The following is a 57,671-nucleotide window of genomic DNA, read 5'->3' as shown; positions in this document are numbered from 1 at the left end:
CAGTGATACAGGCGTTATCACATCTTCTGGTTCAGGCGGAGCCACAGTCCATGGATCTGACTACGCTTATGTAGATGCAGAGGGTGACTATCATTTCTTCTACTATGTAGAGGATGAGGGCATGCCATACAGCATGTATGTTCAGAATGATGCTGGCGAATATGTAACCATCAACTTTGATGATCTGGACACAGATTACTTCATGGTTACCAGCTACAGAATTGAGGATGACCAGCGCAATACCCAGTGTTACTATACTTACAACATGCTGGATGATGGCTATAACATAATCACAACTGATGAGGACTTTGCTGAGTCTAATCCATACATGCAGAAGTTCACTGAGGCTGGAATTACTATTTACAAGAAGGATGCCATTGTTGAGAAGCTTTCAAAGAGAGCTGAAGAGATTGGATATCCTGAGTGGGATCAGGCAGTTTCTGCAAATCATGAGCTTACTCTTGTGGCTATGGAGCATTCTAATAGTAGTATGCTTAATGCTGAAGAGCAGACTTGTAAAGATAACGTGAGAGTAATTAACGGTGATCCAGCAGTGATTTCTGATTATGTGGATGGCTATAAGGGTTCTTCCTGGGATGGACGTTTGGAAATCACTAAAATGCATGATGACAACTATGATATCAATTTCACCTTTAAACTTGGTAGTAAATATGTTGGATATGATCACAGGGAACAATCTAACAATGCAGCTATCGACTATCTTCAGGTAATGGATATTAACGGCGATGGCCAGGAAGAGATCCTTGTTGTAACATATACTATAAGCACTGCTACTTATGTTGCTTACGAGATTTCTGTATGGAGCTATAATGGATCAGAGTTTGTGGAAGAGATTAGCTTTGATGATATTAGTAACCTCATTGATGGTAATGATGAGTTAGCAGGCGCCACTATTACTTATGCGGGCCTTTGCGATCAGGGACTTAAGATCATTGCAGATAAGGGCGAGAAGATAAACGGTGTTTATTATCCTGATGAGTATGAGCTTATCGTTAATTACTAAGCTGAAGATTATAGGATAACTATGTTGAATGCTTGTATCAGTAGCAATCCCAGGTGTACATTGCCTTATCAAAATCAAGATTCTTAAGATCCTCTTCATTCATGAAGAAGTTACCAACACCAGAGTCGCCCCACATAATGTTGATTCCATCCTCCATGTTATCAGTATCCATCTGGAAAAGAAGTATGTCATACTCACCAGGATTACGAGGATCGCCCTGAGTAAAGCAAGGATATCCCAGCATCTTGTGACCTGATGACTCATTTAATACCTCATTCACATAGTCGTAATCATCATCCTGAAGGAAATCGTAGAGACCGGAAATGCGGTGGTCCTGAATATCCTTTACATTGATATTATATAGCTCTTTTAACTTATCACAGAAAATATCCCAAAGTCTCCAGTCATCGAAGTTAGTGAACTCCAGATAATCCTCAAAGGAAAGAGCATAGCAGTCAGAAAGAGGGAAGTACTCCTCATCATCAGGATTAAGATCGCTGGCAGCTCTGATTCCAAGGGCTTTCACAGAATCCTCTGTAACAGAAGGATCGATATCATTGTGGTAAACCACCTTGTGACCAAGCTCCTCATCAAGGCCGTTTAAGTCATCGCAGTCTATGAAGAACTGCAAGAGACCAGACTTTGGTAAAAGAGCATCCTCCACATCGGAAAGATTGATCTGGGCAAGAAGGATAAGCTTGTTGCCATCCTTGTTAACAGGATATTCCTTGCCCTGTGGCCAGTATGGATAGCCGCCGAACTTACTGTCTGTAAGGGCGATGTTGTCCTTAACGTGAGTTTCTATGGCAATAACCTTCTTAAGAGAAGCTTTCTTGATCTCATCAAGGAGCCTGTTAAGATCCTGTCTTGCGATGCTGAGCTTGCCATCTACGACTGTAGGAATAGCAGGAGCTACTGGTGTGTTACTGTTTGCGTTAGCGTTAGGACCCTGAACTGGCGCGAAATCCTCAATGTTTTTCTTTGGTTTCAAAAGTACGTTATGGATGAAATATGATAAATTCATGGGTTTTCTCCGTTTCTAAAATGACATTTATCTTGTAATTGTAAGTGGGGAGGGATGATTTGGCAACTTGAAAGTTTACAGATAAATCTGTAGCATTGAAATATGAGAATATGAGAAGAACAAAAAATATATCCAGAGCTAATAACATGCTTTAGGATTGTGAATTAGAGAGTTGATCAAAATTTTAAATGGAGGATCTTCTATGAAGAAAGCTACCAGTATCATTTTGACTGCAATGCTGATTTTTACCACTGGATGTAGCCTCTTTAGTCCCTATGATCAGGAATACGGCGTCTATCTGTCTGATGACTTCGATGATCTGGATAAAGAGCTAAATTGCAAGACCATAGTTATCGATGCCCAGTACTACACCAAGGCTGAGATTGCCCAGATACATGAGAAGAATGGAACAGTTCTTTCTTACGTCAATGTTGGATCTCTTGAGAATTTCAGGGACTACTTTGAGGATTTTGAAGATCTGACTCTGGCGCCCTATGAGCACTGGGAAGGGGAATACTGGATAGATGTCTCAGAAAAGAGATGGCAGGATTTCCTGGTGGAAGAGGTTGGACAATCACTTAAGGATAAGGGTGTTGATGGGTTCTTTATAGACAACACTGATGTTTACTATGTTTTTCACGAGGATAAGATATACGAAGGCCTCGTTAGTATTATGAAGCGCCTTAAGGCAATGGACATGAAGGTTATCATCAATGGTGGTGACAATTTCGTGTCCAGATGCATAGATGAGAACGGTACTATAAAAGGCGTCCTGGACGGCGTTAACCAGGAGAGTGTCTTTACTACCATTGACTGGGACAATGATTCCTTCAGAGAGAATGACGAAGAGGAAACCGAGTACTTCCTTGCTTACCTTAAAAAGGTCAAGAAAGCTGGGGGAGAGGTCTACGTCCTTGAATATTCTCAGGATCAAGACATTACCAAGAAGGCAATTAAGAAATGCCACAAGCTGGGATATACAGTCTATGTATCTGACAGCTTAGAGCTTACATCGCAGTAATATATGATAAAAAAGGCTAGTCGATAAACTTTCGACTAGCCAATTTTCTTATATTTAATTGTAATTATTTGTCTGTCTTAACTGGGAGAAGCTGCAGATCCTTGGTTCCAAAGAACAGGCTGTTGCGAATCATCCCAATTCTATAGAGATTAAGCACATAAAACATTGAACACATTATAGTGATAAGGCCAAAGGTTTTGATGAGTTCCTCTACTGTAGGAGGATAGCCATATTGTCTAGAATGGTTACCAACATATTCTGCAATCTCTACTTCAAGTCTTCCCATTTAGTATCACCCCTTTACTTAGTTTATACATATAAGCATAAGCCTCTAATGTTTCCGAACTGTGTTTAGTTTATTAACAAAGTCTAAACTTTCATGGGGCCGGATTTTTGCTTTAGGGACGATGCGCTATAATTATTGTATGTAAATCAAGAAAGGTAGGTGCAAGATATGGTAATTGCTATGGCTAATGATCACGCAGGAACTGAGATGAAGAATGAAATCAAGGCATATCTCCAGGCTCAGGGCCATGAAGTAAGAGATTTTGGAACCTTTGATAATGAGTCCTGTGATTTATCGGACTTCGTTTATCCTGCCGCTCTTGCAGTTGCCAAGGGCGATTGCGACAGAGGAATATTCTGTGATGGCGTTGGATATGGCAGTGCCTTGATCGCCAATAAGATAAATGGCTGTTATGCGGCAGTTTGTCAGGATCCTCTTTGTGCAACTCTTGCAAGACAGCATACAGACTCCAATATCCTGTGCCTTGGAGCTAAGATAATCGGAGGTCTTATGGCTATGGAAGTAGTTAAGACATGGCTGACTACCGAGCCTCTTATGGAAGAGAAGTATCGTAGAAGAGTTCAGAAGGTCTGCGACATCAACGATAAACATTGCGTTCCAGTTAAATAAATTTCTTTTTGCAACATTTATTTCCTCCCATTTGTATATAAGTTGAAGGCGCTTATAAGACAATTGGGAGGATTTATTTATGAAGAAAGGTAAGAAGAGTAAGAAAAGAGCTATCATCATTACACTGGTGCTTATATTCTTTGCAGCAGTAGGTTTAGATTTATATAACTATGGAATTCCACTTAACGGAGAAGAAAAGATTGTGGGATACTTTGAAGCTGTAGGACTTTCCCAAAATGAATTAAGAGCTTAGTGTAAGCTGAGCTCTTATCATTATGGTATTATTGTTGCGGAGGAAAAAGATATTGAAAAAGTGGACCAAAAGAATTTTGGCGATTATAATATTATTTTTTGCAATCATCTTATGGTACGAAGTGCCAGTTACTGAGCAAATCTCCATAGACGGAAATGGTAAGATTGCTGAGCCTGTAAGGTTTGCGCTGGTGACAGATCTTCATTCCTGTTACTATGGCAAGAACCAGTCACAGCTTATCAATATGATAGACAAAGCGGATGTGGATGCAGTTCTTTTATCAGGAGATATCTTTGATAACAAGTTTGATAATGGGAATTCCCGTATATTTACAGAGCAGATTGCTGCTAAGTATCCTTGCTTCTATGTAACTGGTAATCATGAATTCTGGAGCAAAACAGAAGTGGAGTTCAAGGAGTTCCTTACATCCGTGGGAGTAACTGTACTTGATGGAGATGCAACAACCATCAATTTAAATGGTAACAATATTGATATCTGCGGACTGGATGATCCCACCTACATGACATGGGAAGAGTGGAGAGCGCAGCTTGATGAGGCTCAGGCTGGTACTAATCCTGAGAACTTCAAAGTTCTTTTATCCCATCGTCCTGAGAGGAAGGACACATATTCTGAGTATGACTTCGATCTTGTGGTCTGTGGCCACGCCCATGGCGGACAGTGGAAAATTCCATTTACTCAGATGGGAGTTGAAGCCCCTGACCAGGGCCGATTCCCTAAATACGTGGATGGCAAATATGACCTTGGAAATGGCCACTACATGGTCGTCAGCCGCGGCCTTTGCCGAGAGAGAATGCCTTACCCCAGATTCTTCAACCATCCTGAAGTAGTGATAATTGATGTAGAGTAGACAACGCATTTACGCGTTGTCTTTTTCTTTGCGTAGACTATTGAAAGAATGCCCCAAAAACCTTAAAATGTTACATGTTGTGAAATAATTAAAGTGTAGGAATTATGTATGAGATTAGATAATATAAAGACTCCGGCTTACGTTATTGATGAGGCTAAGCTTAGGAGCAATCTGGAAATTCTAAAGAGTGTTCAGGATGAGTCAGGAGCGAAGATTCTTCTTGCTCAGAAGGCTTATTCTATCTATCAGACATATCCGCTTGTAGCTAAATATTTGACTGGTGCTACGGCTTCAGGACTTTACGAGGCAAAGCTGGCTGCGCAGGAACTGGGGCTTGAGAATCATGTCTTTGAGCCTGCTTTTGGAGATGAGGAGATGAAAGAGCTATGTGATGTCTGCGATCACATGGTGTTCAACTCCCTTAATCAACTGGAACATCACAGATCTGTTTGGGAGAAGGCGGTAAAAGAGGAATCTCTTTCAGTGGGACTTCGTGTGAATCCTGAGTTTAGTACTCAGGAGGGGCATGAAATCTATGATCCATGCGCACCGGGTTCTCGTCTTGGTATAAGAGAGTGCGATATGCCTGAGACTCTTCCTGAAGGCGTAGAGGGCCTTCACTTCCATACTCTTTGTGAGCAGGGCTTTGAGCCTCTTCGCGATACTTTCGCTGAGTTTGAGAAGAAGTTTGAGAGATTTCTTTTGCCAAAGGATTCAGCAAGGAGGCTCAAATGGATCAACCTTGGTGGAGGCCATCATATAACCAAACCTGATTATGACAGGGCTGGACTTATAGAACTGGTTAAATACATTAGGGATAAGTACCATGTTGAAGTTTACTTGGAGCCTGGAGAAGCTATCGCAATTGACGCAGGCTATCTGGTAACAACAATCATGGACGTCGTAAAGACTGAGAAGTACCCTGTACTGATTCTTGATACCTCAGCAGCATGTCACATGCCTGATGTTCTCGAGATGCCTTACAGACCACCACTTCGTGACAGTGGTGAAGAGGGAGAATTATCTTTTACCTACAGATTGTCCTCCCGCACTTGTCTTGCTGGCGACATCATCGGTGACTATAGCTTTGATAAAGAACTGTCTATTGGCGACAGACTCGTGTTTGAAGACATGGCCATCTACAGCATGGTCAAGAACAATACCTTCAACGGTATGGCCCTTCCTGATATTGATATCATGCATGAAGACGGGGAGATAGAAGTGCTTAAGGAATTTGGATATCAGGACTTTAAGGATAGATTGTAAAACGGGGATTTATGAGGGGATAAAACAAGGTATAAAGGAGAATGAAAATGTTTTGTCCAAAATGTGGGAAAGAGAATGATAATGGGGCTAAGTTCTGCGCAGGATGCGGAGCGAGCCTTGTGGTGAATAGTAATGTAGCAGGTGCAGTTACTTCAACTACAAATGCTAATAATACAGTAAACTACAATAATGCACCAAATATGCAGAGACCAGTTTATAACAATGGTGTGCAGAATATACCAGTAAAGAAGAAAGGTGCACCAATTGCCCTTATCATTATCGCAGCAATTCTGATGCTTGCATTTTTAACAGGTGCAATCTTTGGAGTTACCAGGATCTTTAAGAACAAGAAGGGCTCTGACGTAGCAAGCTCTAGTAATGCAGGAAACGCAGGAAATGCAGATGATCAGCAGACTGGATCTGATGATATAACAATTGATCCAAAGAATAGTGCCATTCCAGCTGGAGATTTCCATCCTGAGAAGTATGCAGATTATGAGAGAATGGAGAATCTTAGCACCTGGAGTTTATATGGCCTTTCAGAATATGATAGTCTAGGGGACTTTATAGTAATTGAGGGAGATTCCTACAAATCATATTTTGCTGAAGACATCTTTAGTGAAGAAGGCGGGTCATACTATGAAAACCTTATAAAAGGTAAGAATATAGAGTATGTTCAGACTTTCAATTATGCCAATTATGTGGTTACAGCTGATGGTACTAACTACATGTTTAATAGACTTTCAGATGGATTCTATGAGCTTGAGAAGGGTTCAGTTTATCCAACAGCACTTGATGATGATGCTGCTATTTATGTGATGCCAACAAGTGATGATGGTACAATTGGTGATCTTTTCTTTATTAATTCCTTTAATAAAACACCGATACTTTTAGCTAGGAATGTGGTTGGCTCTTCAACGGGAGTAGCAGTGCGACAGATTGCTAATGAACAGATCTTTTATTTCTATTATGAAAAATACGAAGATGGAAAGTATTCATTGGCTGAAACATCAACAACAGCTCTGGGGCTTTTGCATGGTGAAGATTTCGAATTAACAGAAAGAATTATTGCTGAAGGCAATACTATTCCGCTTTACGCCGACGATAGTGACAACAAGCTCTATTATTATGATCTTGACGAAAAAACAATTTACTACTCCGAGAAAGGCGAAGCGAAGCAGATATACCAGGGAGAATATGATGAGATTTATTTCTTCCATATTGGAGAAATGCTGGTAGTAAAGGGTGATGATCTTTATTATTTTGACAGGAACCTCTCAGAGGAGGCTACTTTAGTTCTTTCTACAGGACTTGATCATATTCTTTGTAAGAGCCCAATAACTAAACAGGGATATAACAATGTAAATATGGTATGTGGCGATGTTTCGGCCTCTATTGTATTTGATAAGAACGGTGCACAGTATATTCTTGATGGTTTGGGACATGAAGTTGGTGCAGTAGAGATTCCACATGATGTTAATGACCCAACTGTAGATTATTATATGCATGGTCTTATAACATATATTGAAGATGGAGTACTTCTCATCGACGAAGTAAGTTATAGTGGTATAAAAACCTATGTTAAATTTGATAAAGAGAGAGTAGTGGATTACTGTTCTAATCTGAATGGAAGCTTATTTTTTGTATTTACAGAACAGTCAAATGTTTACTATAGAAATATATCTGAAAACGAGGATGTGTTGATTGATTCAGGTGTAGAGTACAATGCTCAGACGGGATGCAATTTTGCAGTGGATCCTTCCAGTGAATATCTTATCTATGGCAAGGATGGACAGATGAAAGCCTTTGACTATCTAGACAGAGGATATACTGACGAGCTTACGCTTGAACATGGTTATTTTGTCAGGGACGGAAGCATTTTCATTTATTTCTATAAAGATGGTTCTGATGAGAAGTATTATCTTTATAATAACCGCGCATGTAGTATTTTCTAAAATGTTTTAGTGAGGACAAATAATTGGCTAATCAAGATTTCTTTATGCCTGCCGAATATTCCAGGCACATAGGCACAATAATGATATACCCCACAAGACCCGGAAGCTGGGGCAAGGATAGAAGCGGAGCCATTAGCTCTTTTTCTAAGATATTCCTTGAGATCATCAAGAGGGAAAGGCTATTTCTTTTAGCAGATGAAGAGCACTATGATGAGGCAGTTAAGCTCCTGTACAGCGTTATCAAGAACTACTGCGAAGAGCTTAAGATGAACGGTCAGTATGAGCCTCAGTTCCAGAGAATGTTAAAAGAGACAGAGCTTCCAAGTGAAGTGGATGTGGACAGCATTCTGCTTGAGGACCTTTTGGACGACAGATGCATTGTGCTTCCAATAGATTCAGACGATGCCTGGGCCAGAGACGTGGCTCCTACCTTTGTTGTAAAAAGAGCTAATGGCAAACAGGGTCGCAGTGATATTCGCGGAATCAATTGGCGCTTCAACGCCTGGGGCGGAGAGGTTGACGGACTCTATGCTAATTGGGATAAGGATGATGCCATCGCCAAGGCCTTCTGCGAGAAGGTGGGTTTTGATGTGATCGATGCAGCTCCATTTGTTCTTGAAGGCGGCTCTATTCATAGCGACGGCGAAGGTACTATAATGGTTACTGAAAGCTGTCTTCTTAGTGCCGGAAGGAATCCTTCCATGACTAAGGAGCAGATAGAGGATACTCTTAAGAAATACCTTGGAGGAAGCAAGGTTCTTTGGCTTCCTTACGGCATTTACAATGATGAGACCAATGAGCATGTAGATAATGTCTGCGCTTTTGTAGGACCAGCAGAGGTGGTTCTTGCCTGGACTGATGACGAGACAGATCCTCAGTATTCAATGTCCAAGGCAGACCTTGAATATCTGGAGAGCCAGACCGATGCCAAGGGAAGGAAGATTACAATTCACAAGCTCCCTATCCCTGATCATCCAGAGCTCATCAATGAGAAAGACCTTGCCAACTACGAATTCGAAGAAGGCGAAGACTTCCGCGAAGTGGGAGAGCGCCTTGCAGCAAGCTACGTCAACTTCTACTTCATTAACGGCGCAGCACTTGTACCACAGTTTGGTGGCGCTAACGAAGAGAGTGATAAAAGAGCTATCGATATTTTAAAGAAATGTTGTAAAAACAGGGAAGTCATAGGTATTCCTGCTAGGGACATCCTTCTTGGTGGAGGCAACATTCACTGTATAACACAACAGATACCGGAATAATTAAAGGAGTAAAAATATGTCTAATATAAAGGTGGCCTGCATTCAATACGCTTGTGGCGCAGAGGCTGCATCAGATGAAGAGCAGGTAAAAAGAAGTATAGAAAAGGCAGATAAGCTGGTGCGTGAAGCTGCAGCTAATGGTGCCAACATAGTCCTTTTATCAGAGCTCTTTGAAAGAAAGTATTTCTGTCAGGAAAGACGCTATGATTACTACGAACTGGCAACACCAATCCTTGAGAACCCTGCAGTTATCCATTTTGCAGAGGTTTGCAAAGAGCTGGGTATCGTAATGCCTATCAGCGTCTTTGAAAAGGATGAAAATGTTTTTTACAATTCAGTAGCCATGATAGATGCAGATGGCACTATTCTTGATGTATATAGAAAGACCCATATTCCTGATGATCACTACTATCAGGAGAAGTTCTACTTCACACCAGGTAACACAGGCTTTAAGGTGTTCGAGACACGCTTTGGTAACGTGGGCGTGGGCATTTGCTGGGATCAGTGGTTCCCAGAGACCGCTCGCTGTCTTGCTCTTAAGGGTGCTGATATTATCCTGTATCCTACAGCCATAGGTTCAGAGCCTATCCTTGACGTGGATAGCTCAGGACACTGGATGAGAACAATGCAGGGCCATTCTGCAGCCAACATCATTCCAGTGGCGGCAGCCAATAGAATCGGCAAGGAAGACGTTACTCCTTCTGAGGAGAACGGTGGTCAGACATCAAGCCTTACCTTCTATGGATGCAGCTTCTTAACAGATCCTCTTGGAGATGTAGTTGCTAAGGCTAGTCGCGATAAGGAAGAGATCATCTATGCCGAATATGACTTTGATGAGATCCGCAAGATGCGTTCATCCTGGGGACTTTTCAGAGATAGAAGACCTGAGTGCTATAAAGAGATAACCAAATAACTAATGATAATTCATGTGACAACTAGGGAGGGAGAAATCTGACGAAGGAATCGTTCAGATAAGTGACAGAAATGACTTACAAGAATTATATTAATCCTGATTTTACTCTTTTACAGAAACTGTTCTTTTTACTGCTTGCAGCCTTTGGCGTATTCCTATGTATACTGCTAATTAAGCTTGTTAATCATACTTTTAGCAGAAAGCCAAGAGATGAGTATGAGAAAGAAGAGCTTCACAATAAAGTTGAAACCTCGATTCAGCTCTTTTTCGAAATGATAATTTCAGGAGCCTCTGTAATGTCATTTTCCTGCTCCTATGTTGTATTCAATCATATCTATAGCTTACTTATGAATATGAAGGGCAGCGCCACTTACAATCAGTGGCTTCCTTTCATAAATATCTGGAGTGATGGCAAGGACTTTGCCCTCCTCCTTCTTATCTGTTTATCCTGTGTTCTTAACACAATTCTGGATAAATTCATTATTCCACTTAAGAAAATCGACAAACAAAAGAAAGCATCCATTAGAATGCTTGGAATGTTCTACGTTATCATCATCCTTATCTGCCTTAACATGATCGGAGATGAGAGCGAGTACAGCCCAGTAATGATGTACTACCTTGGCCTCATGGTAGGACGTTTCGTCTACTTCGACGCCTCCTTCATGGACTTCATCGGTGCCCTGAAGAACATCCTATCTAACCTGCACCTTCTCATCATGGGCCTACTCCTAACCGGAGCCCTTTGCCTTATCGGCTTCAACTTAGGATACCTTCTTGAACGAAACTACTACATCGTAGGAATCTTTTATACACATTTATTCATGCTCATAGTGGTATTCCTGTATCATCATGGCTACGCCATCTATAAGCATTTTGCAAGGAAGTAAATCACTTTAATATCAGCGTTATATTTGATATTATTAATACGGTATTTTATGAGAAAAGTATTTGGGAGGGACTATGTTAAGAGACGGAAAAGTTTGGATAGCAAATACAGAAAATGGGGAGAATGTATTTCTTTTACCTAAGATGGCCAATCGCCACGGTCTTGTTGCAGGTGCAACAGGAACAGGTAAAACAATTACACTCAAAGTCCTGGCTGAGAGCTTCAGCGACATGGGCGTGCCAGTATTCCTTGCTGACGTTAAGGGCGACCTTTCAGGGATGGTTCTTGAAGGCGCAGACTCAGAGGATATGCAAAAGAGAATTCAGAAATTCGGACTTGCAGAAGCTGGCTTTAAATATCAGAAATATCCTGTAACCTTCTGGGATATTTATGGTGAAAAGGGTATTCCTCTTAGAACAACAATTTCTGAGATGGGACCACTTCTTTTATCAAGAATACTCGGTCTTAATGACCTTCAGAGAGATATTCTGTCAATTGCATTCAAGATTGCAGATGACAATGAACTTCTTCTTGTAGATACTAAGGACCTTAAGGCTCTTCTTAACTACATGTCAGAGAATAGTAAGGAATTTGCCGCTGACTATGGCAATATCAGCAAGGTTTCAATTGCTGCTATTGTAAGAGCCGTTGTTTCACTGGAGATCGCGGGAGGAGATAAGTTCTTTTTCGAGCCTGCCCTTAATATCAGAGACTGGTTTGCAACAGGCACTGATGGAAAAGGCATGATCAGCATTTTAGATAGTACAAGCCTTATCAATAACGGAACCTTGTACGCTACATTCCTTCTTTGGATGATGTCTGAGCTGTTTGAGACACTTCCAGAAGTTGGAGACCTTGATAAGCCTAAGATGGTATTCTTCTTCGACGAAGCACACCTTTTATTTAAGGATACGCCTAAGCTTCTTATGGATAAGATTGAGCAGGTGGTTAAGCTTATCAGATCAAAGGGCGTTGGTATTTATTTTGTAACTCAGAACCCAAGAGATATTCCGGATGGCGTTCTTGCTCAGCTTGGTAACAAGATTCAGCATGCGCTCCACGCTTATACACCATCTGATATGAAGGCAGTTAAGGCCGCTGCAGATTCCTTCCGTGAGAATCCAGCATTTAAGACTGCTGATGTTATTCAGGAGCTGGGAGTTGGTGAAGCTGTCTGCTCATTCCTTGATGAGAGCGGAACACCAACAGTTTGCGAGAAGGTTAAGATCCTTCCTCCACAGTCTCTTATGGGCGGTATTGATGATTCAGTCCGCGACAGGGAGATCAAGGGAAGCGTCCTTTATAGCAAGTACTTTGAGCCAGTAGACCCTGATTCAGCTTATGAGTTCCTTGAGAGAAAGGGCATAGCTGATGCCAAGGCCAAGGAAGAGCTTGAAGCTAAAGAAAAAGAGAGAAAAGAGCTGGAAAAGAAAGAGGCTCAGGAAGCTAAAGAAAAAGAAAAAGCTAAAGCTGCAGAAGATAGAAAAAAGAAACAGGCTATGAAGTCTGTTGGAAATTCAGTTGCTGGAACTGTTGGACGAGAGGTAGGAAAAACGGTAGGCGGCACATTTGGCAAATTTGGAAAGACCCTGGGAGGAAATCTTGGTGCCAGCCTTGGAAGGGGATTACTGTCAACTCTTTTCAAGTCATAAGTTAAAAGAGCTTGTGGCCACGAGGCAAATTATATGAGCTTAACTGTTGAGAAACTTAAAGACTACATCAATAGCATGCAGGGGATGTATGATGTTGTACGTCTTGTTGAGCCCGGATCCTGTCACGTTATTAGTCTTGATAAAGACGGTAACAAGACAGAGGGTGAGAAGTGTTACACAGTCTGGGGTAAGTGTGAACGGTGCAGTAACTGTACCAGCTACCAGGCCAGTGCTCACAACAGAGTTAATGAGAAGACAGAGTATAAGGATGGCAGAGAATGCCATGTTATTTCTTTGCCTATAACAGTTGAGATAGATGGTAAAAAAACTAATATGTACAGCCTTGAGCTTGTGACAATTGGTAATACCGTAAGGAGTACTGAGGACGATAGTTACAGAGATGTATGCGCAGACAGCAATGAGGATGCACTCTATGTAAGTATTGTCGGCAACAAGAAAGTAAGTGATGAGATCATATCACTTGCCATGCTGGATTCATCTATTGGTATTATTTGCCTTGATGACAGTGGCAATTGTATTTACACCAATAAACAGGCCTTTAGAATGTTTCATATCCCTAATGAACTCAATAGAATGCAGGAATTTATTGATTCCTGGATGATCTTTGATAATGTGGAGAATGGACGTAATGTCTGGAGCCAGTTCTATGAATATGAGGGAAATGATTATCTCTACGAGATACATCATATGCCCGCAATTAACGAAGATACCAAGGAAGTAATCGGATCCTGCATTGCGTTCATGGATATTACTGATGAGGCTTTTAATACTGGTGGTATTAAGTTTAGAGAAACCCATGATACCCTGACAGGAATATACAATCTGGAAGGATTTATTAAAGGCGTCAGAGCAGCTATCAGCTTAGAACCAGAGGATACATACTATCTGATCTGCTCCAATATTAATAAATTCAAGCTTGTTAATCAGCTCTTTGGAATGGAAAAGGGCGATGAAGTCCTTAGATCCATAGCAAGGGGCCTTGAGAAGTGGTGCCGTGTAGGTGATGTTTACGCCAGGATTCACGGCGATGAATTTGCTGTCTTTATGAAGAAATCTGAATTTGATGAAGACAGATTCAGAACTAGCATTCATGAAGTTGCTAAACTTATTGATAACAGTATTTACAGGCTATCATTCCAGCTTGGTATTTATGAGATAGAAGATGTCCATGATTCTATCTACGAGATGCTGGATAAGGCCAGAATGGCTGTAGATTCTGCTGTCCCTAATAAAGAGCTGTCTATTGCCTTTTACGATGAAGAGATGATGAAAAAGACTCTTCATGAAAATGAGATCATCAATAGCTTTAATCTTGCCCTGGAAAATGGAGAGTTCCACATATTCCTTCAACCTCAGGTTGACAAGGAGGGCACTATTATTGGTGGAGAAGCTCTTGCAAGATGGATTCATCCTGAAAAGGGCATTATTCCTCCTGGAATGTTCATTGGAGTATTGGAGGATGCCAACCTCATTTACAAGATGGATCAGTATGTATGGGAGCTGGCGGCTAAACAGTTAAAGGCCTGGCAGGGCACAGATAAAGAGAAATTCAGCATTTCAGTCAATATTTCTCCCAAGGATCTGCAGTTCCTTGATATTGAGGTGGTATTTTCTGAACTGGTAGAAAAATATGGTATCTGTCCAGGAAAGCTTAATCTGGAGATAACAGAGACTGCTATTGCCAGCAATATAGCAAATGGTATCGAACTGATTGGTAATCTTAGAGAAAAAGGATTCGTAGTAGAGATCGACGACTTTGGATCTGGCTATTCATCCCTTAATCTCTTAAAGGACTTTGCTGTTGATGTCCTTAAGCTTGATATGAAGTTCCTTGATTCTACTAAGGATAAGGTAAGGACGCCGGTTATTATTGACCATGTTATTAAGCTTGCCCAGGATCTTAAGATGCTGGTGGTAGCTGAGGGTGTAGAGACCAAGGAACAGCTTGATATGCTAGCCGGTATGGGCTGTGATTTCTTCCAGGGATACTATTTCTCCAAGCCAGTAAATATCGATAGCTTTGAACAGCTTGAAGGTAAGATTACAGTAAATTAGGCAAAATCAGAAAATGAAGTATAAAAAAACCAGTGCCTATGGTATCATAGGTACTGGTTATTATTTTGGGAGGAGGGGTTGCCTAGTGGGGAACCAGACAACCCGTGTATGAAAAAAAGTATTGTTGGGGGTTCAGAAGTTTTACTTCTGATAAGGATATCTTACAGGCAAACTGTTTCCAAATTGTGACCGAACTCTAAAAGAAATATAACCTATTCTAAAATAATAATTGGAGTAAAAGAAAAAATGTCAAAAAATGTACGAAATAAAAATTATCGCAGACCATCTCAGGATGGAAAAGGTTCAGCATTTGGGCGCTTTCTAGTGACTTTGATGATATTTGGAATTGTTGTCTTCATATTTATAAAGTATGCTTTTCCGATAATCAAACAGGAGACCAAAAAGGTTGCGGCCAAGAAAACCGTGGAAGTTCTAACGGATAATATCGATAAAATAGCTGGTGATAATGAACAGATCAAGGAAGCTGTTGAGAATATGTCTGAAGAGGACAAGGAGACTTTGGCTGGAATCATTGAGAACCATATGGACGCAGAGAGCACAGCCCAGGTCATTGAATATGTTAATGAAGGGAATAAGGAAGAGCTTCTTAAATATGCTGCCGAGAATCTTACTCAGGAAGAAATGATGGAACTAATGGAAATGTATTCTAAGTATGCTGATCAGTGATATCTCATTAATGCAATAACACCCACGAGGGGGGTCGTGAGTGCCTGCGATTTTTCTTATTATGAGGGGGAGATTGTGATAAATTTCTACTGGACGTAGAAGATATTTCATCAACAATCTGTAATTATATTAAAACTAAAATGTGTTCAAAAAGTGAACAAAGTTAGTCTTTTTTGAGTCCAATTTGCGATCGAAATATGGATTTCTAATTTCAAGTCCCATGGTTACTAAATGAAATAAGGTACCATTTTGACCTATTTTTCCTATATTTACCTCTTTAGTTTTCAGATTTACATGCTACTATGAGGATAGATAAGTGTATTTTGTTTTGGTTTTAAAGCTTATGCTGGAAAAGGAGGTCAAGATGAGTGGAGTTTCTTCCGTTTCTGGATATTCAGGATATGATGCATATTCTACCATTTCAGCTGGTGGCACATATACAAAGGCTGCCCAGGGTGCATCAGAACTTGCTATACAGGAAAAAACAAAGGCACAGGTAAATGGACTTGAGGCTGGAGAAGAGAACCTTACATCTGCCAAATCAGCGCTTAACGTTGAGGAAGGTGCCATGGCTGGCATAGAGGATTATCTTCAGTCTATAAAAGAGCTTTCTCTTAAGGCCATGAATGGAACATTATCTGATGAAGATAAGCAGTCTGTTCAGGACCAGATCAAGGAATATATGGAAGGCATCAACGACATTGCCAAGAATACAACCTATAATGAGAAGCAGTTGCTTAATAATGAAGATGTACCAACCAGTAAATTTGAATTTGCAACTGATTCATCAGGATCTACTAAGGAAATTTCAACCTATAATTCAACAACAGAAGCCCTTGGTATTGATGACTACGATGTGACCAAAGACTTTGACATTTCTAAGATAGACAAGGCTCTTGATAAAGTAACTTCTATGAGAAGTAACACAGGAGCTGAGACAAATGGTGTAGAGCACGCTCTTACCTACAATTCACATGCTGCCCTTGAACTTAATGGGTATCAGATGGATAAGGAAGAGGACAATTCAGTAAAGGCTTATCAGGAGCTTAAGACTAAACAGGCCCTGGATGCTTATCAGAATGTCCTTGAAAAACAGAAGATGGACGACAGAGAACAGCAGAACATCCTTCTCTTTTCATAACTAGTAATTGCCAGATACAAGAACACCTGAAGATTTTTTTCTTCAGGTGTTTTTGCGTGAAAGAATATGTGTTATAATATGTATGTGTACCACGGACATATGTATTTTATGCAAAGATTATTGATGTATATTAATCATTTGAGCGAAAATAACATGGGATACTTGACATAAAATGTCCTAAACATTAATATAAGTCTTAATTGTGGTACACAAATACGTGTATACAATCTTATATGTAAACCCAAGTACAATGATGTACTAACAATCAATTTGAGCAGTACTTCATTGTTTTTTTATAACCTGACTCTTTAGCGCGTTGAAGCTTTGGCGCTTTGAAGGTTTAACGGTTTGCATCATCAAAATTTCTTATCGGGTAGGTTGGAGAGTATGAATACTAAAACACTTATGTACATTGTCAAAAGAGTCTTTTTGGCAATCGTAACGGTCTGGGTAGTTATCACAGTAACATTCTTCGTAATGCATGCTGTACCTGGAGGACCATTCACTGGGGAGAAAGCTGTAACAGCATCTGTTATGGCGGCTATGGAAGCTAAATATGGTCTGGATAAACCATTGGGGGTTCAGTATCTTACGTATCTTTCAGATATCGTCACTAAATTCGATTTTGGTCCATCCCTTAAACAAAGAGGTAGAAGCGTCAATGATATTATTTTTGACGGCATGAAGACATCAGCTAAGCTGGGTGTTATTGCAGCTGTCATTGCACTTATCTGCGGCGTTATCCTTGGTTCTATCGCGGCTCTAAGGAGAAACAAGCTGATAGATAGGATCATAATGATCATTACAACTGCATTCGTATCAATGCCTTCGTTCATTATGGGTTCGTTCCTGCTTTTGCTATTTGCAGTTAAGCTTGGATGGTTCCCAGCTAACGGAGCATCCAAGAACGGTTTCTTTCTTCCTGTTGTAACCTTATCGCTTTATCCGATGGCTTACATCACAAGACTTACAAGATCATCAATGCTTGAAGTTCTTGGACAGGATTACATAAGAACAGCTAAGGCAAAAGGTGTATCAGGATGGAAGATCATTTTCGGTCATGCCCTTAAGAATTCTCTTATTCCTGTAATCACATATTTTGGACCAATGCTTGCTGGTATCGTTACAGGATCTTTGGTTGTTGAAAAGATCTTTGCCGTACCTGGAATTGGTGGAGCCTTTGTAAACAGTATCACAGGTCGTGATTATCCACTTATCATGGGCACAACAATTGTTCTTGCAACACTGATTGTAATCATGAACCTTGTAGGCGACATCCTTTATAAGGTAGTTGATCCAAGAATTACACTTGAGTAATTGAACTTACAAAATAATGACTAGGAGAATTTCTTAATAATGGATATTTCAAAGTTAAATGCACAGGTAAATATGGATGATTTCATTCCTGCTACCGACGAAGAAAAAGAATATATGGTGCAGATGCGTCCATCATCAACATTCTTTAAGGATTCTGTTAAAAGACTTCTTAAGAATAAGGTGGCAACGGTTTGCTTCTTTATTATCATACTTATCACACTGGCAGCTATCTTCATCCCAATGTTCTGGCCATATTCCTATGATCAGATGCTTGGTATGACACCAGGTAAGCCAGTAGATAACACTTTTAACGATCTTAAGCCTTTCGAGTTCGGAAGATCAGAGCTTAAGAGAATTGAAAAAGGTGAGAGTGTAATCCCTCATATCTTTGGAACAGATTCTCAGGGACGTGACTACTTCATCCGTGTAGTATACGGTACAAGAATTTCACTTGCAGTTGGATTCTTTGCAAGTATCATCGTTCTTATTATAGGTATGACCATTGGTTCCGTGGCAGGTTACTGCGGAGGCAAGGTGGATCTCATAATCATGAGAATAGTAGATATCATCTACTCACTGCCTGATATGCTTATGGTTATCCTTCTTTCATCAGTACTTAAGGTTGTAATGGAGGGTGCCTTAGATGGAACGGTGCTGGCCAAGATCGGTTCCAACATCATAAGCTTGTTCATCGTATTCGGTGTTCTTTACTGGGTATCAATGGCAAGACTTATCAGAGGTCAGATCCTTTCACTTCGTGAACAGGAATACGTACTTGCAGCTCAGGCCGCTGGTGCAAGAGGAAAATGGATCATCCTTAAACACCTTATTCCTAACTGCTTCTCAGTAATCATTATTTCAACAGCACTTCAGATTCCTAGTGCCATCTTTACTGAGAGTTACCTTTCATTCCTTGGACTTGGTGTTAACGCTCCAATGCCTTCACTTGGTTCACTTGCTTCTGACGCGCTTAACGGAATTAAGTCATATCCACACAGACTTCTTATTCCAGCGCTGGTTATTTCTCTCATAGTTCTTTCACTTAACCTTTTCGGTGACGGACTTAGAGATGCATTCGATCCTAAGCTTGATACTTAAGCTGAGAGAACCTGACGAAGTTCTTTTGGGTCTGGTTCGAACGTGTTCTGGCGAGCGAAGCGAGAGCAGAACTTCATTTTTACGTATAATCATTGGAGGCAAAAAATGAATTTATTAGAAGTAAGAGATCTGCATACCTCATTCTTTACCGATGCAGGTGAGGTTAAGGCAGTTAACGGAATATCTTTTAACCTGGACAGAGGCAAAGTCCTTGGAATAGTAGGAGAGTCTGGATCAGGTAAGTCAGTTACAGCATATTCAATCATGCAGATTCTGGCTGGTACAGGTAAGATCGTGTCAGGTTCCATCAAGCTTGATGGTCAGGAGCTTGTAGGATCCGGCGAGAAGGTTATGAAGACAGTAAGAGGTAACAAGGTATCCATTATTTTCCAGGATCCTATGACCTCACTTAACCCAACATATACAATCGGACATCAGCTTATGGAGGCAATTCTTCTCCATACAGACAGAAATAAAGAACAGGCTAAGGCCCGTGCAATCGAGATGCTTAAGCTTGTTAACGTTAATGAACCAGAGAAGCGTATGAACCAGTATCCATACGAGTTCTCAGGTGGTATGAGACAGAGAGTTATGATCGCTATGGCTCTTGCCTGCGAACCAGATATCCTTATCGCAGATGAGCCAACAACAGCCCTTGACGTTACTATTCAGGCTCAGATCCTTGACCTTATGAAGGATCTTCAGAAAGAGCTTGGAATGGCAATCATCATGATCACACATGACCTTGGCGTAGTTGCTCAGATGTGTGATGAAGTTATCGTAATGTATGCAGGTTCTATCTGTGAGCAGGGCACAGCAGATGAGATTTTCTACAATCCTTGCCACGAGTACACAAAGGGCCTTCTTCGTTCAATTCCTACAGAGGGAAAAGAGGGTAAGAAGCTTGAGCCAATTTCAGGTACACCTATAGATCTTTTGAACATGCCTAAGGGCTGTCCTTTCGCACCTAGATGCGATGCGGCTATGAAGATCTGCTTAAGAGAAAGAGCAGAGCGCATGCAGATTAACGATGATCATGCAGCTGGATGCTGGATGAACGTTAAGAAGATGATGGAAGGCGGTGAAAAAGCATGAGCCAGCAGAACACAGAGGCTAAGAACCTCGTAGAGATAAAGCACTTAAAAGAATACTTCAATGTTAATGTAGGGTTTTTCAAGTCCAGACCACTTAAGGCTGTTGACGATGTTTCTTTTACCATCAAAAAGGGAGAGACATTAGGACTTGTTGGTGAGTCAGGCTGTGGTAAGACCACAGTAGGACGTACAATCCTTAACCTTTACAAGCCAACAGATGGTGAGATTTGGTATGACGGTAAGCTCATTAAGACTAATGCAGATATTAAGGAGTTCCGTAAGAAGGCAACTATGGTATTCCAGGATCCATATTCATCACTTAATCCTAGAATGACCGTATCCGACATCATCGGCGAGCCTTTGGATGTACATAATCTCTATAAGTCCAAGGAGGAGAGAAGAGAGAGAATCCTTGAACTTATGAATTATGTAGGACTTAACTCAGAGCATGCATCACGTTATGCTCACGAGTTCTCAGGTGGACAGAGACAGCGTATCGGTATCGCAAGAAGTCTTGCTGTTAACCCTGAATTCATCGTTTGCGATGAGCCTGTATCAGCTCTGGATGTTTCAATTCAGGCCCAGGTTATCAACATGTTTGATGAGCTTCAGGATAAGCTTGGACTTACATATCTGTTCATCGCCCACGACCTTTTGGTTGTAAGACATATCAGTGACAGAATCGCTGTTATGTACCTTGGTAAGATGGTTGAGCTTGCGGATGCAAATGAGATCTACTCTAATCCGCTTCATCCTTATAGCAAATCTCTTTTGTCAGCAGTTCCTGTACCTGATCCTAAGGTTGCAAGAGCAAATAAGAGAATTGTTTTATCAGGCGATATTCCTAGCCCTCTTAATGCACCATCTGGATGCCCATTCAGAACCAGATGCCCACATGCTAAAGAGGATTGCGCACTCAGCATGCCTGAGTTTAAAGAGATCTCTAAGGGACATTTCGTAGCATGTCACCATGTAGAGGACGTTAACTGAATCAAAAATGAGATGACACAAGCCGACTTTTATTGCACTTTACAAATTTAGTGTAGTAAAATAGTAATGTATTATCGCATTTTGATATACAAAAAAACAATCATAATTAAGGAGGAACATTATGAAAAAGAAGTTAGTATCAGTAATTCTTGCTTCTGCTATGGTGCTTAGCCTTGTAGCTTGCTCAAAGAGCACACCAGACGCTGGAAGCGCAGGCGACAGCACACAGGCTTCTGATTCTAAGGAGCAGACAACATCTGATTCAAACACAGGATCAGATGCAGCAACATCTAACAAGGGCGTGATCAACGTATGTCTCGCATCAGAGCCAGCTACTCTTGATCCAGCACTTAACTCATCAGTTGATGGTGCTACACTTTGTGCACACCTTTTCTCTGGTCTTGCAAAATGGGGCCTTGCAGATGACGGATCACTTGAGATTCAGCCTGACTGCGTAACAGAGCTTACAGAGGGTGTTGAGAATGAGGACGGAACAGTTACTTATACTTACACACTTAGAGATGGCCTTACATGGTCTGATGGACAGCCTGTAACAGCTGGTGACTTCGTATTTGCATGGAATCGTGCAGCTGGAACAGATCTTGCAGCAGACTACGGTTACATGTTCGAAGTAATCGACGGATACGCTGAGATCTGGGAGACAGATGATTCTGGTAACTTCACAAACCCTGACGCACAGCTTAACGTAACAGCTGTTGATGACAAGACTATCGAAGTTACACTTGAGAACTCAGTAGCTTATTGGAATGAGCTTCTTGCTTTCCCTGCTTACTTCCCAGTACGTGAAGATGTTGTTTCTAATGAGAGCTGGGCAACAGACCCATCTACATATGTTAACAACGGTCCTTACACAATGACTGGTTGGGAGCACAACTCACTTATCACTCTTACAAAGAACGATTCTTATGTAGATGCTGATTCAGTTACAATGAATGAGATCAACTTCTACCTTTCAGATGATTCAAATAACATGCTTGCTAACTTTGAGAACGGCGACTGGCAGTTCATCGATGATGTTCCTACAAACGAGATCGCTTCTCTTAAGGAGACATATCCTACAGAGTTCGTAACAGCTGGTCAGCTTGGAACATACTATGTATGCTGGAATATCAACGAGGATCTTCTTCCTGCAGGAAGCTCACTTTCAGGAGCTGAGAAGGAAGCAGCTGAGGCTGAGATCCGTAACGCACTTGCACTTCTTATCGACAGAAACTACATTGTAGAAGATATCGCACAGGGCGGACAGGTTCCTGCTTCTTCATTCGTTGCTATGGGTCTTACAGATGCTGATGGATCACAGTTCTATGAGAACGCAGGTCCTGCAGGCTTCACAGGTTACTATGATGTAACTGCTGATGCTTACGAGGATAACTGGACAGCAGCTATCGAGACACTTAAGAAGTACTACACATATGATGAGTCAACAGGTCAGTTCTCTGACGTTCCTACACTTACATACCTCTACAATACATCAGAGGGACACAAAGCAATCGGTGAGGCTATTCAGGCTACATTCGCTGGTATCGGTATCACAATGAACCTTGAGAACCAGGAGTGGGCTACATTCCTTGAGACACGTAAAGCTGGTGACTATTCAGTAGCACGTAACGGATGGCTCGGTGACTTCAACGATCCTATTTCATTCCTTTCACTCTGGACATCAACATCAGGTAACAACGACGTTCAGTTTGGTAAGGGTGACAACGCTAATGTTAAGGCTTACTCAATCGACGTTACAGACCTTGGATATGACCTCAAGGTTGAGAACGGAACATGGGCTGAGACATACGATGCAGTAATCGGTCTTATTAACACATGTACAGATCCTGCAACACGTTATGAGCTTATGCACAGAGCAGAAGACCTTCTTATGTCAACAGGTGCTATCTGCCCAATCTACTACTACACAGACCTTTACATGATCGACGATTCAGTTAGCGGCTTCTATGCAAGCCCACTTGGATTCAAGTACTTCATGTCTTGCACAGTAGCAGAGTAATCCATTTATAAGATAATAATAGCCCCCGGGTCCGCGTGACCTGGGGGCTTTTGTATTTGTAAAAAGAACTATGAAATTAAACAAAATCCTCTCTCATAGGATTAAATATATCAAGTAAAATGCCTTCCTCAAGGCACACGCAGCCATGGGTTATGCCGTCTTTCTTTAACATTGTATCACCTGCTGTTACGATGTTCTTTTCATCTCCAATAGTAAATTCAAACTTGCCACTGACAACATAAGTTATCTGGGTATGAGGGTGAGAGTGGAGAGCACCGATGGCACCTTTCTTAAAGTGGTTTTCTACAACCATAAGCTCATCGGTATAGCTCTTTATAAATCTTGTGACACCTTCTCCAGCATTTTCCCCTTCAATATCTTTTCCAAATAACCATTTTTGATCTTTACAGGATTTCATAAAAATTCCTCCCATTTTATCATATTTAAGCCTTACAACCCCCATTATAAGGACATTTTTAATTTTGACTATAACTTTGCGCAAACATATTAAAATAATGCTATTTTTGATAAGAATGTCCGATTTTCCACTAGGGACCTGTGCTTTACAATTTAATCGTCGGGAGATACAAACCGACACAACAAATCATAAATGTGCAATCGCACAGTCTAATAGTTGGGAGGTTAAAATGAAAAGAAGACTATTTTCCATGTTACTTGCAGCTACAACTGCATTCTCAATCACAGCCTGCGGTCTGTCAGCTCCTTCAGAGGACGTTCTTGGTCAGTCAAGAGAGAATACTGAGACAACAACAGAAGCTACAGATTCTACACAGTCTACCGCTGATGCTACAGAGGCAGTAACACCTGCAGCAGATGCCATCACTCTTGTAATGGCAGAGGTTAACCCACTTGATACCATCGTTGGTATGACAGATACCAAGTTCAAGGAAGAGGTTGAGGCCAGATCAAACGGATCTATCATTATCGATCTTCAGGCAGGCGGTGTTCTTGGTTCAGAGAACGACGTACTTGATACAATGCTTGGTGGTGGCGGAACAATTGATATCTCAAGAATTTCTGCTTTCGCTCTTACAAGCTACGGCGGACAGAAGTCAATGCTCCTTTCACTTCCATATATCTTCACATCCCGTGATCATTTCTGGAACTTTGCAACATCTGATCTTGCTAAGGAATTCCTCAATGAGCCTTATGAGAACGGCACAGGCATCAGAGGTCTTTTCTATGGCGAGGAAGGTTTCCGTCATTTCTTCACATCCTATGAGATCAATGACATCAATGACCTTGCTGGCAAGAAGCTTCGTGTTTCTAACGACCCTATCATGAACGGTCTTGTTGAGAGCCTTGGTTCTTCTCCAACAGTTGTTTCATTCGGTGAGCTTTATTCAGCACTTCAGTCTGGTGTTGTTGATGGTGCAGAGCAGCCAATTGCTAACTACAAGTCTAATGCATTCCCAGAGGTTGCTCCTTACATGATCCTTGATGGACATACACTTGGTGCAATCCAGGTTGTTATCACAGATGAGGCTTGGAACAAGCTTACTCCTGAGCAGCAGCAGATCCTTGTTGAAGCAGGCGAAGCAGCTTCAGCTTACAACCGTGAGATCTCTGAGCAGAAGGAGAATGAAGTTCTCGAGCAGCTCAAGGCTGATGGCGTAACAATCATCGAAGTTGACGATATCACTCCTTGGCAGGAAGCAGTTAAGCCTGTAATCGAAGAGAATATCAAAGGTCTTGAGGACTACTATCAGCAGATCGTTGATATGAAGTAATAATATATACTCCGCTTAGAAAGGAAAATATAGATGAAATCTTTCTTCAAAGCGGTAGATAGTATCAAGCCTGCTTATGATGTAGTTTATAAGGCTGTACTGTTTGTTTGTAAACTCTTGCTGGTGGCGGATATTCTGATCACCAGCACGAGTGTACTTGGAAGGTACGTCTCTTTCGTTCCTGACCCCTCATGGAGTGAAGAAGTAGTACTTACACTTATGGCATACATGGCTGTTCTTTCGGCAGCTCTTGCAATCAGACGCGGTGCTCACATCAGAATGACAGCATTTGATAGTTATCTACCCAAAATTGTGATCAGAATCTTAGATCTTTTATCTGATATTGGTATCATGTGTCTTGCAGTGGTCATGATCACTGTTGGATGGCAGTACGCCGTTAAGATTGGCGGCGTAGGCTACTACACATCTCTTCCTAAATTATCAAGGTTTTGGCTTTATTTCCCAATTCCTATGGCTGGATTTGCCATGATGGTCTTTGAGCTTGAGGCAATCTACAACCATATAAAGAGCTTTTTTATAAAGGAGGAGAGTGAATTATGAGTGTTAATACTACAGCGATAGCAATCCTGCTTATAAGCTTCCTTGTGATGATCATCCTTAGATTCCACATAGCTTATGCAGTTGCTTTATCATCAATCCTTTGTCTCCTTTATCAGGGACTTCCACTGACAACAGTTTGTCAGCACATGGTTAAAGGTATCAATTCCTTTTCGCTTATGGCTGTTCCCTTCTTTATAACGATGGGATGTCTTATGGGAGAAGGAGGAATATCGGAAAAGCTCATCGCCCTTGCCAATGCCTGCGTAGGCTGGATGACCGGTGGAATGGCCATGGTTAACATCGTGGCATCATATTTCTTTGGTGGAATCTCCGGATCTGCTGCGGCAGATACAGCTTCCCTTGGAAGTATTCTTATTCCTATGATGGTTGATCAAGGTTATGACGATGACTTCTCAACAGCAGTAACCATCACATCTTCCTGCGAAGGACTTTTGGTTCCTCCAAGTCATAACATGGTAATCTATGCCATGAGTGCAGGTGGAATCTCAGTAGGAAGCCTTTTCCTTGCTGGATACATTCCAGGAGCATTACTTGCAATATCCCTTATGATCGGCTCTTACATTATTTCCAAGAAGCGCCACTATCCAGAGGGAGAGAAGTTTAATTTTAAAAACTTTGTTAAGCAGCTTGGTACTTCATTCTGGGCGCTGGCAGCAATCATTATAGTTGTTGTGGGCGTTGTAGGCGGAGCATTTACCGCTACAGAGTCAGCTGCCATAGCAGTTATTTATAGCCTTATTGTCAGCGTATTCATTTATAAAGGTCTTGATTGGAAGGGCGTTTGGAAGACTCTGGAACAGTGCGTTGATACACTTTCAATCGTTCTTATCCTCATAGCCACATCAAGCGTTTTTGGTTATTGCCTTACAACACTTCATGTACCTGATCTTGCAGCTAAGGCAATTATCGGAATCACTGACAACCCTTATGCGTTAGCTCTTTTGCTTAACCTGATCCTGCTGGTGCTTGGATGCATCATGGATATGGCGCCAATTATCCTTATTGCAACACCAATCCTTCTTCCTATTGCAACAGCCATTGGAATCAATCCGATCCAGTTCGGAATCATGCTTATTCTTAACTGTGGTATCGGTCTTCTCACACCTCCTGTAGGCGGCGTACTTTTCATCGGTTCTGCAGTTGGTAAGGTTAAGATGGAGAGAGTAGTAAAGGCAACCCTGCCATTCTATCTTTGCATGATCATTGTTTTACTTCTGATCACCTTTGTTCCAGCGATCAGTATGTTTTTACCTAACCTTTTTATGAAATAAGAATTCTTGGAGATAAGGTATGAAATATAAGTATATATGTGATGTAAAGGCTTTGGATCTTTGGAAAAAAGCTATGAAAAAGAACTACATATCAATCGTCGGAATAGTAAATATTGTATTTACCGTGGCAATGATTCTTTTGACTATCAGATTCTATGGCTCTACCAACGATTTTGTGAGATGTTTTCTGATACTAGGATGTATTTTGTTCCCCATTATACAACCTCTAAGTATTTATGGTATGAGCGTTAAACAGCTTGAAGATATGCCAAGGAACATGGAATTATCCTTTGATGATTGCGGAATGCACGTCTCTGTGGGACATAAAAGAGAAGACATCAGATGGAGGAGACTGACAGGCGCCATCAGATTACAGGATATGATTGTCATTATGTCCGACGACAAACATGGATATATGCTTACTAACAGAGTTTTAGGAAAAGACAAGGATGCGTTCTTTAACTTCCTCTGTGAAAAGATAAATGCCTGATTTCCATAGAAATAATAAGGAGGCAGCGTTATAATTATTGTCGAAACTATAGCGCTGCTTTCTTTTTGACATTATGAATAAATTACAAGATCTTTGGGAAACTCTAACAATTAAAAATAAAATACGAGTCTTTACAATAAGTGTTTTTGTGGCGCTATTTGTGGCACTTCTTATTGATGTATGGATCGTTAAGCTGTTCATGATAGATTTCAACGAGATCATGGAAACTAACTCCATGGCTGGAGAAATCGTTACCACCTTAAGTAAAGAGATAGAGATCTTTGATGATTACGTCAGAGATTCTGATTCTGTTGATAAAGAAATATGGCAGGAGACAGCAAGGCAAACCAGCAAAGCAATCTACGCTGTGCCCCTTTCCTATGGAAAGCTTGGAGATGAAAGATATGCCAAGCTCCAGTCTCTTAGAAGCGCCTATGAAGTTTACTGTAATGCAAGAGATAAGGTTATTGAGGACTCCTCTTCATCAGGACTTCACGTAGAAGAGGTCTATGATGTTTATGGCATGCAGAATTACTTATCTGCTTATGCCCAGGGCTTTGTGGATTCCATTATTCAGGAGGGTAATGCCAGATATAAGGCCCTTCTTCCTAAAGTAGTTAAGGTTCCGGTTATCGCTACGGTTCTTAGTATTATTCTATTTCTTTTTATCTTAAGGATATCCAGGATACTAAATAGAAGCGTAACCGCGCCGGTTGTTAAGCTGGCTACTGCATCCAGAAGAATTGCCAACAACGATTTCTTTATTGATGACGTTGTGGTTGATAATAAGGACGAACTGGGAGACATGGTATCGGCCTTTAACAAGATGAAATTCGCTACAAGCGAATATATCAAGGCTCTGGAAGAAAAGAGGGAAGTTCTTGATAAGCTTCATGCCCAGGAAATGGAAACTCTTGAGATAGAGAAGCAGATTGAAGCCATGAACCTGGAGCTTTTAAAGAGTCAAATCAATCCACATTTTCTTTTTAACACACTTAATGTAATTGCTGGAAATGCCAACCTTGAAGGGGCAGAGACCACGGAGCAGCTTATAGAAGCCCTTAGCTCTTTGTTTAGGTACAACCTTAAGACCCACGCCAAGGAAACCTATCTGTATCAGGAACTTAAGATTTCCAGAGACTACATGTACCTACAAAAAATGAGATTTGGCTCACGAGTTGAGTTTGAAATAGATTGCGAAGTAGACGAAAATAAGACTATTGTTCCAACCTTTGTATTTCAGCCCCTTTTGGAGAACGCCATTATTCATGGCCTTGCTCCTAAGGTGGAGGGCGGAAAGGTTACAATCCGCATAAGAAGAGATGAAGATAGGCTCCTGATCGATGTGGAGGATACGGGAGTTGGAATCGATAAGGATATTCTTACTAATATCAAAAAGCATTTGCAAAACGGGAGAGATGCCTTTGACAATACCGAGATTGTGGGCATTGGCCTTGGCAACATTAACAGAAGAATACGGGCAATGTATAAAGAGGGAAGCCTTGATATAAATGGCAATCAGTACGGGGGTACTACAGTTTCCATATGCATTCCCGCTAATGGGGTAGAGAACTAGTGGAAAAATTTAAAATTCTGGTGGCGGATGATGAGCCCATCGAAAGACAGGTCGTATATAAGAAGATACAGGATTTCTTTCCGGAGCAGGTGGAGGTCCATCTAGCAGAGAATGGCTTTCAGGCTGTTAAACTCTTTGAGGAAAAGAACTGTCAGATTGCAATTCTGGACATTGAAATGCCGGGCATGAATGGTCTTGAGGCTGCGTCTATCGTAAGAGACAGACATCCCGGTGCAGAGATTATTTTTTTGACAGCCTTTGACGAATTCAGCTATGCCAAAAGAGCTATTGAAGTAAAGGCACTGGATTATCTTCTTAAACCAGGCTCCAGTGAGGACCTTGTTAATGTCTTAGAGGAGGCCTTCAGGCTTTGCAACAAGAGCGACGCCCGCAGAAGCCAGGTTGTAGAGAAAAGTCTAAATGATTCCTATACAGAACCAAACGTCTTTGTGAAAAACGTCAAGGACTATATTGATGAGAACTACCATGAGGATATAGCGCTTCAGGATATAGCCGGAGTGTTTGGATATTCTGATGTTTATTTTTGCAAGCTCTTTAAGCAGAACTTTGGCAAGAATTTCATCACATATCTTAATGAATACAGAATGGACAAGGCTAAAAGACTTTTAGCAGATCCTCTTATCAACATCAAGGATGTCAGCATCAATGCAGGCTACCGTGATGCCAACTACTTTACCAGAGTGTTTAAACGCATGGTGGGCATGACTCCTAGTGAATACAGAAACGGAGTGATCAGTTAATGAACATTAGATGGAAGAGCATAATAGCTATAGCCAGCGTCTTTGCTCTTATTCTGGCTATAGTTATTGCCTTTGAGATAAATGAAAAGAAAAAAGAACCTGATCCTGAGTATGTATTTTTCTATGCAGAAAACCAGAGTGAGAACTATCCCACAACTCTTGGAGCCAACTATTTTGCTGATCTTGTCTATGAAAGAACAGGGGGCAGGATCAAGATCTTAGTTAAGTATGATGCTCAGCTTGGAAGTGAAAGTGAAGTTATCAAGCAGATGCGCTACGGCGGAATTGCCTTTGCAAGAGTATCTCTTTCTCAGCTTGCAGAGTATATCCCAGATATGAACGTGCTTCAGATGCCCTATATTTACAGTAGTTCTGAGCACATGTGGAGAGTTCTTGACGGTGAGATCGGAGATGAGTTCCTGGAGATGGCGGGGGACTATGGCCTTACAGGACTTTCCTGGTACGATGCCGGCGCCAGAAACTTTTACAGCACTAAGCCTATATATAAAGTAGAAGACTTGCAGGGAATGACCATACGAGTTCAGGAATCAGAGGTTATGGCTGATATGGTGGCAGCCCTTGGGGCCCACCCTGCTAAGATCGTGTACTCTGAAGTGTACTCTGCCTTTGAGCAGGGCCTTGTTGATGGCGCTGAGAATAACTGGCCATCCTACGAGTCCATGAAGCATTATAAGGTAGCTACTTATTATACTGTTGATGAGCATACAAGAGTTCCAGAGATCCAAATCTGTTCCAGCGTTGTGTGGGATATGCTCTCTGCAACTGACAGGGCCACCATCATGGAATGTGCCAAGGAATCTGCGTTATATGAGCGCAGACTCTGGGCAGAAAGGGAAAAGAGCTCAAGGCTTACTGCGGAACAAAATGGCATAACTGTTATCGAATTATCGTCAGAAGAAAAGCAGCGCTTCAGAGATGCCATGTCAGGTGTTTATAACAAGTATTGTAAAGGCCAGATGGATATCCTTGGAAAGATAATGAATTATTAAAAAGATTCATTGACCATGTAAGCTCATCGGAATATAATTGTCAGTGGTCAAAATTGACGTGATTTCGATTCACTTACTTGGAGGATATTATGGAAAACGAAAGATTGAAGCCTATGCTGTTTACGGCAATTAAGGGCTACAATGGCAAGCAGTTTGCATCTGATGTTGTGGCAGGTATCATCGTTGCTATCATAGCACTGCCTTTATCAATTGCTCTTGCGCTTGCATCAGGAGTAGGACCTCAGGAAGGTCTTTACACAGCTATCGTAGCTGGATTTATTATTTCTTTTCTCGGAGGATCAAGAGTTCAGATCGCCGGACCTACAGCTGCATTTGCAACTATCGTAGCTGGTATTGTTGCTACTAAGGGAATGGAAGGTCTTGCACTGGCTACCATTTTTGCAGGTATTCTTTTGATTCTTATGGGAGTCTTTAAGCTTGGCTCTCTTATCAAATTTATTCCTTATACTATTACAACAGGCTTCACTGCTGGTATTGCTGTTACCATTGCAATTGGTCAGGTCAAGGATTTCCTTGGACTTACATATCCTGCAGGTACAACTACTGTAGAGACAGTAGATAAGGTTGGAGCTATCGTTTCTAACATCGGAACTATCAATTACATGGCTTTAGTTGTTGGTCTTGTATGCCTTGCTATTCAGATCATCTGGCCTAAGATCAGCCAGAAGATCCCTGGTTCACTTATAGCTGTTATCGCTGGAATCCTTATGGTTAAGTTCCTTGGCCTTGACGTTAATACTATTGGTGATCTTTATGAGATCAGTGGCAAGCTCCCTACACCAACAATTCCAAGCTTTGATTTTAAGACTATACAGTCAATCGCAGGAGATGGCTTTACAATCGCTATCCTTGCTGCAATTGAATCTCTTTTATCCTGTGTTGTTGCAGACAGCATGATTGATTCCAAGCACAGATCCAACATGGAGCTTGTGGCGCAGGGTGTTGGTAATATCGGATCAGCTCTTTTTGGTGGTATTCCCGCTACAGGCGCTATCGCCCGTACAGCTGCAAACATCAAGAACGGCGGAAGAACACCTATCGCCGGTATGATCCACTCAGTATGCCTTGTTCTTGTACTTGTGGTTCTCATGCCATTTGCAGCCATGATCCCTATGCCAACTATTGCATCAATCCTCTTTATGGTTGCTTACAATATGTGCCAGTACAAGACCTTTGTACATCTTGTTAAGACAGCACCTAAGAGCGATATCATCGTTCTTGTTACTACATTTATTCTTACTGTAGTATTTGACCTTGTTGTAGCTATCGAGATCGGTATGGTTATTGCCTGCGTACTTTTCATGAAGCGTATGAGCGAAGAGTCAAGAGTTCGCGGCTGGAAGTACTACGATCCAGAGGATGATCCAGACGGCCCAGGACTTAAGAATATTCCTAAACATGTTCGTGTTTATGAGATCAGTGGTCCTATGTTCTTTGGTGATGCGGAGCAGATCGCAGAGATCAGCTTTAAGGACTTTACAAGAGCTCTTGTAATCCGTATGCGTGGTGTGCCAGCCATTGATGCAACAGCTATGCACTCCCTTGAGCAGCTCTATGAAAGATGTAAGAAGCACAACGTTCAACTTGTGTTCTCACACGTTAACGAGCAGCCAATGAACACCATGAAGAAGGACGGCTTTGTTGAGCTTGTAGGCGAAGAGAATTTCAAACCTCACATTGATGAGGCTCTTAAGAGAGCAGCAGAGATCTAAGCAGATGATTGTTTGATAGAACATATAGAAGCAGTTTGTAAATGGTAAAATCTACCATTTATGAACTGCTTTTTTTGTTAGTTTTTTAAAGATAATAAACGTTAAATCGTATTGTATTTAAGAGGGGATGAGACTACAATCAATGTATGATGTATACATTATACATCTACCGGGAGGGAGGGTTGTATGAAAAAAGCAATATCTATTCCTTATTATACGTCCACCATGGACATTCATGTTGATGAGGAAAATCTTAAGGCTGTGCTCACAGCCAAAATGCACGAGTTTAAAACTGATAAAACAGAATCTGAGCTGGTTATGGAAGCTTTGGAAAATCCTATTGGACAGGCTCCGTTAAAAGAGCTTGCTAAGGGAAAGAAAAAGGTTGTCATTGTAACCAGTGACCATACAAGAGCTGTGCCCAGTAAGATCACACTTCCATTGGAACTGGCTGAGATTAGAAAGGGAAGTCCTGATGCGGATATTACAATCCTAATCGCCACCGGACTTCACAGAGCTACTACAGAGGAAGAGCAGCGAAGGATGTTTGGCGACAACATAGTTGATAACGAGAAGATAGCTATTAACAATGCCTTTGAGCCTTCTGATTTTGCAGACATGGGAATTCTTCCATCTGGTGCAGAATTCCATGTTAACAAGCTGGCTACAGAATGTGACCTTCTTATCTGCGAAGGCTTTATTGAACCACACTTCTTTGCAGGCTTTTCAGGGGGACGAAAGAGTATCCTTCCTGGAATATGCTCTCAGGAAACAGTCAACATGAATCACTCATACAAGGCTATTTCCAGCCAGTATGCCAAGACAGGTGTCTTGGAGCACAATCCGATCCATGAAGATATGCTCTGTGCAGCCAAGAGAGTAAATGTTCAGTTTATACTTAACGTTGCTCTTAACGCTGAGAAGAAAGTAATTGCAGCCTGGGCAGGTGATCTGGAACAGGCCCATGCTCATGGCGTTGAATTCATAAGAGAGTGGTCCCAGTGCCCAAGTGTTACTGGAGACATTGTTGTTACAAGTAATGGTGGTTATCCTCTGGATCAGAACCTCTATCAGAGCCCTAAGGCAGTGGCAACAGCTGAGGCCTGTGCCGGAGAAGACGGTGTCATCATCATGTGCTGTAGCTGTGCTGATGGAATGGGCGGTACTCATTTTGAGAAGCTTATCCAGATGGGAACTCCGCAGGAAATCGATGAATATCTTTCCAAGATTCCACCTAAGGAGACCATACCAGAACAGTGGTGTCCACAGATTTATGCAAGGATCCTCAAGAAGCACAAGATGATTCTGGTAACAACCTATCTTGATCCAGAGACAGTAAAAAGATGCAACATGATTCCAGCAAAGACTCCGGATGAGGCCCTTGAAATGGCCTATGAAATAAAAGGAAGAGACGCCAGCGTAGTTGTGATTCCAGACGGAGTAAGTGTTCTAGCAGTTGCACCGCAGTAAAGGGGGAGAATCATGGGAGAGGTAAAGATAGCACTTAAGGTAAACGACCTTGATAACGTTGCGACTATATTTGCCGAGAATATTACAGATGGCACTGAAGTGGAAATCCGTGATAAGAAGGGCAATATGGAGCCTGTTAAGGTAATTGGAAATGTCCCTTATGGACATAAGATCGCAGTTAAAAGCATTTCTAAGGGAGAACAGATCATCAAATACGGCGAAGAAATCGGAGTGGCAACCAGTGATATCAAAACCGGTGAGTATGTTCACGTTCATAACTTAGACAGCATGAGAGGCAGAGGCGATCTTGAGAGAAAGGGGGAGCAGGCATGACAACGTGGAATGGTTATCGAAGAAAAGATGGATCTGTTGGTTCCAGAAACTTTGTGGCTGTAATTCCAGCAGTCACCTGCGCCAATGATGTTGCTAATGCTATTTGCAGAGAGGTTCAGGGCACTGTAACCTACATGCACCATCAGGGGTGCTGCCAGCTGCCACCAGATCTTGACAGGGTTACAGATACACTTATAAGTCTTGGTAAAAGTCCTAACGTAGGCGCTGTTCTTATTGTGAGCCTTGGCTGCGAAGGAACAGATCACGCAAGAATGTATGAAGAGCTGAAGGCTACGGGGAAGCCAACAGAGATAATACATATTCAGGCCCTTGGCGGAGTTTCAAAGGCAATTAGAGAAGGTACAGATATTGCAAGAAGACTTGTCATGGAAATATCTAGGCAGCAACGAGAACCTGCAGATGTATCCGAGATAGTAATGGCAATTAAGTGTGGAGCTTCAGATACCACCAGTGGAATGGCTTCTAACTGCGTAATAGGATATGTGGCAGATAAGCTTGTGGACCTTGGAGCAACAGTTATTTTTGGAGAGACCACGGAGTTTCTTGGAGGAGAACACCTCCTTGCAAAAAGAGCTGTCAACAAACAGGTAGCTGACAAGATCTACCAGATAGTAAATGAAATGGAGGAAAGAGCTAAGAGTATCGGCTGTGATATGAGAAGGGGACAGCCTACTCCTGGTAATATCGCTGGAGGCCTTTCCAGTATTGAGGAGAAGAGCCTTGGCGCCATTGTAAAGAGCGGAACAAGACCAATTCAGGGTGTTCTTGAATATCCGGAGCATGTTACAAACCAAAAGGGGCTTTGGATCAAGGATTCACCAGGAAGAGAGCCTGAGATCTTAACAGGCATGGCAGCAACAGGAGCACAGTTCATGTGTTTCTCAACTGGAAGAGGAGCTCCTCAGGGCTTCCCAAGCATGCCGGTTATCAAGATCTGCGGCAATCCTAATACCTACGAGAACATGAAGGACGATATGGACCTTAACGCTGGTCTTATCATAACGGGAGAAAAAACTATAGAACAGGTAGGGGAAGAGGCGTTTGATAAGCTTTTGCACGTACTGAACGGAGAGATGACCAAAAACGAGGCAATTCAGTATTTCAGTGCAATAGATATCCACTGTCTTGGACCTGTTATATAAACTATCAAAAAGTGAAAGGGGGTTTCATTTATGAATCCAGTAATTGCAATGCTAATCGGTATTGTAGTGATGATGGTTCTCATCATCTGCACACGTATCCATCCATTCCCTGCGATGATCGTGTCAGCCATCCTGATTGCTATCCTTTCCGGAGATTATCTTCTGACAGGAACAGGCAATGAAGGTGGAAATCTTTTATCTGTAGCTGTTAACACTGTTACAGGCGGTTTTGGTAGTACAATGACTTCCATTGGTATCGTTATTGGCTTTGGTACAATAATGGGTATCTTCATGGAAAAGACTGGTGCAGCAAAGAGAATGGCACTTTCAATCTTAAAGCTTGTTGGTGTTAAGAATGCTGACGTTGTTCTTGGTCTTACAGGTTTCGTAGTTTCTATTCCTGTATTCTGCGACAGCGGTTTCGTTATTCTTTCTTCTCTTGCAAAAGAGTTCTCAAGACTTACCAAGAAATCTATGGTATGGCTTGGTGGTATCCTTGGTATGGGCCTTTATATCACACACTTCATGGTTCCTCCAACACCAGGACCTCTTGCAGTTATCAGTACTTTCCAGGAGAACGGTATTGTTATCGACCTTGGAATGTTCATTTTAGCTGGTCTGTGCTTCTCAATTCCTCTGTTCATCTTCTCAGTATTTGTATTCCGCTGGTTCGGAAACAAGTATAAGGACAAATTCATCGTTCCTTCTGAGATCGACAGATCTAAGTACACAGAAGATCAGCTTAAGGTTCTTGACAGAATCGAAGCTAAGCTTAACTCAGGAAAAGACCTTGAGAATTCAGACTTCGCAGAGCTCCTTTCAACAGAGAAGCTCCCTGGAGCATTCATTTCCTTTACAATTCTCCTTCTTCCTGTAATCCTTATTCTTCTTAACACACTTGTTGGCCAGACATCACTTAAGGCTACAACACTTGGACAGATCGTGCAGTTCCTTGGAACACCAATTATTGCCCTTTTCATCTCTCTTTGCATTGGTGCATTCGGACTTGCTCATGATATGGACAAGAAGAAAGTCGTTGCTCTTATGGGTGAAGCTTGTAAGGACGCTGGTCCTATCGTATTCATCACAGCAGCTGGTGGAGCTCTTGGTGCAGTAGTTAAGGCTACTGGCGCAGCTCAGATCATGGCTGGTGGTATTGTGGCAGCTGGTATTCCAGCTATCTTAGTACCTCTTCTTATTGGTACTATCATGAGATTCCCACAGGGATCTGGAACTGTTGCTATGATCACAGGTTCAGCTATCGTTGCTCCTATGATGAGTACACTTGGAATCAATCCATATCTTGCAGCTCTTGCAGTCTGCTTGACAGCTATGATGCCTTCATTCCTTAACGACTCTTACTTCCACGTTGTTACTAACTTCTCAGGAATGGATATCAAGACATCACTTAAGACATGGACTATTTCAACTATTTTGATTCCTGTATTTGGATCAATTCTGATAGTAATTCTTAGTCTGTTTATCCACTAATTGTTGTATAATTAGGTGACTGAAAGCCGATCCAAATTCTCGGATTTGGGTCGGCTTTTTTAAAAAGGGGGACAGAAAAATGGCAGCAAAGAAAATTCAGGTAAATACAATAAGCCACCAGGTTTATTCAATAATAAAAAAGGGTATCGTTTCAGGAGAGTATGAGCCTGGATTCTGGCTTCAGGAAGTGGAGCTCGCCAAAGAATTAGGGGTTAGCAGAAGCCCTATTAGAGAGGCTCTTAAGCTTCTTGCTGCCGATGGCTTGGTAAAAGAAATACCTAATAAAGGAACCTTTGTAAGAGAGTTTAATGAGAAGGAAATAATTGAGGTGTATGAGATAAGAGAGCTTCTTGAATCCCACGCCATTCTTAATCTCCCTGCAAAGCTATCCAAAGAGCAGGTTGCCAAGTTTAAATCCTATAAAAAGGACTTTGAGAAATATCATAAAGAGGATGACCTGGATAGTTATATTCAGACAGACTCCAAGTTCCACAGATATATTATCGAATGCTGTGACAACAGTATTCTGATGGAGCTCTACAGTAAAGTCAGAAATATGAACATGTTATTTAGGATCTTTTCCTTATCAACCAAGAAGAGATTTGATGAGTCCCAGATTGAACATTCGGATATTATCGATAAGCTTATTAAAGGAGATTATAAGGGAGCTGAGATTATCAATAAGACTCATTTGACATATGCTAAGGACACAGCTTTAAAGCAGTTACAAAAAGAAAGTAAGACTAAGAAATAACGCATTTGCTATTTAAGAATATTGGAGGGGACTATGGGGATCAGAGAAGACGCAAAACTAATAATAGATGCTTCAATAAACAGCGCTATGCCTGACAATGCAGTTAAAAAGGCACTTAAACAAATTCCGGATTGCAAAGGAGATATGTATCTTGTGGCAATTGGAAAGGCAGCCTGGCAGATGGCTAAGGCAGCTTCCGATGAGCTTAAGGACAGGATCAAGGACGGAGTCTGCATTACCAAATATGAACATGTAAAGGGCGATATACAGGGCGTAAGGTGCTATGAAGCCGGACACCCGGTTCTTGATGATAATTCAGTAAGTGCCACCAGGGAAGCCCTTAAGATGGTCCAGAACTTAACTTCTGATGACCTGGTTATATTCCTTGTATCCGGCGGAGGATCAGCTCTTTTTGAAGACCCTCTTGTATCTCTATCAGAACTTCAGGATATCAACAAGCAGCTCCTTGCCAGCGGTGCAGATATTACTGAGATCAACACCATAAGAAAGAGATTATCTGGTGTTAAGGGCGGAAAGTTCGCTAAGCTCTGTGAACCAGCCAGAGTCTTTTCCATAATCCTTTCGGATATCATTGGAGATCCCCTTGATATGATTGCATCAGGCCCTGCATACCCTGATTCAGCCACCACAGAGGACGCCCTTGAGATAGTAAGACGCTATGACCTTAAGATCTCAGATCAGGTAAAAGAGCTAATAAATAAAGAAACACCCAAAAAGCTTGAGGGTGTTGATACCTGCGTAACAGGAAGTGTTAAGCAGCTCTGCGATGCAGCAGCCTGCAAATGCAAGGCCCTTGGCTATAAGCCAATAATCCTGACAGCAAGCCTTGACTGCGAAGCTAGAGAGGCTGGTAAGTTTATTTCTGCCATAGCAAGGGAGCATGCCTATGATGGAGAGAGCCTTGCTTATATTATGGGCGGTGAGACAGTAGTTCATCTAACCGGCAAGGGTCTTGGGGGCCGCAACCAGGAGATAGCTCTTTCTGCAGCTGAGGGTATCGGAGGATTACGTGAGGTATGCGTATTCTCTGTTGGAAGTGATGGAACCGACGGACCTACAGATGCTGCCGGCGGAATTGTTGACGGAGAAACCAAAGAGGCCCTTAAGCAGAAGGGAATCAATATCTTAGATGTTCTTGCAGATAACGATTCCTACAATGCACTTAAGCTTGTGGAGGGCCTTGTTATCACAGGTCCTACCGGCACCAATGTTAATGATGTGACGGTTCTCTTGATTAAATAAGTGAAAAACCACAGATTATGTATATTTGTTGTTGACCTGAGGTTATTAAGGCAGTTATAATCAATTTAATTTATAACACAAACCGAAGAGACGGAAGAAAAGTAAAAGGGGCACTCACAGAGAGTCTGGGTAGGTGGAAGCCAGGCAGAACGCTGATTTACAAATGGGCCGTTGAGGGCATAGCGAAAGGCTCTTAGCTTAGTAGTTTATGACGGTTGTGGCAGCCGTTACCTGCCAGGGATATGATGGTATCCTGCAGAGTGTGCGTATTTCGCAAATAGAGGTGGCAACACGGGTATAATAGATTACTCGCCCTCAGTAGAATTATTTCTACTGGGGGCTTTTTTGAGTGCTATTGCAGAGCCATGCAAAACTGATTATCTGAATGCTTGCGTGCAGATAATCAGTATTATATGGCGAGCTACACGAACGAGGAAATGTGAAGCATTTTCGAGTTTGTGTCTGCAATAGCATGTACAGAAGAGAAAAGGAGGCATGTATGATCCAAACATCATTAGAAGAAGTAAAAAAAATTGCAGACAGCGGCGATTACAGGCTTATTCCTGTGATCAGAGAGATTCTTTCTGATGTGGCAACTCCTGTTCAGGTCATGAAGAAGCTTAAGAATGTAAGTGACCACTGCTTTTTGCTTGAAAGCGTGGAGGACAACAGACAGTGGGGAAGATATTCCTTCCTTGGATATAACCCTTCCCTGGAGCTTTGTAGCCTTGGAAAAGAGCTGTATATCACAGATGAAAAGGGTAATACCACTAAGGTAGAAACCCAGAACCCTAGCACCTATATAAGGGAGCTTATTGATAAGAATAAATCACCAAAGCTTCCCGGAGCTCCAACCTTCACAGGAGGCCTTGTGGGCTATTTTTCCTATGATTACATGCAGTATGCTGAGCCTTCTCTTAACTTTAAAGCCAGCAATGAGAACGGCTTTAACGATATGGATCTTATGCTGTTTGATTCTCTTATCTGCTTTGATAACCTCAAGCAGAAGATTCTTCTTATCTCTAATGCCGGGGTTTCTGAGGGAACATTAGAAGAAGCTTATGATAAGGCAGTAAGTAAGATCAATGAAATGGAGGACATTATCTTAAACGGCCAGATGGCTGACATTCCAAAGGGCAAACTCTTAGGCGAGATAACTCCTACATTTACCAAGGAGGAGTACTGCCAGAAGGTTATGAAGACCAAGGAGCATATCGTAGAGGGAGATATTTTCCAGCTTGTATTATCCAATCCTATGGAGGCTGGATTTGAGGGAAGTCTTTTTGACACCTACAGAATCCTGCGCACAACTAATCCTTCTCCTTACATGTTCTATTTTTCTGGAGATACAGAGATTGCTGGAGCTTCACCAGAGACCCTGGTTAAGGTTATGGACGGCGAGATCAGGACCTTTCCTCTTGCTGGAACAAGACCAAGGGGCGAGACCTTAGAGCAGGACCTTGCCCTGGAAAAAGAGCTCCTGGCTGACGAGAAGGAAAAGGCAGAGCACAACATGCTTGTAGACCTTGGAAGAAACGATCTTGGTAAGCTCTCTGAGTTTGGCTCTGTGGAAGTAGAGAAATACATGGCTATTGAAAGATATTCCCATGTAATGCATATTGGCTCCTCTGTAAAGGGTAAGCTTTCTTCTAAGTATTCAGCTATAGATGCCATAGATGCGGTGCTTCCAGCAGGTACACTTTCTGGAGCTCCCAAGATAAGAGCCTGTCAGATAATCGATGAGCTGGAAGGAAAGAAGAGAGGCATTTACGGCGGAGCTATAGGCTACGTTGACTTTACAGGAAACCTTGATACCTGCATCGCCATCCGTCTTGCTTATAAGAAAAACGGCAAGGTCTTTGTAAGGAGCGGCGCTGGAATCGTGGCAGATTCTGTTCCGGAAAACGAGTTTACTGAGTGCATCAACAAGGCAAAGGCCGTGGTATTAGCAATTAAAGAATCCTGTGGACAGTCATAATAGTATTTAAGAGTAGGAGAAAAACAATGATCTTAATTATAGATAACTACGATAGCTTTACCTACAATTTGTATCAGTTTATAGGTTCCATCTACCCTGATATTAAGCCTATCCGAAACGACGCCATGACTGTGGAGGAGATAAGAGCTTTAAATCCTGCAGCTATAGTTCTTTCACCAGGACCAGGAAAGCCCTCTGATGCCGGCGTCTGCGAAGACGTGGTAAAAGAGCTGGGAAAAGAAATACCAATTCTTGGGGTATGCCTGGGACATCAGGCCATCTGCGAAGCCTTTGGAGGAACTGTTGCCCATGCCAAGGAGCTTATGCATGGCAAACAGTCTGTGGTTACCCTTTCTAAGGAGTCGGCTCTTTTTAAAGATATCCCTGAAAGGACTGAGGTTGCCAGATATCATTCGTTAGCTCTTTTACCAGAGACTCTTCCTGAGTGTCTTAAGGTTACAGCTAAGACTGATGATGGTGAGATAATGGCTGTTCAGCATAAGGAATATCCAATCTATGGCCTACAGTTCCATCCCGAATCCATCATGACAACTAATGGTATGGATATGATAAAAAACTTTGTAAAAAGTTTGTCTTGATGATAAAATACCTCTAGTTTTTTGACTGGAGGTTTTTTTATGCAGATTTTTAAACCCAGATCAATCCTTAAGATTGATGGCATGGAATGTGAAGTTCTGGGATATATTGAATATCGAGATGACAAGGAAAACTTTGATTATAGGTGGTACGACTACAGACTTAAGACCCCAAAGGGTGAGATGTGGCTTAGCGTCGATGATACCTACGAGGAGTACGTGTTATCCTGGCCTATCACACTTAAGAATGGTCAGGTGGGTCCTAAGTGGCACAAGGTTGATGAGGGAACTCAGGTTGTGTCTAGTGCTGTTGGCGATGTGGATGTAGATAGAGGAGAAAGAGCTGACTATGCAGAGTTTGAGGACGCCACCGAGGAATATACTCTTTCCCTTGAAATGTGGTCAGATGGTACTGAGGCTTCTCAAGGTGAGTACTACGACGAAAACGAGATAGAGTTTCTCGGGGTTAAGAAGATGACTGCTGGGGAGTTCTTAATGAAGTACTCCTGTTTAATAGCGTTATTGGCATTCTTTATTATATATGGGCTTACCAGTGTTTTTCAGAACTGGGATCTTACCCATACCAAGATTAAGGATTATGTTAGTAAGAATCAGTACTATGTCTATGAGACTTCCATAACTGGTTCCGGTAAGCAGAAGGCGGATGTATATCTTTATCTTGGAACAGCAGATGAGGAGCTGATCGCCAAGGATATTGTGAATGGAATTTATGGACATACCGAGGCTGTGTCTCAGAATGAAGAGGATGGTTCTGTTACGATCCTTACCAGCAATGAGTATTGTATTATCTATGTTCCTGAAGAGGGAGATGTGACAGGAGATGGCTATCCGGATGCCTATGTACAGGTTTCGTCCAGGAAATATGCCTATTCTTCAGAGAGTTCACCTTATCATTCCTCTGGAACAACAAGCTCCTGGTACAGGACATCCTATTACAGCTCAGGCTATAGCTCAGACGCTCACAGGTACACCAGCACACCTTCGGCATATAAGTCCTATGATGGCGTGGTTACCCATGATCTTGGAAATGGATATCTTGATGCATATTCAAGTAGTGTTCGTCAGTCCAGTAGAGCTGCCCGCAGCTCAGATGGTGGCGGCTTAAGTGGTGGTAAGTAATTATTTAGTTGTTAGTTGATCGAAAGAAGGAATTAAATTGGCAATACAGGTAGTATCGGATTTTTACGGATGTGACAGTGAAATCCTTGATGATGAAAAGAGAATATGTTCTATAGCCAAAGAGGCTATAGAGCAGGTTGGAGCTGAGATTGTAGAAGAGTGTGTTCACAAGTTTTCACCTATTGGAATTACTTATTTTGCAGTTATCAGTACCTCTCATTTTTCAATTCATACATGGCCGGAATACGGCTACGCTGCGGTTGATGTTTTTTCCTGCAGCGATTTCGTGGTGGAGGAGTTGACAGCTCTTTTGCAAAAGGCATTTAAGGCAGATAGAGTAGAAACACAAAAATTAAACAGGAAAGTAGGTAGGTGATCAAAAATGTCAGGAAAGTACAGATTACTAATGCTGACAACCCTGATCATCTCTGGCTGTTCTATGTGCTATGAGCTTATTATCAGCGCTGTCAGTTCATATCTGCTTGGTAATAGTACCATGCAGTATTCAACAACTATTGGATTTTATATGTGTGCTCTTGGTCTTGGGTCATATATTTCAAGATATTTTGGCAAAAAGCTTTTTAATATCTTTGTGATGATAGAGATCAGTATTGGAATAATTGGTGGCGTAAGTTCACTGGTTCTTTTTTTGTCAAATATTTATATTCAGGCCTATCCAGTGGTAATGTATCTTATCACGATTATGATAGGTACCCTTGCAGGGGCAGAGATTCCGATTCTTACAAGAATTATAGAAGAGGATGAGCAGAATCTTAAGATGACGCTTTCTTCAATCTTCAGCTTTGATTACGTGGGCGGTCTTGTGGGATCTATCGCTTTTCCTATACTTCTTTTACCTAAGCTTGGATACTTCGCCACATCATTTCTGTGCGGACTTATGAATATCCTTGCTGCAATAATGATCATTATCAAGTTTAGAGATAGGATTGAGAATTACAAGATTTACAGACTTGTCACCATAATAATTGCTATATTTATGATCCTTGGCATGATTTTTTCGGATAATATTTCTGACAGTATTGAGGGCGGTCTATACAGAGACAGAGTGGTTCTTATAGAGCAAACCCAGTATCAGAAAATTGTTATGACCAAGCACAAGGATGATACGAGACTGTTTATAGATGGCAATTGTCAGTTCTCTACTAAGGATGAGTACAGATATCATGAGGCTTTGGTTCACGTTCCTATGAGCAAGGTGGCAAATCGTGAAAATGTGCTTATTCTTGGAGGCGGAGATGGCATGGCTGTCAGAGAGGTTCTTAAGTACGATACCGTTAAGAACATTGACCTGGTGGACCTTGACGGCGAGATGATAAGGATCTGCAGTACCAACAAGAGTATTACTGAGATCAATGAGAATTCTCTTTTAAGCGACAGGCTCAATATCCATATTGAAGATGCCTATGAGTATCTGGAGAATAACAGCTCTTTATATGATCTCATTATCGTGGATCTCCCGGATCCAAACTCTGAGAGTCTTAATAAGCTCTATTCAAATGTGTTCTACAGACTTTGTAAGAGTGCTCTTAACGATGGAGGAGTGCTGGTGGTTCAGTCCACATCTCCATACTATGCAAGGGACGCCTTTTGGTGCATCAATAAGACTATTGCATCAGAGGGCATGAATGTAATGGCGTATCATCTGGAGGTCCCAGCCTTTGGTGATTGGGGCTTTAACATGGCATCTAAGGAAGAGTTTTCAGAAAGCTTTGATATTGGCGTTGAGACCAGGTTCCTTAGCGCTGATAATGTGGCAAGTTTATTTGCCTTTGGTAAGGATGAGATTACAGATAATGTGGAGATAAACAGGCTTACTAAGCCGGTTTTGATGGAATACTATAATAAGGCAGCGGATAACTGGAATTAATATCAGAGCGGATCTTGGTATTAGCTGTTGAAACTGATGTTGGAGAATAATTATGGCAAGTTATAGGTTGGAAGCCCTTTGGGACTGCGTATACTGTGGACATATAGGTAACCTTGGCCGTTATAGGCATTGCCCCTATTGCGGAAGTGCCAGAAATGAGGATGTAGCTTTTTATCCTCCTACGGACCGTAGCAGAGCAAATGCGATTAATCCAAGTGAGCATAAGATTTCATCAGGACCAGACTGGATGTGTGAATACTGCGGAGGCTATGCATCAAGCGATGCCTTGTATTGTCCGGGATGTGGTAGTAAAAGATCTGATGCCACCAGGAACTATGCAGATATACAGGAACAAAAAGAAATGGAAGAGTAATCGAAAATTACTCTTCTTTTTTTTATGTTTTTTTAATATATTAATAAGTTTATAGATATACTAAAATACGTTAATTTGTTGGATAATATAGGTGTTAGATTGCTGTTTTTGTGTACAAATTATACGGAGGAATCTATTATGTCTAATGAGGTAAAGCAGCCAAAGAAAGCTAATGCTCAGAAGAAGCCTGGCCAGAAGAGTATTAAGACCAGACTTATTTCTGTAATGCTTGCAGTTGCAGCAATTCCACTTATTGTTTCGCTTGTGATAAGTTATGTTTCATCTACAAATAAGGCTCTTGAAGATGCCGAGACTGCACTTAGCTGGCAGGCTAGATACATCGCAAGAGAGTTTTCTGCTGAAATTGAGAAAAACATTGAGATTATACAGGCAGTAGCAGACAACCCTACTACAATTGTGTATATGGAAGGAACTGCTGGCATTGAGGATCAGGTAATGATCTCCATGTGCCAGGCCTACGATAATATCATTGGTGATGGTAATGTTATTGCCGTAGCCAATACAGATGGTGATCAGGTAGCCAAGTCCAGTGGAGAGCTTACTAATGTAGCAGCAAGAGAGTATTTCCAGGAAGCACTTAAGGGAAATACATATATTTCTGACGTAATAGTAAGTACCACAACTGGTGCCAGACAGGTTACAATGTGTACACCTATTAAGGGATCAGATGGAACCGTAATTGGTACAGTTCAGAGAAACTACAATCTGGACGAACTCCATAATCTTCTTGCAGAAAAGACAGAGGATGCCTTTGTTGCTGATAGAAATAACATCATGGCAGCTCACGCTAAGATGGAGATCACAGCTGATCAGGAATATGACCTTACTGGTACTCCATACTGCGCTGGAGGTTCTGGAACAATTGTTGATAAGACAAGCTTTGATACTCCACTTATCATGTCCTATTATGAGGATAGCCTTACTGGATTTAAGATTGTTGTATCAACTGATTACAATAAGGCAATGTCATCAGCTAAGACCTCAGCTCTTATAACAATTATTGTTGGGGTTATCATGCTGATTGTAGCTATCGTTGTTTCATTCTTCATGGCTAAGAGCTTTACAGATCCTATCAAGGAAGTTAACGAGTCATTGGCTCAGCTGGCTGACGGTAGATTCTACACAATAGATAAATATACTAAACAAAAAGATGAATTCGGTGCAATGGTTAACAATACCAACACTGTTATTGGTAAGCTTTCTGAGATTGTTTCACATATTAAGGAGTCTTCAAATACTGTTGAAACTTCTTCTATGGAACTTTCAGATATGGCCAATCAGATTTCTCAGACAGCAGAAGATGTAGCTAATGCAGTTCAGGAGATTGCATCCGGAGCTACACAGCAGGCTGATGAGATCCAGTCAGCATCCGAGAACGTTGGATACATTGGAGATGCAGTTGTAGAGGTTCAGTCCTCAACAACAGATCTTGAAGGCCTTGCAGGAAGAATGCAGGAAGCATCAGAAGCATCCTCTGCATCACTTTCAAACCTTCAGGAATCAAGTAACGAGATGACTGGTAAGATTGATGAGATTTCCACTACGATTTCTGCTACACAGAATGCGGTTACTAATATCAATGATAAGGTTGAGGGTATTTCTTCAATCGCAACACAGACCAACCTCCTTTCACTTAATGCTTCTATCGAGGCTGCAAGAGCCGGTGAAGCAGGAAGAGGCTTCTCAGTAGTTGCTGAAGAAATCGGTAAGCTGGCTGAAGATTCTAAGAACATGGCTGACGAGATCCGTCAGGAGATGGATGTTCTTCTTGAGCAGTCCAAGGCAGCCGTTGAAGCAGCTGAGTCTATCAAGGATAGTAATATCAATCAGCAGGAGGCTCTTGGTGAGACTCTCCAGAGTGTTAACAGCATGCTTGAGGACATCGCATCAACAGTTGGTGGTGTTCAGAAGATTGCTACTGGCGCAGAGACTTGCGAGACTTCCAAGAATGCGGTTGTTGATACAATGAGTGCTCTTTCAGCTATTTCTGAAGAGAATGCAGCATCCTCCGAAGAGACAGGTGCATCAATGCAGGAGCTTTCCGCTACAGTTACAACTCTTGCTGGCTCCGCTAAGGGCCTCAAAGACGTTGCCGAGCAGCTCAACCAAGAGATGGCATTCTTCAAGTAATATTTCCTTCGAGTATATAATGCCACCGGAAGTACTAAGTGCTTCCGGTGGTTTTTTGTGGGGTTCTGGGAGGGCAGAGTCAGGCAACTGCCCTCCCAGAACCCTCACAAAAAATGCGGATGAGTATAGTTTACCTATGTGCAAAATCCACCTTATTTGACACAATTATTTGCTTCATTTTTGGCCTAGGATTGATATAATGGACTTTAGTTAGATTTATTGTAGCCAGGAGTTTGAAGAGTAATGTCGGAGGCTTATAAGGAATTAAGTTCAGTAATAGATATAGACATAGATGAGGATAGTGAAAAAGAAGTTAAGAAGTATATGATCGGAGCATGGATTATTAAGTTGATTGCTCTGGGCCTTCTTGTATTTATTCTCTTGTTTTTATTTGATTTTGTAGGACATATTTTTTCTCTATATTTAAAGGTTCTATATTTTAAGATGGGGTTAATAGTAAACGGTACTTTGGCCTTAGTGATTATATATTATGCATATAAGAGATACCGTCTTGGGAAGTTCTATGGTTACCTGACTAATGATTGCAATCCGGAAAAGTTTCTTTCTACGAATATGGCATTGTTTTCACATGCCTACAAGAAGAGGAATTTCTATCTGCATTTTGCGAATATAGTGACGGGGCTTCTTTTTGCAGGTAGAGTAGAGGATGCAGTCAAGGTTTTAGAGGTGATGAAGAAGTATTGTACTGATGGTACGGGGCAGTTGTTTTATGAGATTGCCAGCTGTGATGTAGCTCTTTTTAGGGAGGATCTTGAGGACCTTAAGGCTCATACGGATTGCCTTACAGAGTTTGCCAGAAGGGGCGCTGTTTCAAGTCACTTTATGAAGATTTATAAAGCTAAGACTACTTATTATCAGCTTGTCTTTGCCTATTCGGAAGGCAGGTTTGATGAGGTTAATTGGGGCATAGATGCTCTTTTTGAGCCGGCGAAGACTAATAATATCAGGGTAAAGAGGGCATATTACAAGTACAGGTGTTTATGTTCTCTTGGCTTTAATGACAAGGCAGAAGAGTGTAGAAAAGTTGTGTTGAGTCTAGGTGGAAGTACCTGGTATGCAAGGAGTCTTGCGGAAGCACAATGAAGCTAGTACATGTGACAAGAGATTAATGATAGAAGTTTTATTATTGAAATAGTGATATTTGAATTCAAATTATTTAGGAGAGGGTTATGAAGGGAATTTCTGGTTCGGTAAAGATTATTGGGGACGAATATGCAGCTGGTTACTGTTGCGGCTTGTCCATGGTAGATAATGGCACCGCAAGGCGCTTTAAGACCATGATGGATGAAGAGGATATGACTATCCTTGAAACTGAGGATGGGCTCACACTTAACGTAAGCCATACTAAGAGTGAGACTTCTGATGCCACCATCGTTGAGACCACGTTTATCAATGATTCAGAGAAGGATGTAACGCTGGAATATATGACATCCTTTATGCTTGAAGGTGTTGAGGCAGACAAGATCTACAGGATGCTGTCCTTCTGGAGTGCAGAGGGTAAGCTTAAGGTAGATAGCATCTACGACCTTAACATGGAAAAGAGCTGGGCTGGGCACGGTTGCAGGATTGAAAAGTTTGGAAATGTAGGCTCTATGCCTGTTAGAAAGTACTTCCCATTCCTTGCTCTTGAAAACAGTAAGACAGGGAAATTTACAGGTATCATGCTGTATGCTCCTAATTCCTGGCAGATAGAGCTTGTGGTAAGGAAGGAGAAGACTCTTACCGTTGCAGGCGGCATTGCTGACCGCGACTTTGGCCACTGGACCAAGAACATAGAAGGAGGTAGCTCTTTTACCGCGCCTAGGGCAATAGTGGCAGAGGGCGACTCACTTCTTGATGTATGCGACAAGCTGGTGAAGGCTACGGAAATTAATCCAAGCCCTGTGGATGATCATATGGGCATCACCTTTAACGAATACTGCACAACCTGGGGCAATCCTACAATTGGCAACCTTAAGAAAATCGCAGATAAGCTGGAGGGAAAGGGCATTCAGTACCTTGTAATGGACTCTGGCTGGTATCTGGAGGGAGACTCTCAGTGGTGGGAGAACCGAGGAGACTGGATCATCAACACCGACAGATTCCCTAATGGGTTAAAAGAGCTATCGGATTACGTCAGGGAAAAAGGCATGATTCCAGGTATCTGGTTCGAGCCAGAGGTGGTATCCTTCAAAGCCCACAACTACGAGGAGCAAAAGGAACACGTTCTTCACAGAGATGGAGTGCCTATCACTGTGGAAGGCTGCAGATTCTGGGATATGGAGGATCCATGGGTTAAGGACTTCCTTAAAGAGAAGGTTATCGATACCCTTAAGGACAACGGATTTGGCTATATCAAGGTTGATTACAACGATACTGTGGGAATTGGCTGCGATGGCGATGAGTCCTATGGCGAGAACCTTAGAAATAAGCTCGCTGGAACTCTTGAGTTCTTTAACAGAATGAGGGAGGAGATTCCTGAGCTCGTTATAGAGAACTGCTCAAGTGGCGGTCACAGACTTGAGGGCACATTCATGGAACATGCAACCATGGCTAGCTTTTCAGATGCTCATGAAACCAAGTCTTTGCCTATCATAGCTGCGAACCTTCAGAGAGTTGTAAGACCTGAGCAGAATCAGATCTGGTCCGTTATGCGTAAGGAGGATTCTGATGATAGGATCTTTTACTCAATGTGCGCCACATTCCTTGGAAGAATGGGCCTTAGCGGCGATATTTATGACCTTAGTGACCATCAGTGGAACTTAATTGATGAGGGTATTTCTTTTTACAATAAGGTGTCCCATATAATTAAGGATGGTAAGACCACAGTGCTGGAGGCTGATACAAAGAGCTATGCAGAGCCTACTGGAGGTCAGCTTGTTGTTAGAACCCTTGGAGATGAGAGTCTTGTGATCTATCACAGATTTGAAAACTCTGTTTCCATGGAGGAGTTTGCAAGGGTCAATAACCTTCAGATTCCTGAAGGAGTGGTTGATATTAAATATGGTGCTGCGGACCGTGATTTCTCCGCTATGGCAATGATAATTAAATAGATAAACTCAAGAATATCCTGATATTTTATCGTATCAGGATATTTTTTTGACTAAATACTGAATGTTAATTTTGCGATTTTCTTGATGATAATTAATATTAGGGCCATCTGAATAATAAAAAAATATTGTGAAAATACTATATGTGGTATAATTAATGTACAAGTCATACAAATAGAGGGGGACCTACGCATGAAGAAGATCTACGTACTGGACACCAACGTTTTGATTCAGGCACCTATTTCAATTAAGTGCTTCGATGATAACGAGGTCGTTCTTCCGCTGGTAGTCTTGGAGGAACTCGATGCCCACAAGAGAGATGAGGGTGAGCGAGGAGCCAATGTCAGAGAGGCAATAAGGCTTATCGAACAGCTTCGTGGCTCAGGAGATCTGGTTAAGGGCGTTAGCCTTGATAAGGGCGGCACCTTAAGGGTCGAGAAGAACTTCAAGGATGTTGAACTTCCTAAGGATCTGTCGGAGTACAAGTCCGATAATCGTATCCTTAAGGTATGTAAAGGTCTAAAGGACAGTAGTCAGGAGCAGGTTATTCTGGTCACCAAGGATATTCTGATGCGTGTCAAAGCGCAGATTCTTGGGGTTCAGGCTGAGGACTTCACTACTGAGCAGGTGGCAGGTCAGGGCGAGCAGTATAGCGGCCGTGTTGATGTATATGCCCCTGAAGAAATCTTTAAGGATTTCAAGAAAAAAGGTATTCCTGTTGATAAGGTTTACTGTTGTGACGAGGAGGGTAATCAGTACAGCCCAGAGCTGTATGAAAATGAGTTTGTTATTATCAGGGCTGATCAGTCCACCAACAAGACCCAGATGGGCCGTGTATGTGGTAAGGTGATCAAGAAGCTTGATTTTGAAAAGACACAGCCCTATGGTGTTAAGCCAAGAAATGCCGGTCAGTACTTCCTTCAGGAAGCACTTATGCAGCCAGCAGATGTGGCTCCACTGGTTATTGTAAAGGGTATGGCAGGAACTGCTAAGACATTCTATTCACTGGCTGTAGGCCTTGAGAAGCTGATCAACAGGCCAACCGGCGAGTATCGTAGGATCCTTGTGTGCAGACCTAACTCCCAGTTCGATGATGACATTGGATTTTTGCCAGGTGATGAGCAGGAGAAGATTTCTCCTCTTATGAGACCTATCATCGATAACCTTGAGCAGCTCATTGATTCCAATGAGGAAGAGCGCTACAAGGATGAAAAAGAGCTACAGGGTAAAACTGATGAGGTCTTTGACCGCGGTATTATCCAGTGCGAAGCTCTTAACTTCATTCGAGGAAGATCTATTCTTAAGACCTACCTTATTATTGATGAGGCTCAGAACATGACGCCTAATCAGGCAAAGGGTATCATCACCAGAGCAGGTAAGGACACCAAGATTATTCTTCTTGGAGATCCTAATCAGATCGACAGACCATTCCTTGATGAGCGTACCAATGGTCTTTCCTATGCTTCAGAGCGTATGAAGGGTAGTCCACTTGCTTGGCAGATCACTCTTTCTGCATCTGAGTGTGAGCGTAGTAAGCTTGCTATGGATGCCATCGGACGTATGAAGAGTAAGGAAGATCTCTGATCTAAGAGATTGGTAATTGAATGATCTTTGCATATAAGCTGTAAGATCAATAATTGAATAATATGATAAAAGAGCTGACTAAGAAATTTATACTTTCTTAGTCAGTTTTTTGTTTTATATATGCGTATTTTAATAAATGAAGAATTGTATAATGTAATTTTCATCATATAAATAGAAGATGCTTATTGACAATCATTTTCAAAAAAGATAACATAAAGTTAGCAAAGGCTAACATAAACATTCAAAAGTAATCGAGAAAAAATCTTTTATATTGTAAAAAAGATATTATTGACAAAAACTTTCAGTTAGAATAAACTAACATACGGTTAGCGAATACTAACCAATTATTTTTGCTTTTGAGTTAGCAATGGCTGACTGGTTTAGTTCTTTTAACAGTTGATGAAAGTGAAAGAGAGGGAGAATGATGCCTATTTCAATGGCCAACACCGGCACACTCGTGACAATTAAGAAAATTTCAGGTAATGATGAAGTAAGGCAGCATCTTGCTACACTGGGTTTTGTAGTAGGTGAGAAGGTTTCAGTTGTAAGCGAGAACTGTGGCAACATGATACTTAATGTTAAGGACAGCAGAATTGCTCTTGATAGAACACTTGCTAACAGAATTCTGGTGTAATTTCTTTTGCTCCGAATACTTATATCTGGGGCTTTGGAACTGATAACTGATAAGGAATTGCTATGCAATTTACTAAATAAAAAGGGAGAATATCAATGAAGACACTTCGAAATGTTGAAATTGGACAGACTGCAACAGTCAAGAAGTTACATGGGGAAGGCCCTACAAGACGTAGGATCATGGACATGGGACTTACAAAGGGCGCTGAAGTTTATGTTCGTAAGGTAGCACCTTTGGGAGATCCTATCGAGCTTACAGTTAGAGGCTATGAGCTTACTGTTCGTAAGGCTGATGCTGAATTTGTCGAGGTTGAGTAATCTATTTTTTTACCAGAGTGTAAGCAATAGCTAACACAACCAAGAAGCACTGATATGAGATGAAAAAGTATTTAATGAGGAATTTAGGAGGCAGAAATGGAAATCAAGATTGCTTTAGCAGGTAATCCAAATAGTGGTAAGACCACTTTGTTTAATGATCTGACAGGTAGCAGACAGTACGTTGGTAACTGGCCAGGCGTTACTGTTGAAAAGAAGGAAGGTAAGCTTAAGGGAGCTGAATATAAGGATGTTGTAATCCAGGATCTTCCAGGTATTTATTCCCTTTCACCATACACATTGGAAGAGGTGGTATCACGTACATATCTGGTTAACGAGAAACCAGACGCTATTATCAACATTGTAGATGGAACTAACATTGAGCGTAACCTCTATCTCACAACTCAGCTCCTTGAGCTTAACATCCCTATGATCATAGCTCTTAACATGATGGATCTTGTTCGTAAGAACGGAGATAAGATCAATGTGGCTGCTCTTTCTGAGGCTCTTGGATGTGAAGTTGTTGAGCTTTCAGCTCTTAAGGGCGAGGGAACTGATGCACTCATCAAGAAGGCAGTAGATGCTGCAAAGAGTGGTAAGGTTCATCAGAAAAAGGAAATGATCACAGGCGCTGCAGCTACAGCTGTTGCAGAGATTGAGAGTGTGCTTACCGGAGTATCAGATTCTAAATTCCTTCACTTTAACTCTGTTAAGGCTTTTGAGAGAGATGAGAAGGCTTTGGCTTCACTTAATCTTTCAGCAGATAAGAAGAGTAAGATCGAAGAGATCATTAAGAACTGTGAAAAAGAGCTTGATGATGACAGCGAATCAATCATTACAAATGAGAGATATAACTTTATTACTTCAGTAACTTCTAAGGCTGTTAAGAAGGGTAGAGCAAAGGGTGAGCTTTCTGTATCTGATAAGATTGATAAGATCGTTACTAACCGTATTCTTGGTCTTCCTATTTTTGCAGTTGTAATGTTCCTTATTTATGCGATTGCCATGGGTGGCTGGAGTGTTTCAATCGGTACTAGGGCTACTGACTTTACCAATGATGTTATCTTTGGCGAGTGGGTTCCAGGTCTTTTTGATTCTATTCTTGGTGTATTCGGTGTTGCAGAAGGAACAGTTCTTTATGGACTTATTCAGGATGGTATTGTAGCAGGTGTTGGAGCTGTAATTGGTTTCGTTCCTCAGATGCTGGTTCTTTTCCTTCTCCTTTCTATTCTTGAGGATATTGGATACATGGCTCGTGTAGCCTTCGTTATGGACCGTATCTTCCGTCAGTTTGGTCTTTCAGGTAAGTCTTTCATTCCTTGCCTTGTTGCTACAGGCTGCGGTGTTCCTGGTGTTATGGCAAGTAGAACTATCGAGAATGAGCGTGATCGTAAGATGACAATCATGACAACAACCTTCATGCCATGTGGAGCTAAGCTTCCTATCATCGGACTTATTGCAGGTGCTGTATTTGGTGGATCACCACTTATTGCTGCCAGCGCTTACTTCATTGGTATTGGTTCAATCATTCTTTCAGGTATCATCCTTAAGAAGTTTAAGGCCTTTGCAGGAATGCCAGCACCATTCGTTATGGAGCTTCCTGTTTACCACGTTCCTTCAGTTGCTGGTGTACTCCGTGCAACTTGGGAAAGAGGCTGGTCATTTATTAAGAGAGCTGGATCAGTTATCGTTGTTTCTTCAGTTATCATCTGGTTCTTATCTGCATTTGGTAATGTAAACGGACACTTCGGACTTGTAGATAATCTCTTTGAGGACGAGGCTATTGTTACAGACCAGTATGTAGCAGAGCTTGCTGATAAGATGGATATTTCAGAGGAAGATGTAAATTCTATGGATGCTTCGCTTCTCGCAGGTGTAGGTAATGCAGCATCATTCGTATTTAAGCCACTTGGATTTGGTAACTGGAAGGCTACAGTTGCTACAGTTACAGGACTTGTTGCTAAGGAAGAAGTAGTAGGAACATTCGGAGTTCTTTATAACTATGATGATCAGGACGGAGCTGATGAGCTTGGCGAAGAAGGAGATCAGATCTGGGATAGAGTCGCTGCAGACTATACACCAATCGCAGCCTTCGCATTCATGATTTTCAACCTCCTTTGTGCTCCATGCTTTGCAGCGATCGGTGCTATCAAGCGTGAGATGAATAACCGCAAGTGGACATGGGCTGCAATTGGTTACATGACAGGTTGGGCTTACGTTCTTGCACTTATCGTTTATAATATTGGTGGACTCATCGTTGGTGAAGTTACCTTTGGAGTTGGAACTGTAGTAGGTATTGTTCTTCTTGGAGCATTGTTATATCTTATTTTCAGAAAAGGATATCAGGCTACAGAAGCAGATGTAAATCCTAACTCAGTTAAGGCTACAGCTTAAGTATTAAAGCCTATTTGTTATATTGTTATTTTGTTTTATTTAGGAAAGGGGTGTTCAACATGTCATCTATTATCGGAAATGTTATAGTAATCGGAATCTTGGCAGTAATTCTTTTCTTTAGTGGAAGACATGCCTTCAAGATTTTTAGAAATGAGCTAAAGGGTGGCGGATGCTCCTGTTGTTCTGGAAATTGCAGTTGTGCTAGCTGTGGTTCTAAGAAGAAAAGCTGATGCAGTTTAACTGCTTAGATACAATGAATTCAAAATAAAAATAGGAGTCAGCAGGGATAAAAATCTTGCTGGCTCCTTTTAGATTTCCTTTTTATTTCTTCTCTTTCTTCATATCTGCGATGATTGCCAGAGTATAAGAGATATCATTAAGTGTCTGAGTCATGTTCTGAACCATGAGCTCCATCTTTACTGAATCAGGAATGTTTCCTTCCTTCATTCTTTCCTGCATTTCTGCAACCCTCTTTTGCTGCAAAGCTGTTACTTCTGAAACTCTACTCATTATCCACCCTCCTAATTATCAGAACTACGATATATAGAAATATCATATTCAGTTCAAATCTACATACTATTATAGGATGAATTTGGGCCTTATACATGGATTTAACCGTATTTTAATAGCATTTAATTTTTTTTTCATTTTGGTATGTCTGATACATTTTTTTACTTTGTAGATGGGCTAAGAGCAATATCTAGACTGTTCGCTGGATAGGTAGTGGCTAAAGAAGTCAAAAGGGTCAAAAGCTGGTCAAATGAAAAAGTAAATTCCACTTTACCTATGAAAAATGGTCTCTTTTGCGATTTTGAGGAATGATTTCATAAAATTGTGCTTTGAGACCTCTGAAAAACGTGATAAAATCGGTTCATCGTTTCTGTTTGTTGTATGGCAAACAGACGACTGGAGCAGTTTGAGAAAAATTAAATTCCACTCGTCTCGGGATGATTTTTGATGAAATTTGAGACATAAGTGGTCATCTGTCTGCTTACTATTTTTTATTTATTGATGAGAGCCGGTTTTAACATGACTGAGTCTGGGGAGACTTTTTGCTGTCCTGTTAGAGCCGGTATTCTTTTGTCTAAAAGCAGTTCAGCAAGGTCAAATGGAGTTGCTCCATTTAAGCTGTCTCTGGCTGTTGAATTGATGTGACTTGCCATAAGGTTGATGTCTTCCTGAGTGTACTTGTGCATGCTTCGACCTTTTGGAATGACATAGCGAATGTATTCATGGTTCTTCTCAAGTCTGGCCTTCTGGTTAGACACATAAGGATCGCAATAGAATACATAGGTGCGCTGCTTGCCATCTTCAGTCTTTTCTATATCCCAGGGGTTCTTGAATTCCGACCCGTTGTCGGTAAGAATCACAGGAAAGTATTTCTTGAAAAGGCGCGGCCCAAGTGTAGAGTAGAGCTCGTTGATAGCGTTCACGACACACTCCTGAGTACACCTTGGTAATAGGATAACAAGCATAAAACTGCAACTTCTAAACAGAAGAGTGAGCAGGCACTTTCCACTAGCCTGACCACCTTTAACGGTATCCATCTCGACAACATCGAGATCAGGATGATGCTCCATGAAGAACTCAAAGTCCTTGTATGTACGCTTGTTGCGGTATACCTGTTCTATGTTTTTTACTCTTGGTTCAGAGCGCTTCTTTCGCTTTTTATAACGAACTCTTCTGGGCAGATCAATGTTCCTTGCCTGGAAGACGCGTTGGTCGAAGTAGTTGTAAAGAGTACGTCTGCATACAGGTATCTCATCGGCATGCACAGCAAATATATGACTTAATGGCTGCCCGTTGAGAACCAGTGGAGAAACAAGATCGTTTAGCTGCTGCAATTCCTCAGGAGTGAGATTTATTCCTTTCCTTGAGTTGACCAGTTTCTTCTCATACTTTTCTTGTGCGGCCGTGGCAGAGTAGTAGGCTTTTTCTAAAGGACAATCTCTGTAATGATCGCAGGAATTGCACACAAATGGAGCCTTGGTTGGTTTATAACAAACATAGGGAATAAAGTACTTACAATACTTAGTTGGATCCATGCGGTAACAGTAACGACAAGCTTTGTTACATTTGCGGTACTTGTTGTCGCCACATACATCCCGTTCCCTACAGGTTTTGTAGTCCCAGCAAAGTCTGCATTTATCCCACCACTGATATGGGGATTCAATACTTCTGGATCTTTTAACTTCTTTTGAAATGGTAGTAGGATCCTTGTGCAGAACCTTTGCAATGGAATAAAAAGTAGAGCCTTGGTTAAGCTCCTGTTCTATATAAATCCTATCTGACAGTAACAGATGGGAGTGGTTACCTCTTATCGATTCACTCATAAGGAACTCCTTCCTGACAGACAGATGACCTTGAGTAGGATAAGAGATAAAAATGGCATGTGCAAGACTAACTTCTACATCGCCATGTTTTTGACCTGAAATAGCTGAATTTAAAATTTCACTCTACG

Annotated in this window: 52 protein-coding genes (1 of these 52 running past the window's edge); 47 read left to right on the top strand and 5 right to left on the bottom strand. The window is 41.6% G+C overall.

Annotation, left to right across the window (positions count from 1 at the left end):
- Positions 1 to 1,024 carry the 3' portion of a hypothetical protein gene (locus T541_RS0112340; protein ID WP_026653020.1) on the top strand. It extends 548 nt beyond the left edge of the window, so 1,024 of the gene's 1,572 nt are visible here — the last part of the coding sequence; its start codon lies off the left edge, out of view; it ends in the stop codon at positions 1,022 to 1,024.
- Between the two features lie 37 nt (positions 1,025 to 1,061).
- On the opposite strand, the gene T541_RS0112335 is transcribed toward T541_RS0112340, so the two are convergent.
- Complete coding sequence (locus tag T541_RS0112335) at positions 1,062 to 2,048, bottom strand: YwqG family protein (RefSeq protein ID WP_051538236.1); 987 nt, start codon at positions 2,046 to 2,048, stop codon at positions 1,062 to 1,064.
- 202 nt (positions 2,049 to 2,250) lie between these two features.
- On the opposite strand from T541_RS0112335, the gene T541_RS0112330 reads away from it, so the two are divergent.
- The gene (locus T541_RS0112330; RefSeq protein ID WP_026653018.1) at positions 2,251 to 3,069 is read left to right on the top strand and encodes an endo alpha-1,4 polygalactosaminidase; all 819 of its coding nucleotides are present in this window, start codon (positions 2,251 to 2,253) and stop codon (positions 3,067 to 3,069) included.
- A 64-nt stretch (positions 3,070 to 3,133) separates the two neighbouring features.
- Here the strand turns inward: T541_RS0112330 and T541_RS0112325 are convergent, their stop codons facing one another.
- A complete protein-coding gene (locus T541_RS0112325) occupies positions 3,134 to 3,355 on the bottom strand; it encodes a hypothetical protein (protein WP_026653017.1) in 222 nt (73 codons plus the stop codon).
- A 168-nt stretch (positions 3,356 to 3,523) separates the two neighbouring features.
- Here T541_RS0112325 and T541_RS0112320 point away from each other — a divergent pair, with 168 nt between their 5' ends.
- The 17 genes from T541_RS0112320 (at position 3,524) to T541_RS0112240 (ending at position 23,460) form a co-directional block, all read left to right on the top strand.
- On the top strand, positions 3,524 to 3,985 hold the full coding sequence (locus T541_RS0112320; RefSeq protein ID WP_026653016.1) for an RpiB/LacA/LacB family sugar-phosphate isomerase: 462 nt from the start codon (positions 3,524 to 3,526) through the stop codon (positions 3,983 to 3,985).
- A gap of 79 nt (positions 3,986 to 4,064) precedes the next feature.
- A complete protein-coding gene (locus tag T541_RS21410; RefSeq protein WP_155839518.1) occupies positions 4,065 to 4,238 on the top strand; it encodes a hypothetical protein in 174 nt (57 codons plus the stop codon).
- 52 nt (positions 4,239 to 4,290) lie between these two features.
- A complete protein-coding gene (locus T541_RS0112310) occupies positions 4,291 to 5,106 on the top strand; it encodes a metallophosphoesterase (protein ID WP_026653015.1) in 816 nt (271 codons plus the stop codon).
- 108 nt (positions 5,107 to 5,214) lie between these two features.
- Positions 5,215 to 6,372: a carboxynorspermidine decarboxylase gene (gene nspC / locus T541_RS0112305; RefSeq protein WP_026653014.1), complete on the top strand. Its 1,158-nt coding sequence runs from the start codon at positions 5,215 to 5,217 to the stop codon at positions 6,370 to 6,372.
- A gap of 47 nt (positions 6,373 to 6,419) precedes the next feature.
- Positions 6,420 to 8,327, top strand: coding sequence for a zinc ribbon domain-containing protein (locus T541_RS0112300; protein ID WP_026653013.1), 1,908 nt, complete (start codon positions 6,420 to 6,422; stop codon positions 8,325 to 8,327).
- A 23-nt stretch (positions 8,328 to 8,350) separates the two neighbouring features.
- On the top strand, positions 8,351 to 9,586 hold the full coding sequence (locus tag T541_RS0112295; RefSeq protein WP_026653012.1) for an agmatine deiminase family protein: 1,236 nt from the start codon (positions 8,351 to 8,353) through the stop codon (positions 9,584 to 9,586).
- A 16-nt stretch (positions 9,587 to 9,602) separates the two neighbouring features.
- Positions 9,603 to 10,499, top strand: a complete 897-nt coding sequence (gene aguB, locus T541_RS0112290; RefSeq protein WP_026653011.1) for an N-carbamoylputrescine amidase — start codon at positions 9,603 to 9,605, stop codon at positions 10,497 to 10,499.
- A gap of 71 nt (positions 10,500 to 10,570) precedes the next feature.
- The gene (locus T541_RS0112285) at positions 10,571 to 11,386 is read left to right on the top strand and encodes a hypothetical protein (protein ID WP_155839517.1); all 816 of its coding nucleotides are present in this window, start codon (positions 10,571 to 10,573) and stop codon (positions 11,384 to 11,386) included.
- A 73-nt stretch (positions 11,387 to 11,459) separates the two neighbouring features.
- Positions 11,460 to 13,037, top strand: coding sequence for a helicase HerA-like domain-containing protein (locus T541_RS0112280; protein ID WP_026653009.1), 1,578 nt, complete (start codon positions 11,460 to 11,462; stop codon positions 13,035 to 13,037).
- A 33-nt stretch (positions 13,038 to 13,070) separates the two neighbouring features.
- Positions 13,071 to 15,113 carry a GGDEF domain-containing phosphodiesterase gene (locus tag T541_RS19540; protein ID WP_051538235.1) on the top strand — a complete coding sequence of 681 codons (2,043 nt, stop codon included), beginning with the start codon at positions 13,071 to 13,073 and terminating at the stop codon, positions 15,111 to 15,113.
- Positions 15,114 to 15,359: 246 nt separating this feature from the next.
- Positions 15,360 to 15,800, top strand: a complete 441-nt coding sequence (locus tag T541_RS0112270; protein WP_155839516.1) for a hypothetical protein — start codon at positions 15,360 to 15,362, stop codon at positions 15,798 to 15,800.
- A 364-nt stretch (positions 15,801 to 16,164) separates the two neighbouring features.
- Positions 16,165 to 16,941 (top strand): flagellin, encoded by a 777-nt coding sequence (locus tag T541_RS0112265; protein WP_026653007.1) that lies wholly within the window; start codon positions 16,165 to 16,167, stop codon positions 16,939 to 16,941.
- 387 nt (positions 16,942 to 17,328) lie between these two features.
- Positions 17,329 to 18,258: an ABC transporter permease gene (locus tag T541_RS0112260; RefSeq protein ID WP_026653006.1), complete on the top strand. Its 930-nt coding sequence runs from the start codon at positions 17,329 to 17,331 to the stop codon at positions 18,256 to 18,258.
- Between the two features lie 39 nt (positions 18,259 to 18,297).
- The gene (locus tag T541_RS0112255; protein ID WP_026653005.1) at positions 18,298 to 19,356 is read left to right on the top strand and encodes an ABC transporter permease; all 1,059 of its coding nucleotides are present in this window, start codon (positions 18,298 to 18,300) and stop codon (positions 19,354 to 19,356) included.
- A 105-nt stretch (positions 19,357 to 19,461) separates the two neighbouring features.
- Positions 19,462 to 20,451 carry an ABC transporter ATP-binding protein gene (locus T541_RS0112250; RefSeq protein WP_026653004.1) on the top strand — a complete coding sequence of 330 codons (990 nt, stop codon included), beginning with the start codon at positions 19,462 to 19,464 and terminating at the stop codon, positions 20,449 to 20,451.
- Positions 20,448 to 21,440 (top strand): ABC transporter ATP-binding protein, encoded by a 993-nt coding sequence (locus tag T541_RS0112245; RefSeq protein WP_026653003.1) that lies wholly within the window; start codon positions 20,448 to 20,450, stop codon positions 21,438 to 21,440. Before T541_RS0112250 ends, T541_RS0112245 begins: the two co-directional genes overlap by 4 nt.
- 121 nt (positions 21,441 to 21,561) lie before the next feature.
- Complete coding sequence (locus T541_RS0112240; RefSeq protein ID WP_026653002.1) at positions 21,562 to 23,460, top strand: peptide ABC transporter substrate-binding protein; 1,899 nt, start codon at positions 21,562 to 21,564, stop codon at positions 23,458 to 23,460.
- Positions 23,461 to 23,536: 76 nt separating this feature from the next.
- On the opposite strand, the gene T541_RS0112235 is transcribed toward T541_RS0112240, so the two are convergent.
- The gene (locus tag T541_RS0112235) at positions 23,537 to 23,878 is read right to left on the bottom strand and encodes a cupin domain-containing protein (protein ID WP_026653001.1); all 342 of its coding nucleotides are present in this window, start codon (positions 23,876 to 23,878) and stop codon (positions 23,537 to 23,539) included.
- Between the two features lie 229 nt (positions 23,879 to 24,107).
- On the opposite strand from T541_RS0112235, the gene T541_RS0112230 reads away from it, so the two are divergent.
- The 28 genes from T541_RS0112230 (at position 24,108) to T541_RS21405 (ending at position 55,440) form a co-directional block, all read left to right on the top strand.
- Complete coding sequence (locus tag T541_RS0112230) at positions 24,108 to 25,211, top strand: TRAP transporter substrate-binding protein (RefSeq protein WP_026653000.1); 1,104 nt, start codon at positions 24,108 to 24,110, stop codon at positions 25,209 to 25,211.
- A 33-nt stretch (positions 25,212 to 25,244) separates the two neighbouring features.
- Positions 25,245 to 25,772: a TRAP transporter small permease gene (locus T541_RS0112225; protein ID WP_026652999.1), complete on the top strand. Its 528-nt coding sequence runs from the start codon at positions 25,245 to 25,247 to the stop codon at positions 25,770 to 25,772.
- Positions 25,769 to 27,064: a TRAP transporter large permease gene (locus tag T541_RS0112220; RefSeq protein WP_026652998.1), complete on the top strand. Its 1,296-nt coding sequence runs from the start codon at positions 25,769 to 25,771 to the stop codon at positions 27,062 to 27,064. Before T541_RS0112225 ends, T541_RS0112220 begins: the two co-directional genes overlap by 4 nt.
- A 19-nt stretch (positions 27,065 to 27,083) precedes the next feature.
- Complete coding sequence (locus tag T541_RS0112215) at positions 27,084 to 27,554, top strand: YcxB family protein (RefSeq protein ID WP_026652997.1); 471 nt, start codon at positions 27,084 to 27,086, stop codon at positions 27,552 to 27,554.
- Between the two features lie 160 nt (positions 27,555 to 27,714).
- Entirely contained in the window at positions 27,715 to 29,130 is a 1,416-nt protein-coding gene (locus T541_RS0112210; protein WP_051538233.1) for a sensor histidine kinase, read from the top strand.
- Entirely contained in the window at positions 29,130 to 29,891 is a 762-nt protein-coding gene (locus tag T541_RS0112205; RefSeq protein WP_026652995.1) for a response regulator transcription factor, read from the top strand. Before T541_RS0112210 ends, T541_RS0112205 begins: the two co-directional genes overlap by 1 nt.
- A gap of 5 nt (positions 29,892 to 29,896) precedes the next feature.
- The gene (locus T541_RS19535) at positions 29,897 to 30,901 is read left to right on the top strand and encodes a TRAP transporter substrate-binding protein (RefSeq protein WP_420314807.1); all 1,005 of its coding nucleotides are present in this window, start codon (positions 29,897 to 29,899) and stop codon (positions 30,899 to 30,901) included.
- Between the two features lie 89 nt (positions 30,902 to 30,990).
- Positions 30,991 to 32,634, top strand: coding sequence for a SulP family inorganic anion transporter (locus T541_RS0112195; RefSeq protein ID WP_026652994.1), 1,644 nt, complete (start codon positions 30,991 to 30,993; stop codon positions 32,632 to 32,634).
- A 186-nt stretch (positions 32,635 to 32,820) separates the two neighbouring features.
- On the top strand, positions 32,821 to 34,104 hold the full coding sequence (larA, locus tag T541_RS0112190; protein WP_026652993.1) for a nickel-dependent lactate racemase: 1,284 nt from the start codon (positions 32,821 to 32,823) through the stop codon (positions 34,102 to 34,104).
- A gap of 12 nt (positions 34,105 to 34,116) precedes the next feature.
- The gene (locus T541_RS0112185; RefSeq protein ID WP_026652992.1) at positions 34,117 to 34,437 is read left to right on the top strand and encodes a UxaA family hydrolase; all 321 of its coding nucleotides are present in this window, start codon (positions 34,117 to 34,119) and stop codon (positions 34,435 to 34,437) included.
- A complete protein-coding gene (locus tag T541_RS0112180; protein WP_026652991.1) occupies positions 34,434 to 35,600 on the top strand; it encodes a UxaA family hydrolase in 1,167 nt (388 codons plus the stop codon). Before T541_RS0112185 ends, T541_RS0112180 begins: the two co-directional genes overlap by 4 nt.
- A 30-nt stretch (positions 35,601 to 35,630) precedes the next feature.
- The gene (locus T541_RS0112175; protein ID WP_026652990.1) at positions 35,631 to 37,091 is read left to right on the top strand and encodes a GntP family permease; all 1,461 of its coding nucleotides are present in this window, start codon (positions 35,631 to 35,633) and stop codon (positions 37,089 to 37,091) included.
- A gap of 79 nt (positions 37,092 to 37,170) precedes the next feature.
- Positions 37,171 to 37,845: a GntR family transcriptional regulator gene (locus tag T541_RS0112170; protein ID WP_026652989.1), complete on the top strand. Its 675-nt coding sequence runs from the start codon at positions 37,171 to 37,173 to the stop codon at positions 37,843 to 37,845.
- Positions 37,846 to 37,878: 33 nt separating this feature from the next.
- On the top strand, positions 37,879 to 39,108 hold the full coding sequence (locus T541_RS0112165; protein WP_026652988.1) for a glycerate kinase type-2 family protein: 1,230 nt from the start codon (positions 37,879 to 37,881) through the stop codon (positions 39,106 to 39,108).
- A gap of 499 nt (positions 39,109 to 39,607) precedes the next feature.
- Positions 39,608 to 41,086, top strand: coding sequence for an anthranilate synthase component I (gene trpE, locus T541_RS0112160; RefSeq protein WP_026652987.1), 1,479 nt, complete (start codon positions 39,608 to 39,610; stop codon positions 41,084 to 41,086).
- A gap of 26 nt (positions 41,087 to 41,112) precedes the next feature.
- Positions 41,113 to 41,685 carry an anthranilate synthase component II gene (locus tag T541_RS0112155; RefSeq protein WP_026652986.1) on the top strand — a complete coding sequence of 191 codons (573 nt, stop codon included), beginning with the start codon at positions 41,113 to 41,115 and terminating at the stop codon, positions 41,683 to 41,685.
- Between the two features lie 39 nt (positions 41,686 to 41,724).
- Positions 41,725 to 42,822, top strand: coding sequence for a DUF4178 domain-containing protein (locus T541_RS0112150; RefSeq protein ID WP_026652985.1), 1,098 nt, complete (start codon positions 41,725 to 41,727; stop codon positions 42,820 to 42,822).
- Positions 42,823 to 42,859: 37 nt separating this feature from the next.
- Positions 42,860 to 43,198: an adenosylmethionine decarboxylase gene (gene speD / locus T541_RS0112145; RefSeq protein ID WP_026652984.1), complete on the top strand. Its 339-nt coding sequence runs from the start codon at positions 42,860 to 42,862 to the stop codon at positions 43,196 to 43,198.
- Between the two features lie 6 nt (positions 43,199 to 43,204).
- On the top strand, positions 43,205 to 44,710 hold the full coding sequence (locus tag T541_RS0112140) for a polyamine aminopropyltransferase (protein ID WP_026652983.1): 1,506 nt from the start codon (positions 43,205 to 43,207) through the stop codon (positions 44,708 to 44,710).
- A gap of 52 nt (positions 44,711 to 44,762) precedes the next feature.
- The gene (locus T541_RS19530) at positions 44,763 to 45,083 is read left to right on the top strand and encodes a hypothetical protein (protein WP_034467031.1); all 321 of its coding nucleotides are present in this window, start codon (positions 44,763 to 44,765) and stop codon (positions 45,081 to 45,083) included.
- Between the two features lie 138 nt (positions 45,084 to 45,221).
- Complete coding sequence (locus tag T541_RS0112130; RefSeq protein ID WP_026652982.1) at positions 45,222 to 47,234, top strand: methyl-accepting chemotaxis protein; 2,013 nt, start codon at positions 45,222 to 45,224, stop codon at positions 47,232 to 47,234.
- A 243-nt stretch (positions 47,235 to 47,477) separates the two neighbouring features.
- Complete coding sequence (locus T541_RS0112125) at positions 47,478 to 48,338, top strand: hypothetical protein (RefSeq protein ID WP_026652981.1); 861 nt, start codon at positions 47,478 to 47,480, stop codon at positions 48,336 to 48,338.
- Between the two features lie 86 nt (positions 48,339 to 48,424).
- A complete protein-coding gene (locus T541_RS0112120; protein WP_026652980.1) occupies positions 48,425 to 50,287 on the top strand; it encodes a glycoside hydrolase family 36 protein in 1,863 nt (620 codons plus the stop codon).
- Between the two features lie 189 nt (positions 50,288 to 50,476).
- Entirely contained in the window at positions 50,477 to 51,868 is a 1,392-nt protein-coding gene (locus tag T541_RS0112115; protein WP_026652979.1) for a PhoH family protein, read from the top strand.
- 421 nt (positions 51,869 to 52,289) lie between these two features.
- On the top strand, positions 52,290 to 52,502 hold the full coding sequence (locus T541_RS0112110) for a FeoA family protein (protein WP_026652978.1): 213 nt from the start codon (positions 52,290 to 52,292) through the stop codon (positions 52,500 to 52,502).
- A 95-nt stretch (positions 52,503 to 52,597) separates the two neighbouring features.
- Complete coding sequence (locus tag T541_RS0112105; RefSeq protein ID WP_026652977.1) at positions 52,598 to 52,819, top strand: FeoA family protein; 222 nt, start codon at positions 52,598 to 52,600, stop codon at positions 52,817 to 52,819.
- A 96-nt stretch (positions 52,820 to 52,915) separates the two neighbouring features.
- Positions 52,916 to 55,210 carry a ferrous iron transport protein B gene (feoB, locus tag T541_RS0112100; RefSeq protein WP_026652976.1) on the top strand — a complete coding sequence of 765 codons (2,295 nt, stop codon included), beginning with the start codon at positions 52,916 to 52,918 and terminating at the stop codon, positions 55,208 to 55,210.
- Positions 55,211 to 55,269: 59 nt separating this feature from the next.
- A complete protein-coding gene (locus tag T541_RS21405; RefSeq protein ID WP_155839515.1) occupies positions 55,270 to 55,440 on the top strand; it encodes a FeoB-associated Cys-rich membrane protein in 171 nt (56 codons plus the stop codon).
- A gap of 91 nt (positions 55,441 to 55,531) precedes the next feature.
- Here T541_RS21405 and T541_RS0112090 read toward each other — a convergent pair whose 3' ends face one another.
- Positions 55,532 to 55,720 carry a hypothetical protein gene (locus tag T541_RS0112090; protein WP_026652974.1) on the bottom strand — a complete coding sequence of 63 codons (189 nt, stop codon included), beginning with the start codon at positions 55,718 to 55,720 and terminating at the stop codon, positions 55,532 to 55,534.
- A gap of 491 nt (positions 55,721 to 56,211) precedes the next feature.
- Positions 56,212 to 57,543: an IS30 family transposase gene (locus T541_RS21155; RefSeq protein ID WP_026652973.1), complete on the bottom strand. Its 1,332-nt coding sequence runs from the start codon at positions 57,541 to 57,543 to the stop codon at positions 56,212 to 56,214.
- Between the last annotated feature and the right edge of the window lie 128 nt (positions 57,544 to 57,671).

It is taken from the genome of Butyrivibrio proteoclasticus P6B7 (genome assembly GCF_000622085.1).
Classification (GTDB): Bacteria; Bacillota; Clostridia; order Lachnospirales; family Lachnospiraceae; genus Butyrivibrio; species Butyrivibrio proteoclasticus_A.
This window is presented reverse-complemented; position numbering and strand designations above follow the sequence as displayed.

Bases quoted from the DNA above. Each gene is read 5' to 3' on its own strand.
- T541_RS0112335 (WP_051538236.1), bottom strand. From the start codon at position 2,048: ATGAATTTATCATATTTCATCCATAACGTACTTTTGAAACCAAAGAAA.
- T541_RS0112330 (WP_026653018.1), top strand. From the start codon at position 2,251: ATGAAGAAAGCTACCAGTATCATTTTGACTGCAATGCTGATTTTTACC.
- T541_RS0112325 (WP_026653017.1), bottom strand. From the start codon at position 3,355: ATGGGAAGACTTGAAGTAGAGATTGCAGAATATGTTGGTAACCATTCT.
- T541_RS0112320 (WP_026653016.1), top strand. From the start codon at position 3,524: ATGGTAATTGCTATGGCTAATGATCACGCAGGAACTGAGATGAAGAAT.
- T541_RS21410 (WP_155839518.1), top strand. From the start codon at position 4,065: ATGAAGAAAGGTAAGAAGAGTAAGAAAAGAGCTATCATCATTACACTG.
- nspC (WP_026653014.1), top strand. From the start codon at position 5,215: ATGAGATTAGATAATATAAAGACTCCGGCTTACGTTATTGATGAGGCT.
- T541_RS0112300 (WP_026653013.1), top strand. From the start codon at position 6,420: ATGTTTTGTCCAAAATGTGGGAAAGAGAATGATAATGGGGCTAAGTTC.
- aguB (WP_026653011.1), top strand. From the start codon at position 9,603: ATGTCTAATATAAAGGTGGCCTGCATTCAATACGCTTGTGGCGCAGAG.
- T541_RS0112285 (WP_155839517.1), top strand. From the start codon at position 10,571: ATGACTTACAAGAATTATATTAATCCTGATTTTACTCTTTTACAGAAA.
- T541_RS0112280 (WP_026653009.1), top strand. From the start codon at position 11,460: ATGTTAAGAGACGGAAAAGTTTGGATAGCAAATACAGAAAATGGGGAG.
- T541_RS19540 (WP_051538235.1), top strand. From the start codon at position 13,071: ATGAGCTTAACTGTTGAGAAACTTAAAGACTACATCAATAGCATGCAG.
- T541_RS0112270 (WP_155839516.1), top strand. From the start codon at position 15,360: ATGTCAAAAAATGTACGAAATAAAAATTATCGCAGACCATCTCAGGAT.
- T541_RS0112265 (WP_026653007.1), top strand. From the start codon at position 16,165: ATGAGTGGAGTTTCTTCCGTTTCTGGATATTCAGGATATGATGCATAT.
- T541_RS0112260 (WP_026653006.1), top strand. From the start codon at position 17,329: ATGAATACTAAAACACTTATGTACATTGTCAAAAGAGTCTTTTTGGCA.
- T541_RS0112255 (WP_026653005.1), top strand. From the start codon at position 18,298: ATGGATATTTCAAAGTTAAATGCACAGGTAAATATGGATGATTTCATT.
- T541_RS0112250 (WP_026653004.1), top strand. From the start codon at position 19,462: ATGAATTTATTAGAAGTAAGAGATCTGCATACCTCATTCTTTACCGAT.
- T541_RS0112245 (WP_026653003.1), top strand. From the start codon at position 20,448: ATGAGCCAGCAGAACACAGAGGCTAAGAACCTCGTAGAGATAAAGCAC.
- T541_RS0112240 (WP_026653002.1), top strand. From the start codon at position 21,562: ATGAAAAAGAAGTTAGTATCAGTAATTCTTGCTTCTGCTATGGTGCTT.
- T541_RS0112235 (WP_026653001.1), bottom strand. From the start codon at position 23,878: ATGAAATCCTGTAAAGATCAAAAATGGTTATTTGGAAAAGATATTGAA.
- T541_RS0112230 (WP_026653000.1), top strand. From the start codon at position 24,108: ATGAAAAGAAGACTATTTTCCATGTTACTTGCAGCTACAACTGCATTC.
- T541_RS0112225 (WP_026652999.1), top strand. From the start codon at position 25,245: ATGAAATCTTTCTTCAAAGCGGTAGATAGTATCAAGCCTGCTTATGAT.
- T541_RS0112220 (WP_026652998.1), top strand. From the start codon at position 25,769: ATGAGTGTTAATACTACAGCGATAGCAATCCTGCTTATAAGCTTCCTT.
- T541_RS0112215 (WP_026652997.1), top strand. From the start codon at position 27,084: ATGAAATATAAGTATATATGTGATGTAAAGGCTTTGGATCTTTGGAAA.
- T541_RS0112195 (WP_026652994.1), top strand. From the start codon at position 30,991: ATGGAAAACGAAAGATTGAAGCCTATGCTGTTTACGGCAATTAAGGGC.
- larA (WP_026652993.1), top strand. From the start codon at position 32,821: ATGAAAAAAGCAATATCTATTCCTTATTATACGTCCACCATGGACATT.
- T541_RS0112185 (WP_026652992.1), top strand. From the start codon at position 34,117: ATGGGAGAGGTAAAGATAGCACTTAAGGTAAACGACCTTGATAACGTT.
- T541_RS0112180 (WP_026652991.1), top strand. From the start codon at position 34,434: ATGACAACGTGGAATGGTTATCGAAGAAAAGATGGATCTGTTGGTTCC.
- T541_RS0112175 (WP_026652990.1), top strand. From the start codon at position 35,631: ATGAATCCAGTAATTGCAATGCTAATCGGTATTGTAGTGATGATGGTT.
- T541_RS0112170 (WP_026652989.1), top strand. From the start codon at position 37,171: ATGGCAGCAAAGAAAATTCAGGTAAATACAATAAGCCACCAGGTTTAT.
- T541_RS0112165 (WP_026652988.1), top strand. From the start codon at position 37,879: ATGGGGATCAGAGAAGACGCAAAACTAATAATAGATGCTTCAATAAAC.
- trpE (WP_026652987.1), top strand. From the start codon at position 39,608: ATGATCCAAACATCATTAGAAGAAGTAAAAAAAATTGCAGACAGCGGC.
- T541_RS0112155 (WP_026652986.1), top strand. From the start codon at position 41,113: ATGATCTTAATTATAGATAACTACGATAGCTTTACCTACAATTTGTAT.
- T541_RS0112150 (WP_026652985.1), top strand. From the start codon at position 41,725: ATGCAGATTTTTAAACCCAGATCAATCCTTAAGATTGATGGCATGGAA.
- T541_RS0112140 (WP_026652983.1), top strand. From the start codon at position 43,205: ATGTCAGGAAAGTACAGATTACTAATGCTGACAACCCTGATCATCTCT.
- T541_RS19530 (WP_034467031.1), top strand. From the start codon at position 44,763: ATGGCAAGTTATAGGTTGGAAGCCCTTTGGGACTGCGTATACTGTGGA.
- T541_RS0112130 (WP_026652982.1), top strand. From the start codon at position 45,222: ATGTCTAATGAGGTAAAGCAGCCAAAGAAAGCTAATGCTCAGAAGAAG.
- T541_RS0112125 (WP_026652981.1), top strand. From the start codon at position 47,478: ATGTCGGAGGCTTATAAGGAATTAAGTTCAGTAATAGATATAGACATA.
- T541_RS0112120 (WP_026652980.1), top strand. From the start codon at position 48,425: ATGAAGGGAATTTCTGGTTCGGTAAAGATTATTGGGGACGAATATGCA.
- T541_RS0112115 (WP_026652979.1), top strand. From the start codon at position 50,477: ATGAAGAAGATCTACGTACTGGACACCAACGTTTTGATTCAGGCACCT.
- T541_RS0112110 (WP_026652978.1), top strand. From the start codon at position 52,290: ATGATGCCTATTTCAATGGCCAACACCGGCACACTCGTGACAATTAAG.
- T541_RS0112105 (WP_026652977.1), top strand. From the start codon at position 52,598: ATGAAGACACTTCGAAATGTTGAAATTGGACAGACTGCAACAGTCAAG.
- feoB (WP_026652976.1), top strand. From the start codon at position 52,916: ATGGAAATCAAGATTGCTTTAGCAGGTAATCCAAATAGTGGTAAGACC.
- T541_RS21405 (WP_155839515.1), top strand. From the start codon at position 55,270: ATGTCATCTATTATCGGAAATGTTATAGTAATCGGAATCTTGGCAGTA.
- T541_RS0112090 (WP_026652974.1), bottom strand. From the start codon at position 55,720: ATGAGTAGAGTTTCAGAAGTAACAGCTTTGCAGCAAAAGAGGGTTGCA.
- T541_RS21155 (WP_026652973.1), bottom strand. From the start codon at position 57,543: ATGAGTGAATCGATAAGAGGTAACCACTCCCATCTGTTACTGTCAGAT.